The following is a 57,671-nucleotide window of genomic DNA, read 5'->3' on the forward strand; positions in this document are numbered from 1 at the left end:
TTATGCAAAAGACACGAAAAAGTTGGCGAATGATTCTGGAAGAGTCGCTCAAGCTCATGCAAGAAAACCGCATGGAAGAGTTTGGACAAGCTGTAATTTTATATTTAGTTAATCATGCAAAATTAGATAAAACCCGCATGTCACCAACAGCCAAGAAATTATTTTTTAGGCAAATGGCTGAATTTACGGGCACAGAGCGAGAACGTTATGAAATTAACTGTAATCGTCTTTTACGTTTAACTGATGTACCCATTCCAGAGTGTAAAACGTTGGTTGCAGCAGGGCAGTATGATAGCTTTACTCTGCCTCATGAAAATGCGAACTTTGCTTTGCAATGCCCAGATATGGAATTTGCCCTTATTGCAAACGCAGATCATGTACCTCAATTGCAGCGCCGTAAAGAAACCATGAGTTTGTTCACTTCATTTTTAAAAGGTGAATCTATCCAAAATTTGGATGGCATTATTCCTATGACACGTGAACAAATGCAAAACATGGAACGCCGTGGAGAAGAGCGAGTTCGAGTTTTGCAGCCAAAAACTCAACTTACTCATCGAGAGTCTGATATACAGGTATCTGTACAGATTGTTGATGTTACTTTCTTCGGTATGTATTTAAAAATGGATGATGTTTTGCAGCTTAATTTTGTGCACGATCATCCACGTGATTTGGCACTACATTTAGAAGATGAAGAAGGTACTTTTGCAATTGAATGCTTAATTTTTGAGAGTACAGAGCAAGGTATTCGAGCTTTATTCAAACATGGTAGCTTCGAACTTGCTGATCGTTTAAGCCGTTTTATTGCTCGTCAAAAACAAGCAGCTTAATAGTATTGTTATAGATGGAAGCTCGTTTATTTCGAGCTTCCATTTTTTATATTTGTCATTTTATTTGCGCGTGAATAGTCCAGACTAAATCACCTAAATGTTGCTCGTGACGATCTTGAGAAGCTTGTCCAAAGAAAATTTGTGGTTGTTCCACGCTAACTTGATCGAACTCTGTATCTTTAAAAAATTCTTCAACTTCTTTGGGACTTTTGAAGTGAAAACTAAACGAGCTTCGAGACATTAATTTCAATAATTTACTGCTGTTCCAGATAATACTGGCAAGTTTGTTTTTAACTGGTTCAGGGTAGAGGTCAGTTAAATAATGAAACTTTTTAAAAGAAGCGCCATAGTGAGCAATCGATTGAATCAGTTGTTTTAATAAATCTTTATCAAAATAATTAATTAAACCTTCACTAATCACAACCAATGGGCGGTTTGGGTCAAATACTTCAAATGCCTGTGCAAAAGCTTCTGTAAATAAATCAACCGATAAAATTTCAGGTGCATTTTTTTCAATTTGTTGTAATGCATTTTGTTTAGTTTGCGCCATACCGGGTAGATCAAGCTCCCGATAGGTAATCGAAGGGTAATGCTGTCTAAACCACCAGCCGCGTGGAGATAACCCACATGCTATTTCTAGAACTTGTAAATCAGGACTTTCTTGAATGAGTTGTTCTAAATGGTGATCAAGCATGGTGTGGCGTTGTTTGAGCGTAGTGCGCATGCTACCGCCCACATATTTCTCTGCCCAAGATTCTATCGGATGAACCAAATACGCTAGTGATTTGCCTTTGGTTGTAGTAAGTGCTTCATGAGAGATCCCCATTTGATACCAGATATAGCCTGTATAGTGAGCTGTAAAAGAGATGTGGCGGTGTTTTGAAAGTTGTTGTGTCATTCGTCCTGAGCTCGATTTATTGTTTTTGTGTGGTTTGACTGATGATCGAGACCATCAGTCAAATATACGTTTAACTCAATTTAGATCGAATTTTTAAACTCTTCAATGGCTGTTTTGACAGCTTGCCACTCATTTCCAAGCGATAAGGTCTCACCAATCTGAATTTGTGGAATTTGACCACGCATGCGTTCTAAACGTTCTTGATTTGGTAGTTCTAAGTTCGAAATACCTTCGAGTGCTGTACACGCTGCACTACGATCGTTACACACAAGTCCCATATCACAACCAGCTGCCAGAGCTGCTTGAATACGTGCATCTGCACCACCTGCTACACACGCGGCTTGCATAGTTAAGTCATCAGAGAAAAGTACACCATCAAACTTCAAACGGTTGCGTAGAACTTCTTGAATCCAGAACGGTGAAAAACCTGCTGGATTTGGGTCGATCTGATCATAAATCACATGTGCAGGCATGAGTGCATCAAGCTGTGGCATGAGCTTAATGAAGCTTTGCATGTCATGGTTATAAATTTCGTCATAGCTGCGGCTATCGATTGCAGCTGCAACATGTGAATCCGCTTTCACTGAACCGTGACCCGGGAAGTGTTTGCCCGTGTTTGCCATTCCAGCTTTTTTCATACCTTGCATAAACGCGCCAGCAAGTGGTGCGATGTCTTCAATATTTTTAGAGAAGCCACGATCACCAATCACATCACTAATTGCATTGAGGTCTAAAACGGGTGCAAAACTAAAATCGATACCGACAGCAAGGACTTCAGTTGCCATAAGCCAGCCACACTGTTCAGCCAGTTCAAGTGCTTTTTGAGGTTGGGTAATATAGAGTTCACCGAAACGGCCCATGGCCGGTAATAAGGTAAAACCTGATCTTAGGCGCTGAACTCGACCACCTTCTTGGTCGACAGCAATTAAAATATCTGGACGAATTTGACGCATATGGTCCGTTAATGCACGGACTTGTTGTGGAGATTCAATATTTCGTGCAAATAAAATCATGCCACCGACTTGCGGAGCGCGTAATAGTTCAATATCTTCTTGAGTAAGTTCTGTGCCGGCGATGTCCAGCATCAATGCGCCAATCATATTGGTTCCATTTGAATTTTGATTGAAAAACAATAAGCGAATTTTGCAATGTTTTGCTACATTTTGTCAGTACAGAATATGATAAAACTACACGGTATAAACAATTTAGTTGGTTAAGATTTTGAATCTGCTTAGTTCATATCGAAAACAGAGCGTGTAAGATAGGAATACCCAAGGAAGTATTAAAAATTTATGAAACTTCAAACTATAGCTTGTGCAGTAGCGATCGCGACTGGCGGTTTATTCTTCTCTCATACGATGAATGAAGCGAGAGCAGCAACGAATACTGCTGTAGTTTCTCAATCGATCCAGCCAACGCAAGAACAGGCTTTGGTGGCTCGCCAACTGGCAACTTTAGTTGATCGCCAACATTATTTGAATATGCGTCTGGATGCGACGACATCAAATCGTATTCTCGATATGTATTTAGATAGTCTTGATCCGGATCACTCACTATTTTTAGACGCTGAAGTTCAAAATTATAAAAAACTATATGGTTCAAATTTTGGTGCTTCATTAAAAGCGGGGAATTTAACTGGACCGTTTGCAATTCATCAGCAATATCGTGAGCGATTAAAACAATTTTATGAGTTCATGTTGACTGAGTTGAAGCAGCAGCAAAATTTAAAACAGCCAAATAGCTATATTGAAGTTGATCGTGAAAAAGCACCGTATTTTAAAACTGCGGCTGATCAACAAAATCATTGGCGCAAAATGTTGGTTTCGCAGTTAATCAACTTAACGATTAGCCGTGAAGAAGAGCAGGCGAAACAAAAAGCGCTTAAAGAAAATCCTTCACTTGCTGATGGTCAAGACTTAACTGGCCCAGAAGATTTAACACCAGCTCAGACCTTAACTAAACGTTATACGCGTCAGCTTGAAAGAATTAGTCGTGTGAAAAGCGATGATGTGTTGGACAAAACATTAAATGCCATGTTGGCGACCTATGATCCACACAGTAACTATTACCCGCCAATTGATGCGATCGAATTGAATCGCCAAACGACCTTGCAACTAGAAGGTATTGGTGTGTCGATTCGTCCAGAGCGTGGTAATGAAGATTACACCAAGATTGAAACCATTGTAGAAGGTGGTCCTGCAAGTAAGTCTGGCCAAGTGAAATCAGGCGATCGAATCGTTGGCGTCGCCCAAGAAGGCGAGAAAATGATTGATGTGGTTGGTTGGACAAGTTCTGAAATTGTTGGACTCATTCGTGGTAAGCGCGGAACCAAAGTCACGTTAAAACTTCTTGGTGCTGGCGCATCAATGAGTCAAGCACGTAATGTGACCTTAGTACGTGATGTGATTCAAGAAGAAGATGCTGGTGTTCGTTCACGTACAGTTGAAGTTAATCGTGATGGTAAAAAGCATCTGTTAGGTGTCATTGAAATTCCATCATTCTATTTTGACTATCGTTCACGTCGTGCAGGCCAACAATACCGTTCAGTTTCTGAAGATACTGCAAATGCTTTTGAAGCGTTAAAAGCGAAAAAAGTAGAAGGTATTATTATTGACTTGCGTAATGACCCAGGTGGTTCATTAGAAGAAGTTGCACGTATGCTCGGTCAAGTGATTAAGTCTGGCCCAGTGGTACAAATTCGCGATGGCAATGGAAACGTAAGTGTTTTTGAAGACAACGACGGTGGTCAACAAATTTACACTGGCCCCCTTGCTGTAATGGTGAACTTAGCATCTGCATCTGCAAGTGAAATTTACTCTGCTGCAATTCAAGACTATGAGCGCGGTATTATTATCGGTAGCACAACGACCGGTAAGGGTACAGCTCAGGTACAACTTGACACTCTTGCATATGGTCAAGCGACTCTAACTCAGCGTAAGTTCTACCGTATTACGGGTGGTAGTACACAAAATAAAGGTGTAGTGCCAGACATTAAACTCGTCGATATCTATAACGAAGAGTTTGGTGAGCGTAAATCGAAGAATGCATTGAAGTGGGACACAATTCCTACTGCACCATTTAAACGTGAAGGTTCTGTTCAACCTTATGTCACAAAGTTGTCTCAGTTCTCTGAACAACGTGTTAGCAATGATGCTCAGTTTAAATATCTAAATAAACGTACTGCGATTGCCAAGGTTACGAGTGACCAGAAACAAGTGGTACTTGATATTGATAAACGCCGTGCAGAATTACTTGGTCTAGAGAAACAGACTTTAGATGCAGAAAATGAACGCCGTGCAGCAAGTGGTCAAAAGCCTTTTGCAAATTGGGAAAGCTATCAAGCTTCATTAGATGCTCTAGCTGAATCTCGCGCTAAAATGAAAGCATCACAACGTCCTGCGTTGCCAGAAGAAGAAACTTTTGTGACAGAAGCTGCAAATGTACTTATGGATTATGCAAAATTGCAAAATCGTTAAGTATTAGTAAGTCTTAAGAAAAAGCATGCTGTTATCAGTGTGCTTTTTTTATTTTTCATGTCAGTAAACTGTCATGCATTCATCATCAAAATGTCAAAAAAACTGCTTAATCTTTAAGCATGAAAATAAATACATTGATGGATGGCGCTATGCAAAGCTCATACGCGACAGCACTATTAAAAGAACAGCAACTTCCTGAAAGCTTCCAATTCTTTTTTAAACAAAAGCAGCAGCTATCCAATGCGCATTCATTGCATGATTTGGTACGCCCACGTTTAAAGATTGCGATTGTTACTGAAACTTGGCCACCCGAAATCAATGGTGTGGCACTTTCATTATTACAACTATGCCAAGGTTTGCAAAAACTGGGGCATAAGATTTTACTGATTCGCCCAGAACAAAAAGCAAAATGCCATGAATTTACGCCAGAGCAAGAATGTCTGGTGATGTCGCAGGCTATTCCGAAATATCCGACTTTGCAGTTTGGTTGGCCACAATATTTAAAAGTATCGAAAGCTTTTGAAAAGTTTGTGCCAGATGTCGTTCACATTGTGACTGAAGGGCCATTAGGTTTAACTGCCATGCAAGCTGCCAAGGCAAAAGCTATTCCAATTTCTAGCGGCTTTCATTCACCATTTCAAGATTTTAGCCGATTCTTCGATTTGGCTTTTTTAGTCAAACCGATTCAAAAATACCTGTGCTGGTTTCATAACAATACTCAGGTGACCTGTGTGCCAAGTAAAGATACACAAGAAGCATTACGTGGTTTCGGTATTACTTGCCCGTTGGTTGTTGTTGGGCGCGGCGTAGACACAACGAGATTTTCACCAAAGCATCGCTCTGAGAATTTACGAAAACAATGGGATGCCGATGAGAATACTCGCGTTATGCTTTATGTCGGGCGTTTGTCGCCAGAAAAAGAAGTGCAAGTACTCATTGAAAGTTATGCCAACTTACAAACTGTTCAGCCACATAAAACTAAATTGGTTATTGTGGGAGATGGCCCAGATTTTGCTCGGTTAAAATCATTACCTGAAGCGAAGGGTGTTATCTTTACTGGAAGTTTGAGGGGTCAAGATTTGGCAGCTGCCTATGCGAGTGCCGATCTATTCGTATTTGCGAGTCAAGTTGAAACGTTTGGTAACGTAGTTTTAGAGGCGATGGCAAGCGGTTTGCCAGTTATCGCGTATGATTATGCATGTGCACATCAATATTTAACCCATGGTGTGAATGGCTGGTTAAGCCCACTTGGACAAAAAAGCCACTTTATACAACAAATTTATCAGCTTCCTTCATTACAACAACTTAGAGAAATGGGCGTACAAGCCTGTCAGAAAGTACAGCAAAGCGGTTGGCAACTTCCGGTTCAGCAATTGGAGCAGGCATTTTATCAGGTAGTGAAGGAGCCCTCGGTGGACTTCACCTAAGTATCCTAAAATAGGAGAATGACCATGAAATTTAAGAATGCAAAAATAAAAATACTCGATTTAGATTTAAGAGGCTGTTTATATCTTAATAATTTCTCTCACTCACAGCGTGTTGCCCTTTTCTTCAAAATCATCAGTCGTGTGGGTGACGGTCCATTTTGGTATCTAATGCTGGCAATCGTGTGGGGCATGCAAGGCATCACCTATAGCTTGCAAATCATCTACTTGTTATTAGGTGGTTCTATTGGTACAGCAATTTATAAATTCTTAAAACATAAAACAACACGACCTCGGCCTTATCAAGTGCATCAGGTGATTGTGCTCGGTGAAAGACCACTCGATCATTTCAGCTTTCCATCGGGTCACACGCTTCATGCCGTGATGGTGACAATTGTGTTGGGTTATATCCAGCCCGCTCTGCTTGCGGCGATGTTTCCTTTCATGGTGCTTGTGGCATTGTCTCGTATGGTGCTTGGTCTTCACTATCCAAGTGATGTGATTGTCGGTGCACTCATCGGTGCGGCGGTCGCGAGTATGATTATCTTTATGGCTCCGTTCTTGAACATCGCTTTATAAGCATCGGTAATTTTTATCAGCTTAAGCTATCGATTAGGTTTGTGGATTTGCTAAAGTACACAGTTCTTGATTTAGCAGATTAAACAGATAGGAGCCGCTATGGGCTTGCGTTGGACAGATACGATTGATATTGCCATTGAATTGTCAGAAGCACATCCAGAAGTTGATCCGCAATGGATTCGTTTTACCGATTTACATGCATGGGTATGTGCTTTACCAGACTTCAATGATGACCCAAATAAATCGACAGAAGGATTGCTAGAAGGGATTCAAATGGCCTGGATAGACGAAGTTCGCTAAAAACAGTAGAAATAATCGCAACTTTTACACATTCAAAGCTGATTATTGCCTATGACATCGGTATAATGCGGCAAATTTTTTAAAGTTTAAATCTTAAAATAAAGGAGCCACTCATGGCTATTGAACGTACTTTGTCTATCGTAAAACCTGATGCAGTGTCTAAAAACCACATCGGTGATATTTTTGCTCGTTTTGAAAAAGCGGGTTTAAAAATTGTTGCGACTAAAATGAAACACCTTTCTCAAGCTGATGCTGAAGGTTTCTATGCTGAGCATAAAGAACGTGGTTTCTTTGGTGACTTAGTTGCATTCATGACTTCTGGGCCAGTTGTAGTATCTGTACTTGAAGGCGAAAATGCAGTTCTTGCACACCGTGAAATCTTAGGCGCTACAAACCCTAAAGAAGCAGCTCCTGGTACTATCCGTGCTGACTTCGCTGTAAGCATCGACGAAAATGCTGCTCACGGTTCTGACTCAGTTGCTTCTGCAGAGCGTGAAATTGCTTACTTCTTTGCTGACAACGAGATCTGCCCACGCACTCGTTAATCGAAAGCATTCAAACCAGATAAGTGGTATACTACTTATCTGGTTTTTTTATTCTCTCAAGAGAATATTGTTTGATTCTTGAACAATATCTTCAGTTTTTTGACATGGTTTAGGTAAATACACATGAGTTCTGCAGAGGTCGTTTCATCTGAAAATCTTGATGGACAGCAGCAATCTTCGTCCACGCTGGCAATGCCTGCTGCCGAAAATAAAGTGAATTTACTCGGCATGTCTCGTCCTGAATTAGAAAAATTCTTTGAAGATATTGGCGAGAAAAAGTTTCGTGCCGGACAGGTCATGAAATGGATACATCAATACTTCATTACTGATTTTGCTGAAATGACCAATATTTCAGGCAAATTACGTGCGAAGCTTGAACAGATTTGTGAAGTTAAGGCTCCTGAAGTTGTTCACCGACACTATTCAAAAGACGGTACACGTAAGTGGGTTTTTCGTGTTGGCGATGGTGCAGGTTCTTTGGTTGAAACTGTATTAATTCCGGCTGAAGATAAAACAGGCTTGCGCAAAACTTTGTGTATTTCGTCACAAGTCGGTTGTGCATTGGACTGTTCATTTTGTTCAACAGGCAAACAAGGTTTCCAACGTGATTTAACACCCGATGAAATCATTGGACAACTCTGGATGGCAAACTATTCTTATATGGAAGAAGTGCCAGTTGCCGAGCGCGAGCGTTCAGTGACCAATGTCGTGATGATGGGTATGGGTGAGCCATTGCTCAACTATGATGCTGTATTAAGCTCAATGCGAATTATGCTTGATGACTTCGCCTATGGCATGTCTAAGCGCCGTGTGACTTTATCAACGTCAGGTGTTGTTCCAAAAATTGATCAACTTGCAAAAGACATTGATGTTGCTTTAGCAATTTCTTTACATGCGCCAAACGATGAATTACGTAACGAATTAGTGCCAATTAATAAGAAATATCCATTGGCTCAGTTAATTGCTGCATGTCAGCGTTATATTGCCAAAGATGGTAATGAAAGTTCGCGTAAACATGTGACTATTGAATATGTGATGTTAGAGGGTGTGAATGATCATCCTGAACATGCACAGCAAATGATTAAATTGTTAAAGAACCTACCAAGTAAAATTAATTTAATTCCATTTAATCCGTTCCCGCATGCACCATATGGTCGCTCAAGCCGAAATCGAATTATCTCGTTCCAAAAAACTTTGTCTGATGCTGGATTTGTGTGTACGATTCGTCAAACACGTGGTGATGATATTGATGCTGCATGTGGACAGTTAGTCGGTCAAGTGGCTGATAGAACTCGTCGTGCTGAACAGTGGCAGAAAAAAGTCACACAGCGTCAAGAGATTTTGCGTACACAAGGATAAATTGAGGGCAGGCTTTGAGTACTCCAAAGTTAAAAACGGTATTAATGGGGGTTGCAGTTGCACTTTTGGTAAGTGGTTGCCAGACAACGCATCTGCAAAAAAAAGACCCAGAAAAAGCGGTAAAAGTACGTACACAACTTGCTGCTGAACATATCCGTTCGGGTGACTTGGATTCGGCAAAGCGAGCGCTTGATCAAGCTTTAAGTGTAGATAGCCGTGACGCAACGGCAAATATGATGATGGGTATTTTACTACAGCAAGAGGGTAGTAAGCCGAACTTAGAAAAAGCAGAACATTATTTTAAACGAGCAATTTCATCTGAACCAGATAATGCTCAAGCACATAATAACTATGGTACTTATTTATACCAAATGGAACGCTATAATGATGCGATCGAGCAATTTCGCATTGCTGGTACAACATTAGGTTATGACCAACGCTATCAGGCATTAGAAAATCTGGGGCGTATTTATTTAAAATTGGGTGATGTTGCGAATGCTGAAAAAACATTCAAACAATCACTCCTTGCTAACCGCGACTCTTATATTTCAATGTTAGAGTTAGCGGAAATTTTTTATTTGCAGCAGCAGATTCCGGCTGCTACACAAATGTATGAGCAATATGTTCATACAGTGGGGCAGAAAAATCAGGGTGCAAGAGCACTTTGGATTGGTGTAAGAGTGGCTCGAGCCAATGCGGATAAAATGGGAATGCAAGTCTTAGTAAACCAGTTACGTGCTTTGTTCCCGGAAAGTCCAGAATATCAACGTTATTTGCAATTACAGTATAGTACTGAGGCCGTATGGAAATAAATCCTAATTCACAGCAGCCAACTGGCTCAAGCTTACCGACTTCTGCTTTAGGAAATATTCAACGTCCTGGTGAGTATTTACGTCAAATTCGAGTGGCTCAGAATAAAGAGTTAGGGCAAGTTTCTTCAGATTTAAACATGCCAGTCAAAACTCTAACAGCTTTAGAGCAAGATGATTACAAGTCATTGCCAGAAGCGACTTTTATCAAGGGTTATTACCGTTCATATGCAAAATATCTAAAAACAGATGCGACGGCAATTATTCAGCGCTTCGATGAGATTTATGCAAATGATACTGGGCTTTTACCAAACCATGCCTTAAATAATTCACCAATTAAAATCATGGGGAAACTCCCTGGTTCTAATAGTGACCGTAATAAGAAATGGTTGAAGCGTGCACTTCTTGCAATCGTGGTTATTGCTGTTGTGTCATTGATTGTCATGGGTATTCAAAAATGGACTTCAAAGAAAGAAGATGCTGATTTACCTAAAGCAAATCAATCTAATGTTGAAGTTTTACCTATGAAAGGAAATGCCACCTCAACAGTGGGTGATCAATTGGTGTTAAACTTTAACCGACCAACTTCTGTTCATATTGTTGATGCAACAGGTAAAGTTTTGGCGACAGGTCGTCAGTCATCAACTTTAAACCTAAATGGTGAGTCTCCATTCCAGATTCGTCTTGATGATGCAACTGCTGTGTCATTAAGTTTAAACCAAGAACAGATTTCATTGTCTCCATATACGGTAAACGGTAAAGCTGAATTCCGTTTATCCCGCTAATACCATGAGTTGAGCGATACAATGATAGAGAACCCAATTAAACGTCGACCAACACGTAAAATCCGTGTTGGGTCGGTGTATGTCGGTGGCGATGCACCTATTAGTGTGCAAAGTATGACAAACACTGAAACTTGCGATGTTGATGCAACTGTTGCTCAGATTGAGCGTTGCGTTGATGCAGGTGCTGATATTATGCGTGTTTCGGTCCCATCTATGGAAGCTGCTGAGGCATTTGGCGCCATTCGTAAGCGCGTTTCAGTACCATTAGTTGCCGATATTCATTTTGACCATAGAATTGCCTTGGCAGTTGCAGATTATGGTGCAGACTGTTTACGTATTAATCCGGGGAATATCGGGTCAGATCAGAAAGTTCGTGAAGTCGTTGCTGCAGCACGTCATCATGGCATTTCAATGCGTATTGGCGTTAATGGCGGTTCTCTAGAAAAAGATTTACAAAAGAAATATGGCGAACCTACAGGTGAGGCGCTGCTTGAGTCAGCGTTACGCCATATTGATATTTTAGATCGACTCAATTTCCATGAATTTAAAGTCAGTGTAAAAGCATCTAATGTGTTTTTAACAATGGATGCTTACCGTTTACTTTCAAAACAAATCGATAATCCATTACATCTTGGTGTTACTGAAGCGGGTATTTACCGTACTGGTACTGTGAAATCAGCGATTGCCCTTGGCGGATTATTGATGGAAGGTATTGGCGATACGATGCGTATTTCGCTTGCTGCCGAACCAGAAGATGAAATCAAGATAGGTTTTGATATCTTAAAATCATTGGGGCTTCGTTCTAACGGAATTAACTTTATTGCTTGTCCGAGTTGTTCGCGCCAAGAATTTAATGTTATTCAAGTGATGCAAGCTTTGGAAGAACGTTTAGAAGATATTCGTACTCCAATGGATGTGTCTGTGATTGGTTGTAAGGTAAATGGCCCGGGTGAAGCAAAAGAAGCTGATATCGGGGTTGTTGGGGCCGCGCCTCGCTCATTGGTTTATCGTAATGGTGAGAAAAGCCATTTAATCGATACCGATCAATTGGTTGATGAAATCGAAACAATGGTTCGTCAACGTGTCCAAGAGCTTGAAGAAGCTAAATCTAAAGAAATTATTCGTAGTTCATCATGAGTTCAATAGTCGCAATCAAAGGTTTTAATGACGTCTTGCCAACGCAAACAGTAGCGTGGAGACGTCTCGAGAAATATTTAGCATCGTTAATGGATGCTTATGGTTATCAACAAATTCGTTTGCCGATTATTGAACAAACGGGATTGTTTAAACGTACTATTGGTGATGCCACTGATATTGTTGAAAAAGAAATGTATACCTTTTTTGACAAAGGCAATCCACCTGAGTCGTTAACCTTACGTCCAGAAGGTACAGCTGGTTGTGTTCGCGCTATGCTTGAACATAATTTGTTGCGCGGTGCTACACCGCGTGTGTGGTATATGGGACCTATGTTCCGTTATGAAAAGCCACAAAAAGGCCGTTATCGTCAGTTTCACCAGTTTGGTGTGGAAACTTTTGGCGTAGCAACACCTGATATTGATGCCGAATTGATTTTGTTGACTGCACGCTTATGGAAACGTATGGGTGTTGCTGATAAGGTTCAACTTGAGTTGAATACTTTAGGTGAGGCAGATGAACGTGCTGAATACCGCAATGCATTGGTTGCGTTCTTAAATGAACATAAAGATGCGTTGGATGAGGATTCTCAGCGTCGTTTAACGACAAACCCGTTACGTATTTTAGATTCTAAAACTGAATCTACCCAGAAAATTCTGGAAAATGCGCCGAAATTGCACGATTTCTTAAAAGAAGATAGTTTGGATCATTTTAAGCAGTTACAAGATTATTTGACTGCTGCTGGTATCCAGTTTGTAATTAACCAGAAGTTGGTACGCGGTCTGGACTATTACAATAAGACTGTTTTTGAATGGACAACTACAGCACTTGGTTCACAAGGTACAGTATGTGCTGGTGGACGTTATGACGGTTTAGTTGGCCAGTTAAAAGGTAAGCCAGATCAATCAGTACCAGCTGTCGGTTTTGCAATGGGTATGGAGCGTTTATTGCTTCTGCTTGAGCAGGTTGAACAGGCCGAAGTTATTCGTGATTGTGAAGTCTTTTTGGTTGCAGAACCTGCTTATCAAACGAACGCTTTGATTTTGGCAGAACAATTACGTGACCAGTTAGAAGCTGCAAATAGCAGTATTCGAATCAAAACAGGTTCGCAAGGCAGCATGAAAAGCCAGATGAAAAAAGCTGATCAGGCTGGAGCAATCTTTGCTTTGATTTTAGGGGAACGAGAGTGGGAAGCGCAGCAGCTTGCTATTAAAGAGTTAGCAACAGCTGAGCAGTCACAAGTCGCAATTGCTGACCTCGTACCATTTTTAATCCAAAAATTTACAAAATAAACTGAAACATCTGGAAAAGGACAATCACATGAGCGTAAGTGATGAAGAACAATTCGACAGCTTAAAGTCGTTCGCCAAAAAATATGGTTCTGCCATGATTAGCGGAATTCTCATTGCATTGATTGCCTTTTTTGGATGGACCTACTGGCAAAAAAAGAATTTGGCAACTAGCCAAGTCGAAACTGCAAAAGTACAGCAGTTAATGGATGAGGCAAATGCGAGTGCCGATAATCCTAATGCCTTAAGCTCAGTAACTGCATCGGCAGATAAAATTGTAAAAGATGATATCGATTCTGTTCAGGCCATACAGACTCAGTTTGTATTAGCAAAATTAGCCTATGAAAAACAGGATTATGCTGCTGCTGAAAAAGCATTAAAGAAAGTTGAAAATTCAAAAGTAAAAGATGAAGGTTTAATGCAGGTTGTGAAATTGCGTTTAGCAGATGCACAATTGGCACAAAACAAATATGATGAAGCATTAAAAACCTTATCTGGTAACGTCGATCCTGCATTTAAAGCAACGGTAGAAGAGTTACGTGGTGATATCTTTGTTGCTAAGAAAGATGTTGATTCTGCTAAAAAAGCGTATCAGGCAGCTTGGAATTCGTTACTAGAACGTAAACAAGAGCGACAAATTTTACAAATTAAACTCGAAAGTGTTGGCGTTTTAGTTGAAGATCCACAGATTGAGCGCCCAATTTTGGAAACACAGGTGGAAGAGTCTTAATGAATCAGAAATTCAAACTGCCTTTGGCAATTGCAATCGCATCGGCTGTACTGGTGGGATGTTCGAGTAATAAAGTAAAAGAAGTAAAACCTAATCCGCTACCGAAATTGACCGAGTCGAAAAAGACCTTAACGCCAGTGTTTTCGCGTAGTGTTTCTTCTACTGATAAGGCTGATCCATTACGTTTGCAACTTGATGCAAACGACGGTGTAGTTTTCACTCTTGATCCAAAAGGTGAAGTCGCTGCATATCGTGGTAAACAACGCATTTGGGAAAAGAAAGTCAGCAAATTAGGCTTGAGCTCTGGTGTTGAAGCTGCTGAAGGAATTGTTGTTGTTGGTAATAGTAAAGGGCAACTTTTTGCACTAGATCAGGCAACAGGCGAACAGAAGTGGACTGCGCAGTTATCTGGTGCATTGTTAAGCCCGTCATTGGTTCAATCTGGACGCGTTATTACTATTGCGAATGATGGTACTGTATTTGCACATGATGCTACTTCGGGCCAACAAGTTTGGGCTTATAAATTACCAAATGTCCAATTTAGTTTGCGTGGTCAGGCATCACCAGTGAGCCTTGATCCTCGTACTGTATTAATTGCATCTGCGAATGCGTATGTTTATGCAATTGATACGATTAGTGGTATTCCACGTTTCCAACGTCGTGTTGCAGTGAGCGAAGGTCGTTCTGATATTCAACGTTTAATTGATATCGATGGCGATCCAACTGTAGCTGGACAGTTTATGGTAACGACCAGTTTTCAAGGTCAAGTAACTGTTACCGATCTTGCTTCTCAACGTGTAGTTTGGAGTGAAGATTCGAGCAGTACGAAACGCCCAGAAGTTTATGACAACAAAGTATTTGTATCTTCAACAGATGGTAAGTTAACAGCTTACGATTTAGCATCTGGTGAAAAAATCTGGGAAAATGATAGTTTGTTAAACCGTCATTTAAGTAATCCAGTTGTGCTAGGACAAGATCTTGTTATAGGTGATTTAGATGGCGTATTGCATCTTGTTGAACCAGCAACAGGTAAATTAATTGGTCGTTCAAAAACAAGTGGTGAAGTTAATACATTGCGTGTTATCGAGAATCAACTTTATGTTTCGACCAGAAAAGGCGATTTAAGTATTTGGCAGAATCGTTAATTTCGTTCGCTTGTGCTAAAATAAGCGCTTAACAAATTATGCTGTTAAAATATCGGGGTGTTTGAATTAAATCAGTTCAAAGCCCCGTCTTTTATTATGGTCATCTCTGACCTTAAAATATATCTCCTGTACTGTTTTTAATGCTCATGCCATGAGATATGGCAGGTCTTGAATTAAGGTTATTGTATGAAACCCGTTATTGCGCTCATTGGTCGTCCGAATGTCGGAAAATCAACGTTATTTAACCAGATTACCAAGAGTCGTGATGCACTTGTAGCCGACTTCGCGGGCCTGACTCGTGACCGTAAATATGGTGATGCAACTTATCAGAATAAGTCTTTCATTGTTGTTGATACTGGCGGTATTGGTGAAAATGAAGGCGGTATTGATAACTACATGGCCGAGCAGTCAAAAACGGCGATCAATGAAGCAGATATCATTATTTTTGTAGTTGATGCCCGTGCTGGCTTATTGGCTTCAGATGAACAAATTGCACGTGAACTGCGTACTTTGGGTAAAAAAGTTTACTTGGTTGCCAATAAAGTTGATGGTGTTCATGCAGAAGCTGCATTGGTTGAGTTCTACAAACTTGGTATGGGTGAGCCCTTACAAGTTGCTGCCAGCCATGGTCGTGGTGTACAGCAAATGCTTGAGGATGTCTTGGTAGACGTACCTGAAGATGAAAATCCAGAAGAACATGACAAAGCAACAGGCTTGCGTTTAGCGATTATTGGTCGTCCGAATGTGGGTAAATCGACTTTGGTCAATCGTTTACTGGGCGAAGACCGTGTGGTTGCATTTGACCAACCAGGCACAACGCGTGACTCGATTTACATTCCATTTGAACGTGATGGTCGTCAATATACCCTCATTGATACAGCGGGTGTACGTCGTAAAGGTAAAGTTGATGAAATGATTGAGAAATTCTCAATCGTGAAAACACTACAAGCAATTAAAGATGCACACGTGATTGTAGTGGTGTTGGATGCTCGTGAAGGCGTAGTTGAACAAGATCTACATTTGATTGGTTACGCGCTTGAAGCTGGTCGTGCCATGGTGATCGCCATTAACAAATGGGACAACATGACTGAATACGATCGTAAACAATGTAAGTTGGATGTTGATCGTCGTTTTGACTTTATTCCTTGGGCGAAAGTCCATTTAATCTCGGCATTGCATGGCACTGGCGTAGGGGAAATGTACCCAACTATCCATCGTGCTTATGATTCATCACATTTAAAAGTTTCACCTGCAAAATTAACTCAAATTTTGAATGATGCTACAGATGCACATCAGCCACCAATGGTGGGTGGTAAACGTATTAAAATGCGTTATGCGCATATGGGTGGACAAAATCCACCAACGATCGTAATTCACGGTAATAAGGTCGACAAAACCCCAGCGGATTATCGTCGTTACCTTGAGAATGTGTTCCGTAAAGTTTACAAACTGGAAGGAACGCCAGTACGTGTCGATTTTAAAACGTCGGACAACCCATTTGAAGGACGTAAGTCACAAGTGGACGAACGCGTTGCGGCACGTAAACGTCGTTATGTACAGAAATTCAAAAAAGCTGAGAAAAAGTTTAAACGTTAAGCTTTTTAAAGTTCAAAAACCCAAAGTTTTCTTTGGGTTTTTTATTGCAAATAAATGAGCTTGTATCAAGAGTTATGAAAAAATGTGAATGATAAACGTAATTTTTTGTAAATTTCATAACGAATGCTATAATCAGCATCTTTATAAAATAATTTATATTCCGACAGAATAACGCTGCTTAGGGTTCACTTTTAGCATGGTAACATTACATCTTGCTCAGCTTACATTTGCACATGCTCAGCCCTCATATACAGCCCTTGACTGTATTCCAGCTATGCAGCGTAGACGGTTATCGCCATTGGCTAAACTTGCTTTGAACAGCGCGCTTGGTGCATTAAATGGTAGTAAAGCCGATTATATTGTTTGGGTGTCAAGATATGGTGACGAGTTTAAAACGTTGAATATATTGAAAGACGTTTTAAGTGAGCAAACGCCATCACCCACACAATTTTCAACGTCTGTCCATAATGCAATTTCTGGGCTTTATTCTATTTTATGTCAGGATGATACCCCATCTACCAGCTTAAGTTGTTCATGGACTGAAAGTTTGATTGAAGCTTATGCTCTTTTAAAGTCAATGAAAGATATCGAGCGGGTATTAGTCGTTGCTTATGATGAACCTTTACCCCCAATTTATGCTGAGGCAGTCGATTTCCCTGCTTATGCTATGGCTGCGGTCGTTACTCTAGAGCAACCTAATTTACAAATTACTGCGTGGACACACACAGTTGAAGCAGATGGTCCTACTTTTGCTCATTTTTGGCAGGATGCTGACCAGTTAATATCTGCATTTGGGTGGAACAAATGCTAAATCTTAAAAATCTGAAACAAAAAGGTAATTATTGCTGGCGTGTAGCTGCAACTGGTTTTAGTTTTGCCAGTTTCGGTTTGGGTGGTATGGCAATTGCCACCGTCATTGCACCAGTACTGAATGCCACAACCTCTGACTCTGAAAAGCGTCAGCAACGTGCACAGAATGTGATTAAGTATAGCTTTAAAGGCTTTACTGAAATGATGGTCAAACTGGGCATCATGACTTATTCGGTAGAAGGTTTGGAAAAGCTACAGAATAGTCGTCAAGAGCTCGTCATCGCCAATCATCCGAGTTTGATTGATGTTGTAGTACTAATTGGTATGATGCAGCAGGCTAATTGTGTGGTGAAGCAGTCTCTTTGGTCGAACCCTTTTACCAAAGGACCTGTACAAAGTGCGGGTTATATTTTGAACGCTGGCTCTCAGCAATTTGTTGAAGACTGTGTGGCGCGTCTGAAAGAAAATAATTCGGCTTCTCTTTTAATTTTTCCGGAAGGAACGCGTACTGAAAAAGGGATGACCCTAAACGAATTTCAGCGCGGCGCAGCCAACATTGCCATTCGTGCAAATGTACCAATTCGGCCAGTAATTATTACCTGTACACCATCGACATTAACCAAGAATGAAAAATGGTACCACGTGCCATCTCAACCCTTTCATATCGAAGTGAAAGTACTGGATGCTGTACAGGTATCCGATTTGTTAGATGATTTAACAGTAGGACCTAAACAAGTTCGTCAGTTAAGTCGTAGTTTTTATAAAATTTTTGATGAAGAGTTATCTTGAAATGAGCAATCTTGCTGATGAACTAAAGCAAATGATTATTGATGTTTTGGCACTAGAAGATATCACTATTGCGGATATTGATACAGAAGCTCCATTATTTGGAGAGGGCTTAGGATTAGACTCGATTGATGCACTTGAGTTGGGACTGGCTTTAAAAAAGCGTTACAACATTCATTTAAATGCAGAGTCGGATGAAACCAAACAGCATTTTAAATCAATCCAGAGTTTGGTTGCTTTAGTTGAAGCACAACAGAAGTCATAAGGAGCGTGATGATGTTATCTCAAGAACAAGTATTAACTAAACTCCGCGAATGGATGGAAGATTTGTTTGAAATTGAGCCGGAGTCTGTTCAACTCGATTCGAACCTTTATTCAGATCTTGATGTCGACAGTATTGATGCGGTTGATTTAGTTGTAAAAATTAAAGAGTTAACGGGCAAACAAGTAAAGCCTGAAGACTTTAAAAATGTAAGAACCGTACTCGATGTTGTGACGGTAATCCAGAACATGACTGCTGAATGAAATTTATTCTTAAAGGGATAGTTGCAGCACTTTTTGTGCTGTATCCCTTTATTGTGGGTTGGAGTCTGACACACGGACAATTCATTTGGGTGAGTCTATTACTCATCGGGCTGGGTGTCGTCAGACTTTTTGGTAAAGGCAACTCGTTATTATGGCCTTTAACTGGTTTTGCCATTGTTTGTGGCAGTCTAAGTTTATTGTCACATAATCATGCTTGGTTGAAGTTATATCCAGTCGGTATGAGTTTAGGCGCATTAATTATTTTTTCGCTGACACTCATCAAGCCGCCGTCTATGATTGAGCGCTTTGCCCGACTCGTTGAACCTGATTTACCTGATTCTGGGGTGCAGTGGACCAGACAGGTGACTAAAGTTTGGTGTGTTTTCTTTTTTTGTAATGCATTAATTGCTTTGACCACTGTACTTTTTACTTCAATGCAGGTTTGGGTCATTTATAATGGCTTTATTTCTTATGTGCTGATGGGCATTTTATTCCTTGGTGAATTTATTTTGCGTAAGCGACATCAGCGTTTACATTCTTCAAATCCTTAATTAAAAACTATGCATTGTCATTTTCAGAAATTCATCGATTCAGTTCAGCCACTTTGTATAGATAGTGCTTTGCATTCGACCAGTTTTACTCAATTTTGGCAGGACGTGGCCTTACAAGCTGCTGCAATTGCTCAAATGGAAAATTTAACTTGGGCATTATGGGAAGCAGATAGCTATGAATTTCTGGTTTTATTGTTTGCTGCGTTGCTCGCGAAAAAGCAAATATTTTTACCACCCAATCGAGTGCGTGAACTAGAGCAGCAATTTGCAGCACAGCAGATTTATTTTTTAAAGCGCCAAAACACTGAAAAAGTTGTTCCTTTATCTTTAACCTTGGATGATGCTTTTTTAGAGCAGGCGCAACTCTATTTTTATACATCTGGTTCAACTGGTGAACCTAAAAAAATCCCAAGAACACTCAAACAATTACTCAACGAAGTTCAAGGGTTAAGCCAAAGCTTTAGTTTTGATGAACATGCAATTGCGATTGCAACGGTCAGTCATCAACATATTTATGGATTACTGTTTAAATTACTGCTACCACTTGCTACCGGTCGAAGTTTTTATGTGCTTCAAATGGCATTTCCTGAAGATGTTGTGCAAGCTCAAAAACAACTACAGACACTAGGTTTTAGAAATTATTTGATCTCAAGTCCTGCATTATTAAAACGCTGGACAACCGATGTTATTTTACAAAACTGCCAGATGGTTTTTAGTTCTGGTGGCAAACTGGAAAGTGGTGTTCGTCCTTTATTGAATCGTCCAATTATTGAAGTTTTAGGAAGTTCTGAAACTGGTGGTATTGCCCATCGCGCTAGAGATGAAGATGCTTGGACTGCTTTTAGCAATGTAGCTATTCGTATTGAAGAGCAACACCTCATGGTGAAGAGTAATCATGCCTATGAGGATGACTGGATTACCACAGGTGATGGCGCAGCATGGTCAGATGAAACGTGTCAGACCTTTAAGCTGATGGGGCGTACAGATCGAATTGTAAAACTTGAAGAAAAGCGTTTGAGTCTAGATGCAATCGAGCAAAGCATTCGAGCTTTGGATGCGGTCCAACAATGTCATGTATTGGTACTTGAACATGAGCAGCGTCAAATATTGGGTTGTATTGTCGTTCTGACAGAACAAGCTCGAGCACAGTTACAGCAACTAGGTAAGTCTGCTTTTGTTAGCCATTTAAAACAACAATTAAAAGACAGCTTGGAAACGATCGCGATTCCACGTCAATGGCGTTTCCTTAGTCAGCTACCGCAGAACTCGCAGTCTAAACTCAATAAAAGCTATTTAGAGACTCTCTTTAAGCCGATGTTACAACCCGTGGTGCTGTCGCAGTCACACAGTTCCGAAGGCTCTATTTTTAGCCTTGAGTTTCCACCTGAATTGGCTTGTTTTAAAGGACATTTTCCAACACAACCGATTTATCCTGGAGTTGGGCAGATTGGTTTTTTACAACATTTTGCTAAATCAATTTGGTCGGACTTAAATTGGTGTCAGGGTTATGAACAACTAAAATTTCAAAACCTGATCCGTCCTTATGCAATTGTACAACTTAAGCTTTCTCGAAAAGAGCATAAAGTGAGTTTTGAGCTACGCGATTCAGAACAGATTTTGGCTTCTGGGCGTTTATTATTCGCTTTGCAAACGGAAGTAGAGGGTTAAAAATGCAGACCAACTATGGCTTTGTTATCCCAGTTTATAATCATCCACATTATTTAGCAGATTTGATTTCTTATCTGGACGGTTTTGATTTACCGATTGTGTTGGTCAATGATGGCAGTGATGATGCTTGTAGCCAAATTTTAAAAGCATTGGCAGAGCAATATTCCCAAATTCATCTTATTGAACATGAGGTGAATAAGGGTAAAGGTCAGGCAGTCATGACTGGATTACGTGCAGCCTATGAGCTTGGTTTAAGTCATGCATTACAACTCGATGCCGATGGTCAACACTGCTGGGATGATATTCCAAAATTTATTGAGCATTCTCGACAACATCCAGATGCAATGGTGATTGGTCAGCCATACTTCGATGAATCTATTCCTAAAAAGCGCTTATATGGCCGTTACATCACCCATTTTTGGGTGTGGTTAAATAGTTTATCTTTTGAAATTAAAGACAGTATGTGTGGGTTTCGCGTGTACCCGCTTGAAAGCACAATGAAGGTATTGAATAGCGCTAAATTCCAGCCACGTATGGGCTTTGATAGTGAAATTTTAGTGCGTTTAAAATGGGAAAATACCCCTTTTATTAATGTACCTACACCTGTGGTTTATCCAGAGCAGGGTATCTCTCATTTTCATGCTTGGCGAGATAACCTAGGCCTGAGTAAAGCACACGCAACTTTGTTTATGGGCATGTTGATTCGTTTACCTAAGCTTTTAAAGCAAAAGCTTCAAGGTTAATTATGACAGATTCAGCTTCTCCAAAATGGAACGATATTAAAGAGCGAGGAGGTATGTTGCCCCTTATGCTCGTGTTGTGGTTTTACCGTTTTGGTGGACGTTGGTTATGCAAGTTGGTGATGTACTTTGTCATTATGTGGTACTGGTTATTTGCTGTCACAGCACGACAAGCTTCCTTACTTTATTTAAGTAAACTGCATCATTTTGCTGGAGCACAGTCGCCGTTTAACCACCAGCCAACGTGGGCAAATAGCTATGCGCATTTTATGCAATTTGGCGAATGTATTTTAGATAAGATTGAAGGTTGGCTAGGCCATATCTCCGAGCAAAATCTAGAAGTTTTTGGACATGAAAACTTTTCGCAGCATTATCAAAAAGGCGCTCTTATTGTTGTCTCTCACTTTGGCAATATTGAATTACTTCGGGCAATTAAGTCTGAGCATCCACAGAAAATTAACGTACTGGTTTATCAAAAGCACGCGACAAAATTTAATGATTTTTTGAAAAAACTAAATGATAAGGCGGATGTCTGTCTTTTATCAGTCGATGAGTTGGGTATTGAAACTGCCATGTTGCTGCAAGATAAAATGCAGCAAGGTGAGTGGGTCATTGTGGCGGCAGATCGAGTGCCTGTGCAGTCAGATCGTGTACAGCATATTGATTTTTTAGGGGAGTCAGCAGCTTTCCCGCAAGGGGCATGGATTCTGGCAAGCTTACTCAAAGTGCCTGTTATTGCAGTTTTTTGCTACCGCATGCAGCAGCAGTTTCAGGTACATATTCATTCAATTGCCGAGCAGGTAAATTTACCCCGCGCTAATCGGGTTGAAGGCATGCAAACTTTAACTAAAACTTATGTTGCTATATTAGAACAGCATTGCATGCGTGCCCCTTATCAATGGTTTAATTTTTATAATTTTTGGACGAAATAACATGCGTGTGTTAACCGTAGGTGAACAACCACTAAGTATTGAAGATGTCGTTTCTGTAGCAAGAGGCGAATGTCAGGTTGCTTTACCTGAAACGTCTGAGTGGCGTGAACTGATTCAAAAAGGTGCTGATTTTCTCGATCAGCTCCTTGAAGAGGAAGGGGTTATCTACGGTGTGACCACAGGTTATGGTGACTCATGTTTGGTTGAAGTGCCATTACATCAGGTTAATGAACTACCGCTGCATCTTTCACGCTTTCATGGTTGTGGTTTAGGTGAAAATTTAGATGTAATCACTGCACGAGCAGTGGTAGTGACGCGTTTATGTTCGTTGGCTCGCGGTTATTCAGGTGTGTCGATAGCACTACTTGAGCGCTTAGTTTGGTTGTTAAATGAAAATGTAATTCCAGTCATTCCATCTGAAGGCTCGGTAGGGGCAAGTGGCGATTTAACGCCGTTGTCTTATATTGCGGGAACCTTAGTCGGTGAGCGTGATGTCTATTTCGATGGGCAAATTATTCCTGTTGCTCAAGTCTATGCTGAAAAAAATATACTGCCTTTAACGCTTAGACCTAAAGAAGGTTTAGCGCTCATGAACGGCACAGCAGTGATGACGGCAATTGCTTGTTTAAATTATAAAAAAGCAGAGCAGATAGCACTTGCGAGTACTTTAATTACTGCTCTAAATGTATTGGCCTTGGAAGGTAATCCAAGTCATTTTGATGAAGTATTGTTTGCACAAAAACCTCATCCAGGTCAGCAGCAAATTGCCAAGCAATTACGTGATTGGCTGAATAGTGAAGTACAAACGGCACATCAAAGTCCACGTTTGCAAGATCGTTATTCGCTTCGTTGTGCGCCGCATATTATTGGCGTGTTTGAAGACTCAAAAGTATGGTTACGTCAGTTTATTGAAAATGAACTGAATTCAAGTAACGACAATCCATTGATTGATCCAGTAGGGATGCGTGTGTTGCATGGCGGTCATTTTTACGGTGGGCACATTGCACAAGCAATGGATAGCTTAAAAATTATGATTGCCAATATTGCTGACTTGATGGATAGACAGATTGCACAGTTAGTCGATCATAAAATGAATCATGGGTTACCACGTAATTTAACAGGTGCAACTGCCGAGCGTTTACCACTGAATCATGGTTTTAAAGCGGTACAAATCGGAGTGTCGGCGTGGACGGCTGAAGCCTTAAAAAACACTTTGGCAGCTTCAATTTTTTCACGCTCAACCGAATGTCATAACCAAGACAAAGTTAGTATGGGAACCATTGCTGCACGTGATGCGAGTCGGGTGATTACCTTAACACAGCAAGTCATTGCAGCGCTGTGCTGTGCGAGTGTGCAGGCGACTCATTTGAAAGGTTTAACCACACAGTTAAGTCCAACATTGCAGGCGTTTATGCAATGGACCTTACAAAGCTTTGCATTTGTCGAAGAAGACCGACCATTACAAACCGAATTACAACAGATTGTTGATCGTTTAGACCAACTTGAATTGTTTAATCAACCAGAATTTATGGGATAAGGTGAGCCAATGCATGCAGATGTAATCATTGAAATTCCATTTCATGATGTCGATACCATGAATGTGGTTTGGCATGGTCATTATTTAAAATATTTTGAGATTGCGCGCTGCAAATTGCTCGATCAATTTCATTACAACTATATGCAGATGAAAGAATCAGGCTATGCATGGCCTGTGATTGAAAGCCATGTTCGCTATGCATACGGTATTGAGTTTGAACAAAAGATTCGGGTTCGCGCCATTTTAAAAGAATGGGAAAACCGTTTGAAAATTGATTATCTGATTTTTGATGCTGAGTCTGGAAAACGTTTAACCAAAGGTTATACCACACAGGTAGCGGTGAATATTGAAGCCCGTGAAATGTGTTTCCAGTCGCCACAGGTTTTATTTGATCGCTTGAATGCATGGTCTGAGTTTCAACCGAAGAGGAATGCGTGATGTCTCAATTCATCAAAACTTTAGGTTTAGGTGCTGCTGTTTGGATGAGCAGTTTAAGCGCGGTCTATGCAGCGCCAACACAGATCACTCAAATTTTTCAGCAATTGTCCCAGTCTCCTACGGTTCGTGCTGATTTTGAACAGCAAAAAAAATTGCCATCGTTGAATAGAACTTTTGTATCGAACGGCTCTTTGTTGTTCTCAAAATCTTATGGTGTAGCGTGGCAAATCAAACGACCTGTGCAAGCAGATTTGATCGTTACCCCAACCAAATTGGTACAGAAAACTCAGCGTACATTTAGCCAAATACAAGTTGATCAATCGCCATATAGTTCGGTCGCGACTTTATTCTTACAGCTCATGTCTGGTAATGAACAGGCTTTGGCAAAGAATTTTAATGTGGTAAGTGCGAATTATAGTCCAGCGGGTTGGAGCATGAGCTTAACTCCGAAAAGTAGCTTGTTTAAAAAGTTATTTGTGCGTGTTGATGCTCAAGGTCAACAGTACGTCAACCAAATCGTGATTACCGAGAAAGCGAATAATTTAACGACCATTCGCTTTAGTCACCAGACTTCTCAACCGACGACTCTAACGGCTGCTGAGCATGCGATTTTCCAACTGGCAAAATAAGTTCACCGCGCTTTGGTTAATTGCTTTGCTGCTCATTGCAGTGGGGTTAGGCGTGACGTGGCTGAAAAAAGATATTCATATTCAAACCAATATTTTTGCGTTATTGCCTAAAGTTCAGCAAGACCCAGAACTTGCACGTACTCAGCAGTACATGAATGAGCAACTCAACAATAAAGTATTTGTGGTTATAGATGCTAACGATGAAGCTACGATACAACACGCCACCGATTTCTTAACAGCGCAGGCCAAGCAAAGCCAGTTGTGGCAACCGTTGAAGCCCCAACTTGATTTTGATCATTTTGCAAAACAGTTGTATCAACATCGAGCAGGTTTGTTGAGCGCTCAAGATCAAGCCTTATTGCAAAAGCAGGATTACGAGGCGCTGACTGAACAAAGTCTGATGCAAATGATGAGTCCAGGTATGCCTGTCACTGCTGAGTCACTTAAGCAAGACCCGCTCTTATTGTTCCCCCGTTATGCCATGCAGTTGGCAACGCCGTCGCAACAAGATATTGAAATGGAGCAGGGCTTTGCCACCATTCATCATGAGCAAGGCATTTCTCGGCTTTTCGTATTACAGTTGACGCAAAGCCCATACAATATTGATTATCAAGAAAAGTCCTCTACTTGGATTGAGCAAACTAAGCAAAAGTTAGCTGCAATGGGATTAAAATCTCATTGGACTGGAACTATTTTATTTTCAAATTTTGGGACGCAATCGGCTAAACAGGAAATCTCAACCATTGGTGTTGGCTCGACATTGGGCTTAATTTTTCTGGTTTGGTTCGGCTTTCGCTCACTGCGACCTTTGGCGACCGAGTTTATTGCAGTTTCGACTGGCAGCTTTGTAGCATTTGCAGTCACCCATTGGGTGTTTGGTGAAATTCACCTGATGACATTGGTATTTGGTGCAAGCCTAATTGGTGTCTGTGTCGATTTTTCATTTTATTTTATGGCAATGCAATCGCAGCATAGACAGCTTGGTGGGTTCCAGATTTTAAAACCATTATTGCCAAGCTTGTTCATGGGCCTAATGACCACATTAGTTGCGTACATCTTTTTGAGTTTTACTCCGTTTCCTGGGTTCAAGCAGATTGCAGTCTTTTCAATTGTAGGATTAACCGCAGCGTGGATCAGCAGTGTACTACTATTACCAAGATTACCTGCACTCAATGCCCAGCCAGCAATAAAAGCATTATCTTGGATTGGACAAGCGCGGTTATGGTTCCAAGAGCGAGCGAAGATACGTTATAGCTTGCTTGCAATCATTTTAGCAGTAGGTACGGCGAGTCTTTTCTATCTTAAAAGTAACGATGATATTCGTAACTTACAAGGTATGGACGCGAGTTTAAAGCAGCAGGATCAAGCGGTTCGTGAACAATTTGGCCAGCAACAAAGTAGTGATTATTTTGTAGTACGAGCAGCTTCTGCAAATGAAATGCAGCAACAAGAGCAGCAACTGATTGGACATTTGCAACAGTTACAGTCACAAGGGAAAATCAGTGCATTTCAAGCTTTGGGACAATGGATTCCACCATTGGCAGAGCAGCAAAATAATCTACAACTATTAAGAAATATTCCAAAAGCGACTTTGCAGCAATATGCACAAAGCATGGGGCTAAATGTTAATGACGTTTTACAGTGGCAACAGCAACTGGCAACACAACCGTTATTAGATTTTTCTGTATTTAAAGATCATCCTTTAGCTTTTTTACAGCCTCAAGCCAATGAACGATTAGTGATGGTGACAGGAGTGAAACAACCTGAAGTGTTAAAGCAGCTTCAGAATGATCACATACATTTCCAGCAACCGATTAGCGAAATGTCGCAAATGTTTGCTGAACATCGAGTGCAGGCTCAACATCTTCTGATTTATGCCTTAATTGGTTTGGCGGTTGGTTTGGCGCTTATTTATGGATTAAGTTCGATTGTGCCTTTGGTCCTGCCAGTCAGCTTGGCATTACTGAGCACTTTTGCTGTTCAGGCATGGTTAGGTGTAGAAATTAACTTGTTTAGTATTATGGCGACTTTTCTGATTATTGGGATTGGCGTTGATTATGCAATTTTCTACCGACATGGACATGATCACCCTCAAGTAGTTGGAATGGCATTATTTTTATGTATGATGTCGACCTTACTCGGCTTTGGATTACTTTCATTTAGCCATACATATGCAATTCATTGTTTTGGTTTAACGGTTTTATTCGGGGTTATTTTTTCATTTATCTATGCGACTTTGTTAACCCCCGCAGATGAAAAACATATTGTAAATTTACAAGACCATTCATAATTTGAATAAATTAAAAAGGAAATTGTGCTATGAGCACTTTAGAAAAAATTGATGTCGTGATTATTGGGGCTGGGCCATCAGGTAGTTCTGCTGCTGCACTTCTTCGAAAAAAGGGCTATACCGTTACGGTCATTGAAAAACAGCATTTTCCTCGTTTTTCGATTGGTGAGTCATTGCTACCACAATCTATGGCATTTTTAGAAGAAGCTGGTTTATTAGAAACAGTCCGTGAGCATGTCGAGCAATATGCTTTTCAATTTAAAAATGGGGCCGCTTTTTTACGTGGTAAACAACATAGTTTTTATAACTTTACTGAAAAATTTACGGATGGGCCGGGGACTACTTGGCAGGTTCGCCGTGCAGATTTTGACAATTTGCTTGCCAAACAAGCTCAAACTTATGGTGCAGACATACGCTTCGGACATGAAGTCTTAGATGTTGATGTTGCATCTGAACAGCCCGTACTTACAGTAATTGATGAAGAACAACAGCGTTATCAGATTCAAACTAAGTTTTTATTAGATGCGAGTGGCTTTGGGCGAATTTTGCCAAAGTTATTAGATCTAGAGAGTCCTTCAAATTTTCCAGTACGACGTGCGCTGTTTACCCATATTGAAGATGGTATTGCCGATGATCCTGATTTTGACCGTAATAAAATTTTAATTACTGTGCATGAAAAAGATCATCGTGCATGGTATTGGCTGATTCCATTTGCAGATGGACGGGCTTCTTTTGGTATCGTTGCAGAACAAGACTTTTTTGACAAATACACGGTCGAAAATGATGAAGATAATGAGCCTGAGGCAATGTTCAAACGCATTTTAGCTGATGAGCCAAGTTTGTCACATGTATTGCGCCGTGCAAAGTTTGATACACCAGTGCGGACCTTGGTGGGCTACTCAGCGAATGTAAAACAGTTGGCAGACCGCAACTATGCGCTATTAGGTAATGCGGGTGAGTTTCTTGATCCAGTCTTTTCATCAGGTGTGACGATTGCTCTTAAATCTTCAAGTTTGGCGATTCCTTTGGTTGAACGATTTTTACAAGGTGAGCAAGTCGACTGGTTAGAAGAGTATGAAAAACCATTACGTCGCGGCATTCAGGTATTTCGCGCTTATGTTGAGTCATGGTACGAAGGTGAGTTTCAAGATGTAGTGTTCTCGCAAAATCAGAACGAAGGTATTCGCCGTATGATTTCTTCACTGTTGGCGGGTTATGCGTGGGATGAAAAAAATCCAATCCATAAAAATGCCAGACGTAGACTCAGCACCTTGGCAGAATATTGTCGTGAAGGCTTGGCGCAAGAACAGGTACTTGAGGGATAACCATGCAACGCAAATGGGCAACGATATTACTCAGTAGCTTTATATTTTTAAATGGTTGTCAGGTCATGCCACATGCCAAAGGGCTGCAAAGTCCTCTATGGCAGGCTCAGACTTATCAACGGCAAGATCAGGTTGAAGTTCAGTGGAAGCAGCAAAGTTTTAGCTTCTTGTTATATCAACAGCAAAAGGGTGCTGTACTGGATATGGTCGCTTTGAGCTTGACAGGCCAACAATTATTTAAGTTACAGTTTGATGGGCATAGGATTCATGTTGAACAACGCATTGATCAAATGCGTTTATTGCCTTTTGAGTTTGTAGTACGTGACCTTTTGTTTGCAACATACCCTCAATTTTCGCATTTAGGGCAGCAAGCTATAGAGATGAAACAACAGGCAGACATGCAGGTTGTTTATATTGAAAATCAACCTGTGTTGCAGCTTAAACAGGGACAAGGGAGCATTGAATTGATTAATGAACAAGTCCCTTATACCATGACGCTGAGTTCGATTGAGAACACCTTACAGACAGAAGAAAGTCCTACGCCATGAAACATCTACCTTCAGCAAATGCAGCTCCAATGGCAGTAGGCATACAATTTAGTGTTGGTTTATCTGCATTAGGCTGCGAACTTAATCAAATTAAACAAGCATTACAAGAGCCGCAGCAAACCTTAACTTTGCGTAATGATTTAATCGCTGATCGTGATGTTTGGGTAGGGCAATATACGCATCCATTATGTTCGCAAGTATCCGATACTTTACAGTCTGTAGATTCACGTAATCTACGTTTTGCATTAACCGCATTATCTGAAATTGAAACAGAGTTAAAAGCCTATACGGCATCCTTTGAAAATAAACGTTTGGCCATTGTCGTTGGCACATCGACTTCTGGTATTGCAGATAATGAATTATTACTTAAGCAATATTTTCAAGGGCAAACGGATCTATCGATATCCCACTATCTTCAAGAAATGAGCTGTTTAGCGAAAGCATTACAGCAGTACTTAGGATGGAAAGGGCCAGCCTATACTATTTCAACAGCTTGTTCTTCAAGCGCTAAAGCATTAGCTGCAGGGCAGAGATTACTTCACGCAGACTTAGCAGATGTTGTGCTGGTGGGTGGCGTCGATACCTTGTGCAAGTTGACCCTAAATGGATTTAATAGCCTAGAAAGTTTATCTGAACATGTTTGCCAGCCCTGCGGTGTAAACCGTGATGGTATTAATATCGGTGAAGCTGCTGCGTTTTTTGTACTGAGTAAAGAACAAGCACCTGTCATGTTAATGGGGGCGGGTGAATCTATGGATGCATGGCACATTTCGGCCCCGCATCCTGAAGGTAAAGGCGCTGCTTTAGCTATGCAGCGTGCATTAGATATGGCTCATATTTCAGCTCAAGAAGTGGGTTATATCAACTTGCACGGAACAGCAACTCCACAAAATGACGCAATGGAAATTAAGGCTGTACGACAAGTTTTTGGTGATTACCAAGTTGCTTTAAGTAGTACAAAACATAAAACTGGACATTGTCTCGGTGCAGCGGGTGCCATAGAAGCTTTCATTTGTGAGCAAGTTTTAAAAGATCAAAGTTGGTTGCCTGTACATCAAAATGTTGAGGTTGATCCAGATTTGGCTGACCAAAACTATGTGCAAGATGCTGAACTAAAACAATCCATTCGCTATGTCATGAGTAATTCTTTCGCTTTTGGGGGAAGTAATATTAGTCTTGTTTTTGGAGTGAAGCCCTGATGAAACTCGATGCAATTCAATATATTCCTCATGAGCAACCGATGGTATTTGTTGATCATTTAACCGAGGTTGAAGAAGGGCGAGCGCAAGCAGAACTCACGATTACGCCAGAGCTGATGTTTTGTGAAGCAGAAGGTTTGCCGACATGGGCAAGCATTGAAATTATGGCACAAACGATTAGTGCTTATTCAGGCTGGCAAGGTCAGCAGTCAAAACAAGCGCCAAAAGTCGGTTTTTTATTGGGAACGCGTAAGTTAAATTTACCGATCCCTTATTTCGCCTTGGGTTCTCGATTGATCATTCAAATAGAACAACAATATTTTCATGAAGGACTTGGGCAATTTTCCTGTGAAATTCAATATGCTGAACACTGCATTCAGGCAACGTTAAGTGTATTTGAGCCAACAGAAACACCATTTAAATAACCACAAAGAATTAGGAATACATTGTGACAAGACGAATTTTAGTAACAGGTTCAAGTCGAGGAATTGGGAAAGCAATTGCGTTACAACTTGCAAAGGCTGGTTTTGATGTAACTGTGCATGCACGTTCGCGTCAGGCAGAGGCTGAGCAAGTCGTACAAGAGATTCAAGCGTTAGGACAAAATAGTCATTATTTAATGTTTGATGTAAATGAACGCCAAACTGTTCAACAGATTTTGGAACAAGATGTAGAACAGCACGGCGGATTCTATGGTGTTGTACTCAATGCAGGTCTTACTCATGATGGTGCTTTTCCAGCATTAACTGATCAAGATTGGGATGAAGTCATTTCGACTTCTCTAGACGGTTTTTATAACGTATTAAAACCATTAGTTATGCCAATGATTCATTTGCGTAAAGGTGGCCGTATCGTCACCTTATCTTCGGTTTCTGGAATTATGGGTAATCGTGGTCAGGTTAACTATAGTGCTGCAAAAGCAGGTCTGATTGGTGCGACCAAGGCTTTGGCACTTGAATTGGCGAAGCGAAAAATTACTGTGAACTGTGTAGCCCCTGGACTGATTGAAACTGAAATGGTCACCGATGAAGTTAAAGAACATGCGCTTAAAATGATTCCGTTGCAACGCATGGGACAGGTCGATGAAGTGGCGAGCGTAGTAAAATTCTTATGTTCAGACGAAGCCTCTTATATAACCCGACAGGTTATCTCTGTGAATGGGGGACTCATCTAATGAAACGTGTGGTTGTAACGGGAATGGCAGGAATTACCTCTTTAGGTGAAACCTCCGATGAGATCTTTGCGCGATTTGACGCTGCCAAAAGCGGTATTCGTTACATGCCAGAGTGGGAGCAATATGTTGATCTTCGGACTAAGCTTGCTGGTCCTGTTGAAACATTCCATGTTCCAAAACATTTTAACCGTAAGGTTACCCGTGGTATGGGACGCGTTGCGCTCATGTCTGTGGTTTGTGCCGAAACTGCTTTACAAAATGCTGGTTTACTTGGGCATGAAATTTTGTCTAGTGGCGAAGCAGGTGTTGCTTTTGGTTCTTCTGCGGGTAGCGTAGAGGCCGTGGGTGAGTTTGCTAGCATGTTGCTTCATCAGAGCATGAGTAAGATCAATGCAACCACTTATATTCGTATGATGGCTCACACAAGTGCGGTGAATATGACCGTATATTTTGGTCTAAAAGGCTTAACTTTACCGACCTCAAGTGCATGTACTTCTGGCTCTATGGCCATTGGGCAAGCCTATGAAGCCATTAAATATGGTAAACAACAGGTCATGATTGCAGGTGGCGCTGAGGAACTCAGTGCAGCAGGTGCAGCAGTTTTTGATGTATTGTTTGCGACCAGTGGCATGAATGACCAACCAGAAAAAACACCACGTCCATTTGATGCTAAGCGAGATGGGTTGGTGATTGGTGAAGGGGCAGGTTGTTTAATTTTAGAAGAATACGAACATGCCAAAGCTCGAGGTGCTCATATCTATGCAGAGGTGATTGGCTACGGTAGCAATACCGATGGTCAACATGTAACAAAACCAGACGCCGAGATGATGGGGCGCTGTATGCAATTGGCACTTAAAGATGCATCTGTAGAAGCTAAAGACATCGCTTATGTGAATGCGCACGGCACCTCAACTGATCAGGGTGATGTGGCTGAAAGTCAGGCGACAGCAACAGTTTTGGGACGTAAGCCGATCAGCTCTTTAAAAAGCTATTTTGGACATACGCTAGGGGCGTGTGGAGCTATTGAAGCTTGGCTGAGCATTGAAATGATGAATCGTGGCCGCTTTATTCCAACTTTAAACCTAGATGAAATCGACCCATTGTGCGGTGATCTCGATTATATCGTTCAGCAACCGAGAACTTTGGATGCTGACATTATTATGAGCAATAACTTTGCTTTTGGTGGAATTAATACTTCGCTTATTTTTAAACGTGTTAAACAATAAGGAACACAACAATGTTAAATAAAAAACTTTTATTCGTAGCAATGCTAAGTGCGGGTTTTACTGCCACTGTTCAGGCTGGAGATGAAGTACATCAGTTAAATTTTAAAGAAGCTGTAGACCGTGCAGTTGCAGATGGAACTTTAGATGGTTCAGTAAAGTTTTATTTAAAGGGTACAAAGTCTGGCGGTAAAATTATTCAAAAAGATGCGGTAACCAATAAAAAAACCAATGGTTTTGGTAAGTCAGCAGCAACGTCTTGTGACTGGGTTTTACGTTCAGCACTCATTCAAATGCAAAACAATGCTAAAGCACAAGGTGCAAACGCTGTTACCAACATTGTGAGCTATTTTAAAGCTAATGAAACTACAAGTACGACGACTTACGATTGCTATAAAGGTGCCATGATGGCGGGTGTTACCTTAAAAGGCGACGTGGTTAAATTCTAATTAATTTTAAATAAGGTCGGGATAATGTCTAAACGTAATATTGAAGTCTACACACAGGCATTATCTCAGCTTCTTTTAAAATCTAAACAAGATTTCCCAGACTTTCGCACATTTAATCATTATAAAAAACAGCAAATACATAATATTAGAAATGAGCTGATAGCACAGAAATTACAAATTACAATAACGGATTTGGAGTTTGCAAAGCATGAGCATGGTAAGCCATATTTATTGAATCACGATTTAGATTTTAATCATTCTCATAGCCAACAATATTATGCTTTGGCGATGAGTCAGCAGGTTAAAGATATAGGCGTAGACGTTGAAGACCTAGATCGTAAAGTACGTTTGGAAGCTCTAGCTCAGCATGCATTTCATCCTGATGAATATGAAACGTGGCTAAGCTTAGAACAAGATAGAGAATACTGGTTTAAAGTCTGGACAACTAAAGAGGCTGTTCTAAAAGCTTCAGGTCTCGGCATCCGCCTAGATTTAAATACTTTAAATACCCAAGCACATCCTACAGACCGTGGCGGAATATGTTCTCATCAACTTATCGGGACATTTGCTTATCAAAACTTCGTTATGGGTAATATGATTTTAACAGTGGCATGGCGCTCAGAATTATCTTGCCGTGGTTTTCAGTTTCCAACTATTCAGCTTCATTCACTTGATACTTAATAAGCGAATAGCAGACATAAAAAAACCGCGAATTACGCGGTTTTTTAGTTTAGAGCAAGCTAAAAAATTAAGCTTGACCTTCAACAGCTTGAGCACGTTGCATATTCGCTTCGAACTCTGCATCAAAGTTGATTGGAGTAAGAAGTAACTGTGGGAAGCTACCTTTAGTCACTAAATCATTTACCGCTTCACGTAAGAACGGGAACAAAATATTTGGGCAATAAGCGCCTAAAATATACGGTAAGCGATCTTCTTCAACGTTATCAATCAAGAAAATACCTGATTGAGTAATATCTACAATGAACGCTGTTTCGTTGTCGTTATCGGCTTGTACCACAACTTTTAAAGAAACTTCAAAATGAGTTGGATCAATTTTTTCTGCAGCAGAAGAAAGATTGATATTGAGTTCAGGTTGCCATTGTTTAGTAAAAACCTGCGCCCCAGGAACCTCAAAAGAAATATCTTTTGTATAAATACGCTCTAAAGCTAATTGTGGTTGAACTTGTTGTTCTTCGCTCATTGTTTTTTCCTTAATATGGATGCGATGTTAAGCCAATAATTCGTCAAGTTTACCTTCACGCTCTAAAGCGTAAAGTTGGTCAAAACCGCCAATAAACTGATCGTTAATAAAAATTTGTGGGACAGTACGGTGATTAGTACGTTGCATTAACTCAACACGTACTTCCGGTGCTTCAACAGAAAGATTCACTTCTTTGTAAGCAATACCTTTACGCTCAAGTAACTGTTTAGCACGAACGCAATACGGGCATACAGAAGTTGAGTAAACAATGACATTTGCAGCCATAATAATTCTCCTTAAGCTTTTGGTTTGCTTTTTACAAGAGGTAAGCCTTGTGCTTTCCAGTTACTAATACCACCATCAAGACGATAGCTGTCATGGTGAGCAACTTTTTGCAAAGCACTACCAGCAACTTGTCCGAGGTTGCAAATAAATACCAATGGACGCTCACTTGCTTTTAATTCTTCAGCATGACTTGCAATTTGGCTGAAAGGAATATTGCGGCTGCCACTAATATGACCTTCACGGAAGTCTTTACTATCGCGTAAATCGATTAGTATGGCATTTTTCGCTTTCACTAAAATACCAAGCGACTGTGGTGAAATTTTACGACCGTTACGTTGACCTTCAAAAATGAAGAACAACACGACCAAGACTCCGAGCGTACCAAACAAAATGGGGTGATTCCCCATAAACTCTAACCAGCGTTCCACAAGTCACCTAAAAAAAAATTAAAAACAAAATTGACCTAGAGTATAGCGTATATAGATGGTGATCAAAATCACCACTTCAAGGGTAAAGCGGACAGAAAATTAGTTTTTTTGCTGTGCTTCTTGAATCTCATCATTTAAACGCAAAAAGCTATCTAGGCGCCGTGGTAAAATTTCACCAGATTCTACAGCGCGTTTTAATCCACAGTTCTTTTCATGAGTATGGGTACAGTTACGGAATTGGCAAGAACCCAAATGTGCTTCAATTTCTGGAAAGCCCATACGAATTTTTTCTAAATCAAGATGCCAAAGCCCAAATTCACGAATTCCCGGCGAGTCGATTAACGCACCATTTTTACCGAAATTCATTAAACGTGTAGAGGTTGTTGTGTGCTGACCGAGTGCAGAGTTTTCAGAAATAATATTTGTTTTTTGCTCTGCATCTGGAATGAGCACGTTAATTAGAGAACTTTTTCCTACACCCGATTGGCCAACGAAAGCTACTGTTTCACCATCTAAACGTTCAGATAAAACAGAAATATCTCCCTTCTTAGACTGACAAATCATCACCTCATAACCCAAAGTTTTATATTCTTCTAATAGCGTAAGAATTGGGTCATTTTCAGTGAGTAAATCTGATTTATTTAAGACTAAAAGTGCCGGAATGTTAGCGTCTGCGCAAGCTACTAAATAACGATCGATTAATGTCGGAGCTGGTTCAGGAAGGGGAGAAAATACAATTACAATCAAACTGATATTTGCTGCAACTGGTTTAACCTTGTGATAACGGTCTGGACGGGTAAGTAATGAATTGCGTGGATGAATGGCAGTAATAATACCTAAACCAGTATTTGGGTCAGCCTGCCATTTAACTCGGTCACCAGTCACCAGTAACTCAAGGTTAGTTCGAGTATGACAGCGCCATACACTTTTGAGTTCGATGGGTTTCCAGAAGGGTTCTGGCTCTCCTTCGGCAACTTGAGGTTTTTCTGGGTGATGCTCAGGTACGGAGAGTGCCTGTACTTCGAGTTGGCGGCCATAATGTTGTACAACGAGTCCGTCCAGATCTTGTGAAGTATCTGCCTCTTCTTGGCGAGTTTTGTGCTGTTTTTCAATACGACGTTGCTGTTGTTCAGTTAAACGACGCTTACGAATTAAAGCCATTCATATCCCAAAAAAACCACTGTTTGAAGATGGCAAAAATAGCATGAAGCGGCTATAGAATTACAGCGCAGATGCAAGAAATTTGCTACTATTGATGTTTTTACGGCATTTAGAACGTACATACATGAGCAGTACTTTAAATACACGATTAATTTGGATTGATCTGGAAATGACCGGTTTAGATACCGATAATGACCAAATTATTGAAATCGCAACAATTATTACAGATGATCATTTAAATGTACTTGCCGAAGGTCCGGTTTTAGCCGTTCATCAGCCTGACCGTATTTTAAATGCAATGGATGAATGGAATACTCGCCAACATGGGCAATCTGGGTTGGTTGAACGAGTTCGTCGCAGCAAATTAACCGCTCGTGATGCTGAGTTACAGACTTTAGAATTCCTAAAAAAATGGGTTAATCCAAAAGTTTCACCGATGTGCGGTAACTCGATCTGTCAGGATCGCCGTTTCTTACATCGTCTTATGCCTGAACTAGAGCAGTATTTCCACTATCGTAATCTTGATGTATCTACGGTAAAAGAACTCTCAAAACGCTGGCGCCCTGAAATCATGAGTGGTCTGAAAAAGAATGCATCGCATTTGGCAATGGATGATATTCGTGACTCGATTTCTGAGTTGAAATACTACCGTGAATATTTCTTTATCATGAATACTGATGGTAAAGATTAATAATTTTGCCCGAGTGATATGAAAGGGAGGCTATTGCTTCCTTTTTTATTGTTTAAAGGGGATTGTTACAATAATGCCAATCGCTTGATTTGGCTTTCATATTCATTTTGCTTAAAATGATGTTTTAAATTTTTTATTATAAAAAGAGAGCATTTATGCAAAGTAATAACCCGATACTGACCCGTGTTGAAACGGTCAGTGACTATAGTCAGCCGATGACTGTGCAAGGTGCGATTCAAAAATCTATTATGCTGACAGTCATTGCAGCGACTGTGGGCATTGCTTTATTTTTATACGCAGCTTTTACTGCAAATGTTGGTATTGCTTACGCCGCTTCAATTGTTGGCGCAATTGGTGGATTGGTTTTGGCTTTGATTGCCACATTTAAACCAACCACTGCACCGACCTTGGCAATTCCTTATGCACTTTTTGAAGGCGCATTTTTAGGTGGTATTTCTTTTACTTTTCAAATGAAATACCCAGGTGTGCCGTTACAGGCCTTACTTGCCACTTTCGTGACAACATTAGTCATGTTTGGTCTCTATAAATTCAAGATTGTACGTGCAACTGAAAAATTTAAGTCAGTCGTGATTTCTGCGTCTTTGGCTATTTTTCTTGTATTTATTGTGCAGATGATCATGCGTTTAGCGTTTGGTTCAAGCATTCCTTATATTTTTGAAAGTAACTGGTTAGGCATTGGCTTTGCTGCATTTATTGCTGTGATTGCATCACTTAACCTGATTTTAGATTTTGATTTAATTGAAACCAACGCAGCTTACGGTGCTCCAAAGGTTATGGAGTGGCTGTGTGGAATTGCGTTACTCTCAACTTTAGTGTGGATGTATATCTCTTTTTTACGTTTGATTGGTTTGTTATCTGACGACTAAGATTATATTCATCTAGAAGTCGCTCCTTATGAGGAGCGATTTTTTTTCGTGCGATTTTTGAAAAAAGATGCATTATGCAATTTCGAAAAACGTTGAATATTGGCATTATGCTTGAAATTGTTTTGAGTGAGATCGGCATGACACAAGGACTTTTAGCAGGTAAACGCTTTTTGATTGCAGGCGTTGCTAGTAAATTATCAATTGCTTTTGGTATTGCCCAAGCATTACACCGTGAAGGTGCAGAGCTTGCGTTTACTTATCCAAACGAAAAATTAAAAAAACGTGTGGATGAATTTGCTGAGCAATTCGGTTCTAAGCTTGTGTTTCCATGTGATGTAGCAGTTGATAGTGAAATTGACAATGCATTTGCAGAACTTGCAAAACATTGGGACGGTCTTGATGGTGTAGTTCACTCTATTGGCTTTGCTCCTGCACATACGCTTGATGGTGACTTTACTGACGTGACTGACCGTGACGGTTTTAAAGTTGCTCATGACATCAGCGCATACAGCTTTATTGCGATGGCCCGTGCTGCAAAACCATTATTACAAGCTCGCCAAGGCTGTTTATTGACTTTGACTTATCAAGGTTCTGAACGTGTAATGCCTAACTATAACGTTATGGGCATGGCAAAAGCTTCTTTAGAAGCTGGTGTTCGCTACTTAGCATCAAGTTTGGGTGTTGATGGTATTCGTGTGAATGCGATTTCTGCAGGTCCAATTCGTACATTGGCTGCTTCTGGTATCAAATCTTTCCGTAAGATGTTAGATGCGAATGAAAAAGTTGCTCCGTTAAAACGCAATGTGACCATTGACGAAGTGGGTAATGCAGCATTATTCCTTTGCTCTCCATGGGCTTCAGGTATTACTGGTGAAATTCTATATGTAGATGCTGGTTTTAATACTGTAGGTATGAGCCAATCTATGATGGATGATGAATAATTAGATTTATCTAATTTATATAACAAAGCCGCTTTTATAGCGGCTTTGTTTTTTTAAGAGGTTAACGGTTTTAAAATTATAACGTTAGAATTAAAATATTCATTTTGAATGGCTTGTTAATTGCTATATTGATTGGTAGCAAGGAGGGCATTAATTTTTCTTATATTTTATGAATAGATCTATAAGAGGAATGTCTTTTTGAACTTGTACTTTCCTAGATAAGCCATCAATAGCAACAGGCATGTTTTTTTTATCCATTTGATATGTTTTCTCTTCGAGAATTTGATTTTTGCATTGTGGACATGCATGTAATATGGATTTATGGTGGAAAAGGTACTTCGATCTTGCATTTAGTTGGCAATCGTAGCTTATTGCCGCAAAGTATTCCGCAGAGCCAATGGGACTAGTGGCAAGACTATTTTGATAATTGATCAGTTCCTCATGGGTTTTAAAATATTTATTTATAGTGGCTACCTTTTTGTAATATTTATTGCATTCCTCGCAGAAGCTCTTTGCTCTAAGAATAAGATAGATGCATGCTCCTCCTAGCATAAAACCAATAAATTGAATTACTGCTATTAAATAACCAAAATCTCCCATTGTTCCAAGGTCGGTTTCTCTTGCACCAGTTCCAAGGCTATAAGTCGAGTTTGTTAGAATGAAGCTCATATACTGTTTGAATGGTATAAAATTACTTACTTTTTCGCCGTTCTCAAAGATGGCAAGACTGTATTCTAAAAAATAGATTGATATTTGTGCAATCGCAGTAAAAATAACCATTTGAAGAAGTAAAGTTACTTCTGGTCTTTTATTGAAGTAGATACTACCAAAATAAAAGCCAGATGCGGCTACTATTCCAGTAATGACGGCACCAATTGGTAAGAAAATACCAATGCTGATTGTAAAGAATTTAAACCCTAGTATAGCGCTAAGTAAAACAGTTACTGCTGTGGTTATAAGTCCACATGACATAATTTTTAGCGATTGTGGAAACATGAAAGAACTTCTCTATCTATATTTGTATTTGTTTAGGAACATGTACAGTCTTAGGTATATGGTTGCTAACTATAATTATACGGCAGGCATATTATATAAAAAATTGTATTTTATAGTTTATTTTTCTCAGAATATAAAACAGAAATATTAGCGTCAATATAAAAACGATTTGCAATATTGCTGTATAAATTTTTGATGCTCCACTCAATTCAGCAATGAGTTGTACATTGAAAATATATCGAAAAATATACTTAATCATTTATCATCGAATAATTTATATGCTAATTAATGCTGGTTTTTTGTTGAATCGAAAACTCTAAAGAGAATGACGATAAACATATTATTTTTTAGCTTTCGGGGTAGGTTAAAACCTAAAGAAAATAGCTGTTATTTTAGGATTAGTCACTCTTCTTTCACTTCAAGGTTGCGCCGCAGTGATGGCAAGTAACCAACCGCATAAAAAGAATATGGCGGTTTTAGAGATGGGGAAACATCGAAATTATGTGATTTCTGAATTGGGTGCCCCCCTCACTTCAGAAACCGTGAATGGTGAACGTAAAGAGATTTATACCTTCTAGTAAGACTACTCAAAAGCAGCCAGAATCAGCCGTACGCTATGGCACACGACTGTGGATATTGCCACCATTGGTCTATGGGAAGTGATAGGCTCTCCAACCGAGATGTATTTCAATGGTCAGAAACTTCTCTATGAAGTTGTTTTTGACGATCAGGATAAGATTAAGCGTATTCACCAGATCCAGAATAATCCAGATCTGGTGAAAGAGTAAATATGCCAAACAATACCGCTAGGGCTATTGTTTCGGCAGTTCTTTTACAGGTGAACCACCTAAAGCTTGCATGAGGGTGACATAAGCATTGTATTGGTTTTGCTTCGTTTCAACGAGGCTTAGACGTGCAGTACGTGTGGTTTGCTGAGCATCAAGAAGCGTCTTTAATGCGACAGCACCATAACGGTAACGAACTTCGGTTAAACGTTCGGTTTTTTCTGCAAGTTCAACATTACGTTCTTGTAACGCTACTTGCTTGTCTAGTTCGGTTCGACTCGATAAAGCATTTTCGACATCAGCAAAAGCCTGATAAAGCGTTTGGCGATATTGAATAATTGCTTTTTCATAATCCAGATTGCTAATCGCGATATCTTTCTTCATATCGTTATATTGCAAAAACGGTAAGCTTAAACTTGCACCAAGCGTGAGGGCAGGGTTGCGTAACAGTTCTGTCAACGATGTGCTGCTTGAACCCAAACTACTGGTTAAGCTAATTGATGGATAGTAGCTTGCCTTAGTTGCATCTTTAGTTGCGAGTGCCTTTTTCAAACGAAGCTCAGAGGCTTGTAAATCGGGACGGCGCGATAAAATATCAGCGGGTAAACCAGCACCAATTGCAGGTAGAGCAGTGCGTGGTAAACGCTTTGGCTCTTGAATGTTTAATTGTTGCAAAGGTTCATGCAATAGCACTGCAATAGCCGTTCGTGTTTCAACCAATTGTTGTTCAATCTGGCTTAAACTCGCTTTCTGGCTTTGTACCGATTGTTCTGCTTGAGTCAGATCTACACCTGAAACTGCGCCAGCTTTATATTGAATCTGTACCAAGTCATAAAGCTTCTGAGAAGTTGCTAGACTTTGCTGTGCAGTTGTATAACGCTCATTTAAATAACCAAGTTGCCAATAGAGTTTAGCAGTGGTTGCAATTAAACTTTGCCCAGTGGCTTGCAAATCTTGTTCAGTCGCTAAGGCTTCCCATTTACTTGCTTCAGTTTGGCGCGCAAGCTTGCCAAACAAGTCAAGCTCATAGCTTACACCCGCACTCATTGATAGCCCTTTAGAGCTGTCATCTCCCGAATTTAAATCGAAAGAATGTCCTGTAGAAACACTAGAACTAGTACGTAAGCCTTGTTTGTTTGCAGTTAGATCAGCTTGTAGACGTGCTTGCTTCAATGCAATTCCTGCAACTGCTAGATCACTGTTACGCTCTAATACATTGCTTACGATCTGATTAAGCTGTGCATCGCCAAAAAGCGTCCACCACCGATCAGAATATTGATCGGCAGACATGGTTTTTGCTTTGGTGGCATCATACTGAAAACTACCTGGAACTTGTACCGCAGGTGTTTCATAAGGGGTTTTTACTACAGCTGCACATCCTACAAGAGAACCCGTGAGAAGAAGTGCTGTGCTGAGTTTAGTCATAGAGAAAGACATGCAATTTTCCTTATTCTCGAGATAGTGCGGCAACAGGGTCAAGTTTCGCGGCATTCTTGGCTGGTAAGAAACCAAAAACGACACCAATCAGCGTTGAACACACAAATGCTGCAATAATGGAAGTGCTTGAATAAGCCACGCTGAAGTTACCGCCAGCAAATTTATTAATAAGTTGTCCAAGGCCAAGCGACAGTAAGACGCCAAGCACACCACCAATTAAACACACCAAAATTGCTTCAATCAGGAATTGCTGCAAAATATCACTTTGTCTCGCGCCCACAGCCATACGCACGCCAATTTCTTGAGTACGTTCAGTCACCGAAACCAACATAATATTCATTACCCCGATACCACCAACCACCAGTGAAATTACGGCAATTGCTGAAACCAGAAGGGTCATCGTACTGGTTGTTTTCTCGATGGTTTGACGGATACTGTCACTGTTCATGGTGAAAATATCTTGTGCACCGTGGCGCTGAGTTAATAAGTTTACAATCGCATTTTCCGCGGCTGTAGTTGAATATTTATCATTAATGCGAATCACGATATTACGGACATGGGCTTGACCTAACATACGGCTCATGACCGTGGTATAAGGCATATATACATTTAATGTATCATCTGAACCCATTCCACTGGTTTGAGGTTCTACAATTCCGATAATTCGAGCAGGTACACTACCAAGTAATACCACTTGTCCAATTGGGTTAGTGCCATCACTAAAGAATTGTTTTTGTGTATTGGTATCAATCACCACATCTTGTGAGCGATCACGAACACTACGTTGGTCAAAAGTTTGGCCATCTTTAAAGACTAGACCTTTTACATCGAAATAATCGTTACTCACACCGTTAATGGTCGCGTTTGCTTCATTTTGTTGATAACGAATGGTTTTGGAGGTGCTGACGATTGGACTGACTGCACTCACATAGGGTTGAGTCATTAACGCATCAGCATCGGCAGGAACCAAGGTTTTAAAATTGGCTGTTTTAGAGTTATCACCAAATCCTTTCCCCTGAAACACCGTAATCGTATTGGTGCCGAGGCCGCTAATATTGCTTAAAATTTGTTGCTGAGAACCTTTACCTAGGGCGACTACTGTAACAACAGATGCGATACCAATAATGATCCCAAGCATGGTTAAAAAAGTACGCATGCGATGGGCATTCATTGACAGTAAAGCCATTTGGAAGGCTTCGGATAGACGATCTAAAGTAGAACGCCATGCAGAAATACTTTTACCTTTCTTCTGTTTACCTTGTAAAGCAGGAGCGGCATCAGGATCGGACTTGACTGGTTCTGCTGCTTGATCCGGAACATTAGGACGGTCACTAATAATTTCTCCGTCACTAATTTCGATAATACGAGTCGCATTTTTTGCAACTTGCATATCGTGGGTGACTAAAATAATAGTGTGACCTGCAGCATTGAGTTCACGCAAAATACGCATCACCTCAACACCACTATGAGAGTCGAGAGCGCCTGTCGGTTCGTCCGCAAGGATAACGTCACCGCCATTCATAAGGGCACGAGCAATAGAAACACGTTGCTGCTGACCACCAGAAAGTTGGCTTGGTCTATTAAGTGTTTTAGTACCTAATCCTAATTCGGTCAGTAGAGCGGTTGCACGTTGTTTACGTTCAGAAGGCGTAACACCTGCATAAACTGCTGGGACCTCAACGTTACCTTCGGCAGATAAGTCACCCAGTAAATGGTAGCGCTGGAAAATAAAACCAAAATATTCACGGCGTAGTCGAGCGAGTTGATCTGGTTCGAGTTTGCCGGTCTCTTGTCCACTAACCTTATAACTACCACTCGTAGGGCGGTCTAAACAGCCCAAAATATTCATGAGTGTTGACTTACCAGAACCAGACTGACCGACAATGGCAACCAGTTCGCCTTCATAAATGGTAAGGTCAATGCCTTTTAAAATTTGTATCGTGCTTTCGCCAGCAGGGAATTCCCGGACTAGATTGCTGACTTCAAGCAAAGCTTGTTTTGTCATGCTTACATTCCCATTGGGCCACTACGGCGACGGTTATTACTACTATTAGCTGATGCAGCGGAAGTGTCTGCACTATCGGCAATCACAACTTGATCACCCTGTTTTAAGCCCGCAAGAACTTGTGCATTTACACGGTTGTTAATGCCAACCAAAATTTGAGTTGGTTTAGTTGTGCCATCAGCTTGTAATACACGTACAACACTTAACGTTAATTGACCTTGTTCAATTAACTGTTTTTGTTCAGCAGTCAGGTTAAGACGCTCTAAACGAGCTCCATTTCCTTGAGATTTTTTAGCAGTTTCAGGTGTAGAGCTTGCTTTATCAGATGATTGACCAGATTTTCTTTGACCTGAAAATTGTTTAGAGCTCAGTGCTGATGATGGAACGAGTAGAGCATTTTTAGCTGAGTTTAATACGATATAAACTTGTGCAGTCATATCAATACGCAATTTACCATCGGTGTTTGGCACATCGAATAAAGCATTGTAGTAAACAGCTGAACTCGTAGTTGAACTTGTTGTGCTGTTCGATTCACTAGAAATGGAATCTGGAGCAGGTTCAATCTGACGCAAAGTTGCGTAACGTTTAGTGTCTTCACCTAAAGTAGTGAAATAAACCTGTTGGCCTTTCTCAACTTTCATAATGTCAGCTTCACTGACTTGAGCCTTGATAGTCATGTTTTGTAATTTTGCAATTTTGACAATTGTTGGCGCACTTTGATTGGCGTTTACTGTTTGACCTTCTTCGGTCACAATTGCGACAACCGTACCATCTGTTGGAGCAACAATGCGCGTATAACCAATATTGGTTTGCGCCGTAGATTTTGTGACTTTTGCAGATTCGATTTGTGCATCTAACGCTTTGATTTGTGCTTGAGCTGTTTTATAGCTTGCCTCAGCCGATTCTAAATCTGCGCGTGGCGTTGCATCTTGCGCATACATTTGTTGCTGACGGCGGTATTCAAGTTGTTTTTCATTCAAAGAAGCAACTTGTTGAAGGCGCTGTGCTTCTAAATTTTTAATATTTGCATCAGAGGTTTTTAAACTATTTTCTTGGGTCGTTGAGTCAATTTGCGCAATGAGTTGACCTTGCTTAACCTGATCGCCAAGCTGCACATACATCTTTTTAACCTGACCAGATACCTGTGCACCGACACTAATGAGTTTGGTTGCATCAAGTGTACCCGTTGCAAGTACATTATTTTCAATATCCCCGCGTGTTACCTCGGCAGTAATATATTGTGGCTGTTGCTGTTTTGGCTTGAAAAACTTCCAAGCTAATAGAGCGATAATGACTATACAGACAATGATAATAACAAGTTTGATTGGCTTTATTTTTGGCATGGCGAGAGGTCGAAAAGTTTAAAATTTAATTTAGTATAAAAGCGAAATGAGGATAAAACGTGAATTTTTATGATATTTCAGGAATGAAGAAAAATGATTCAGCCGAATCACTGTATAAATAATGTTTTCCCACATAATTCAGCAATCGCTTGCTGCATTAAATGTTCTGCATTTTCGTTCGACATTCCTTTAATTGCTGCATCAATTTGCAATAGAAGGGTAGACCAGCCTAAAAACTGTTGTGGATTCAATCTTCTCAAAGCTTGTTGATATAACCCCACCTTTGTTTTCCAGATGCCAAGTTGCAAGGCATTATGAGGCTGTTCAAACAATTGCATCAACAAGCGCATTTCTTTACTTAAAGTCCATAAAATCAGACTATCTGGTTCGCCTGCTGCGATTAAATATTGAAAAATCTTAATAGATTGTCCAAGGTTGCCTTCTAATAACGCATCACTTAAATCATAAGTGGTATAGCGTGATTGATCTTGTAGGCAGGCATACAAATGCTCAATCAAAATCAGTTTTTGGTCTGGGAAGGTATCTCTTACACGCATCAAGCTATTTTTAGCTGCAAGCAAATTGTGCTCATGATGTTGCATTAACCATTGCCAAGCATCGTTGTCGAGCTGGATCTCAAGCTTTTCTGCTTCTACGTTTAAAATACGTTGACGGTCTTGTGGATAATTTGCCGTTAGGGCGACGACAACCCCATTTGCTTCAACAACTTGGAAAAAAGCAGACTTTAAACTACTACTATCTTGTTTGGGTAAAACAATTAACAGCAGATTATGTTCATTATGTTGTATATAACTTTTAAGTTGTTTTAAGCCATTCGCATCAGGTTTTATATTGCCATGTACTTCAATGGCAAGCTGCTGAGAAAATAAAGATAAACTATTAAGTGCGTTAAAGACATTTTTCCAGTCGCTCACGCTACTAATATCATAGCGCTGTCTTTCAACTTCTTGTTGTTGCCAGCTTTTTCGAAAGGCATCTAATAAATTTTGTTCTAATAAAGGCTCTTGCCCATGCAAAATCCACGCACCCCGAGCTTCCGAAGTGCGTTTTAAAGCTTGTAAATAGTCAATTTTCATTGCTGGCAAAAATACCGATTAAGGCTGAGCTTTTGGTAAGCGATTTGCTGAAATCTGACGAGTAATTTGCTGTGCAATATCATCAATTACAATGCGTCGTAAGTAACTTTCTTGCTGATTTTCAGTGTTGACTGTTGCCAAGTCATATTGATAACTACGAGAAGCAGTTAATGAGCGTGGTTCAGTAATTTTATTACCCTGACGGTCTTCAATCTGGAAGGTTACGGTCAAACGTAATAATACTTCCGTTAGTTTTCCGTTTAAAAGCTGACGACGTGGCGTGTACTCTAAAACACGAAGTACATAGGCATCATTATCATTGCTGAGTTGAACACCATTTGCAGCTAAATACACTTTTAACTGCGTTTCCAAATCATCAGTTTTAGCGGGTAACTCAAGGCTTAACTTTTTATAAACAAGCGGAGTCGCAGTCGGGTTGGTTCCTTTTAAATGAAATCCACACCCGACTAAGCCTGCACTAAGGCCTAAGGTTAAAACAACAGCGGCTAAACGTTTGGCAAAGTGCATGCTTGATCCTCTCATTAATAACTTTAATTAAACCACGAGGTTAACGAGTTTATTTGGAACCACAATTTCTTTTTTTGTTGGTCCGGTTAAGAATTGTTGAACTTCTGGTAGAGCTTTAGCTTGAGCTAATAGATCTTCCTTAGAAATATCAACAGAAACTTCAAGTTTACCGCGAAGTTTACCGTTAACCTGTACAACAATCGTTTGCGTATTACGTGTTAACGCAGAAGCATCAACTTCAGGGAAAGTTGCTTCCGTAACATCTGTGCCAAATTGAGCCAATAAAGTTTGGCTTAAATGCGGTGCAAAAGGTTCGAGCAAAGTTAAAAGTGTGGTGATTGCTTCACGTTCTACAGCAATGTCATTGTCATCTTTTGCTTCAAACTTGTTGCTTGCGTTTAACAATTCCATTAAAGCAGCAATGGCAGTATTAAATGCATGACGACGTTCAATATCATCACTTACTTTTTGAATGGTTTCGTGCGTTTTACGACGTAAATCTTGAGCATCTTTAGACAAATTAGCTGCATCAATCGTAGAAGCTGAGTTGCCTTTTTCAAGGAAGCCAGCAACAAGGCGCCATACACGTTTCAAGAAACGGTTTGCACCTTCAACACCTGCATCAGACCATTCTAAAGATTGATCTGGTGGTGCAGCAAACATCATGAAGACACGAGCAGTATCAGCGCCGTATTGATCAATAATCGCTTGTGGGTCGATACCGTTGTTTTTCGACTTAGACATTTTTTCTTGTCCGCCGATTACAACTTCTTGGCCGTCACCTGAATATTTTGCAGAAAGAATACGACCTTTCTCATCACGTTCTAATTCAATATCAGCTGGATTGAACCAAGTTTTCTTGCCATTTTCTGCTTCACGATAGAACGTATCTGCAAGCACCATGCCTTGAGTTAACAAGTTAGTAAATGGTTCGTTACCTTGTACAACACCTTCGTCACGCATTAATTTGTGGAAGAAACGTGCATAAAGTAAGTGAAGAATCGCGTGTTCAACACCACCAATGTATTGGTTCACAGGAAGCCAGTTTTGAGCAGCTTCAGGTTTAACTAGACCGCCAGTAAAGTCTGGAGATGCATAGCGTGCATAGTACCAAGATGACTCTACGAAAGTATCTAAAGTATCTGTTTCACGACGAGCATCGCCGCCACAACAAGGACATTTAGTTTCATAGAATTCAGGCATTTTGTTAAGCGGGTTACCTGAACCATCTGGAACAACGTCTGTTGGTAATACAACTGGAAGCTGATCTTCAGGAACTGTGACTTGACCACAAGTATCACAGTTAATCATTGGAATTGGACAACCCCAGTAACGTTGACGAGAAACGCCCCAGTCACGTAAACGGAATTGAACTTTAGAATTTGCTAAATTGTGTGGTTCTAATTTTGCAAGGAATGCGTCAAACGCAGCTTGGAATTCTAAGCCGTCAAACTCGCCAGAGTTAACAAGTTTACCTTCTTTAGAACCGTACCATTCTTGCCATTCACTTGCAGAGTAGTCTGCATCGTCAGCACCTTTGGCATCAATCACTTGTTTAATTGGTAAATTGAACTTGTTAGCAAATTCAAAATCACGTTCGTCATGTGCCGGTACAGCCATTACTGCGCCAGAACCATAAGACATCAATACGTAGTTTGCGATCCAAACAGGAAGCTCTTCACCAGTTACAGGATGTTTTACAAACAAGCCTGTTGCCATGCCTTTTTTCTCAGCTGTGGCCAAGTCAGCTTCTGCAACTGAACCCATACGGCATTCTTCGATAAATGCAGCCAATTCAGGGTTATTTTCAGCAGCTTTAAGCGCAAGAGGGTGTTCTGCTGCAACAGCAACGTATGTTACACCCATTAAAGTGTCAGCACGCGTGGTATAAACAGTTAATGCATCTGCATAGATTTCAGTATTGCTCGACGGGAAAGTAATTTCCATGCCTGTAGAGCGACCAATCCAGTTACGTTGCATGGTCAACACTTGTTGAGGCCAGCCATCTTGTAAGGTGTCTAAGTCGTCTAATAATTCTTGTGCATAGTCCGTAATACGGAAGTAGTACATTGGAATATCACGTTTTTCTACCAATGCACCTGAGCGCCAGCCACGACCATTTTCAACTTGCTCGTTTGCTAAAACTGTTTGGTCAACTGGATCCCAGTTTACTGTTGAAAGTTTACGGTAGATCAGGCCTTTTTTATAAAGCTGAACAAATAACCATTGTTCCCAGTGATAATACTCTGGTGTACAAGTCGCAAATTCACGATCCCAGTCTACAGATAGACCCAATTTTTTTAATTGGTCACGCATGTAAGCGATGTTTTCAAATGTCCATTTTGCCGGAGCAACTTTATGGGCAATTGCTGCATTTTCCGCAGGTAAACCGAATGCATCCCAACCCATAGGTTGTAATACAGTTTCACCTTTTAAACGGTAAAAACGGCTAATTACATCGCCAATTGTATAGTTACGCACATGCCCCATATGCAGCTTGCCGCTTGGGTAAGGAAACATTGACAGGATGTAGCGATGTTTACCTTCGACAGTGTCGGCAACTTTAAAGACTTTACGATTTTCCCAATCTTGTTGAACTGATGGTTCAATCGTGTTTGCTTGATATTCGGGGTCAATGTGAGAAATAGTCATAGACGTAAGCTATACAACGAAAATTGAAATGAAAGATTGCTGCACAGCATAGCGCAAAATAACAGGAAATGTCAGTTTTTAGATCAGGATTTTATCTTTTAATATGAGCAATAACATTTCTCAATTTATTCTTCTTTATTTTAAATAATAGAAGAGTGATGAAAATATTCATCACTCTCATTTTACTTATCGTGGTGTTGTCGTGGATGGGGCAGATGTAGCAGGTGGAACTGCTGCTGGGGGTGCATTTTTTTCCTGTGCGACATTAGTCGCCTCTTGCACTACTTGATCTTTTTTATCTTGAGGTTGTTGTTCTGAGGTGGGGGCCGAATTTTTTAGGGATGGTTGGCTGCCGTAAGTTGAAACTTTGTTCAAATGTTTTGCACTCTTAGGTGGCGGAGTCGTGGTGTAATGTGTAGAGCCATTTTTATCCATCCATTTATAATATTGCTGTGCTTGACTTTGACTTGAGCAAATTAAAATTACTGTTGTTACTGTCGTATATAAGATTGTTTTTAAATAAGATAAATTCATATCAGATCTTCCCCAAAAAAGCTGACTATATTTAAATAAAGTTCATAAATAAGCAATTTACAATGTATGGTTTTATATAAAAAAAGAATAATTATTTTTAATAAATAGGGATTGAAGCTACCAAATTTACGATTTAATTTTAGATTAAAAAAGAAGCAGCTAAAAATTTTTATGGAAAAACTTTTTCTTTAATCTTGACTTTAGTGAATTAAACAACAAAAATGCTTCCTTTAGTTTTATATGCGATTATTTGATCACCCTTCGAATAACCGTCATGTTTTGTAATAGACATTCTCTCTAGCCGAGAGATTGATTTTACTTAAAGTATGTATATCCAGACATGCTTTATTAATGTTAAAAAAGCTTATACGGCTGAAAAACAGAAATTTTTCTATTGCAACGAAAACTAGACAATATGTGTGCTATAACAGTGCAGACAATTCAATGAATGAAACACTATTTGTGCCTTCCATAAATAGTGATAAAGATTTTAGGGTGAATCACGTTGGAACTTTTATCTGGTGGTGAAATGCTCGTTCGTGCTCTTGCGGACGAAGGCGTTGAACATGTTTTTGGTTATCCAGGCGGCGCTGTATTACATATTTATGATGCGCTATTTCAACAAGACAAAATTAATCATTACCTCGTACGTCATGAACAAGCTGCTGGTCATATGGCAGATGCTTACTCGCGTGCTACAGGTAAGACTGGCGTAGTACTGGTCACTTCTGGACCTGGCGCAACTAATACTGTGACTCCAATTGCAACAGCTTATATGGACTCAATCCCAATGGTGATTTTGTCTGGCCAGGTTGCATCACATCTTATTGGTGAAGACGCGTTCCAGGAAACTGATATGGTGGGTATTTCACGTCCTATCGTGAAACACAGCTTCCAAGTTCGTCACGCAAGTGAAATTCCTGCAATTATCAAAAAAGCATTTTATATTGCATCAAGTGGCCGCCCTGGCCCAGTTGTAGTCGATATTCCAAAAGATGCGACAAATCCTGCAGAGAAATTTGCGTACGAATATCCTGAAAAAGTGAAGATGCGTTCTTATCAGCCTCCTTCACGTGGTCATTCTGGTCAAATTCGCAAAGCGATTGATGAGCTTTTAAGTGCTAAACGCCCTGTAATTTATACTGGTGGCGGTGTTGTTCAAGGTAATGCATCTGCATTATTGACTGAGTTGGCTCATTTGTTGGGCTACCCAGTGACAAATACACTTATGGGTCTTGGTGGCTTCCCTGGCGATGATCCACAGTTTGTGGGCATGTTGGGTATGCACGGTACTTATGAAGCAAACATGGCGATGCACAATGCTGACGTCATTCTTGCAATTGGTGCACGTTTTGATGACCGAGTAACCAATAACCCTGCAAAATTCTGTGTGAATGCCAAAGTTATTCATATTGATATTGATCCGGCGAGCATTTCAAAAACGATCATGGCGCACATTCCGATTGTAGGGGCAGTTGAGCCTGTACTTCAGGAAATGTTGACGCAATTGAAACAATTGAATGTATCTAAGCCTAACCCTGAAGCAATTGCTGCATGGTGGGATCAGATTAATGAATGGCGTAAAGTTCATGGCTTGAAGTATGAAACACTGGCTGATGGCACAATGAAGCCGCAGCAAGTTGTTGAAGCTTTATATAAAGCGACTAATGGCGATGCCATCATTACTTCAGATGTGGGTCAACACCAAATGTTTGGTGCGTTGTATTACAAGTACAAACGTCCACGTCAATGGATTAACTCAGGCGGATTAGGCACCATGGGCGTAGGTTTACCTTATGCAATGGCAGCCAAGTTAGCTTTCCCAGATCAACAGGTAGTTTGTATTACCGGTGAAGCTTCAATTCAGATGTGTATTCAGGAGCTTTCAACTTGTAAGCAATACGGTATGAACGTGAAGATCTTGTGCTTGAATAACCGTGCTTTAGGTATGGTTAAACAATGGCAAGATATGAACTATGAAGGCCGTCACTCAAGCTCATATGTTGAATCATTACCTGATTTTGGCAAGTTAATGGAAGCATATGGTCATGTTGGTATCCAAATTGATCATGCTGATGAACTAGAGTCGAAGCTTGCTGAAGCAATGGCAATTAATGATAAATGTGTATTCATTAATGTCATGGTTGATCGTACAGAACATGTTTATCCAATGCTGATCGCAGGTCAGTCAATGAAGGATATGTGGTTAGGTAAAGGGGAGCGTACATAATGAGACATATTATTTCTGTACTCGTTGAAAACGAAGCTGGTGCGCTTTCTCGTTTGGTGGGTTTATTCAGTCAACGTAACTACAACATTGAAACGTTGAATGTAGCTCCAACCGAAGACCCAACTTTATCACGTCTGACGTTAACTACTTATGGCGATGACCATAAGATTGAACAGATTACAAAGCAGCTCAACAAACTTGTTGAAGTTGTAAAAGTAGTAGATTTATCAGAAGGTTCACACATTGAGCGTGAACTGATGTTGATTAAAGTAAAAGCGTTAGGTGCTTCACGTGCTGAAATTAAGCGAACAGCGGATATTTTCCGTGCGCAAATTGTAGACGTGACACCAACTACCTATACCATTCAAATAGCAGGGACAACTGAAAAATTAGATGGTTTTATCGATGCGCTTGCAGAAAACACTATTCTAGAAGTCGTTCGTTCAGGTGTATCTGGTATCGCCCGTGGCGAAAAAGTATTAGCCATTTAATTTTTTAAAAGTATTTTAGCGGAGAACACAAATGCAAATTTTTTACGATAAAGACTGTGACTTATCAATCATCCAAGGCAAGAAAGTAGCGATTGTTGGTTACGGCTCTCAAGGTCATGCTCATGCACTTAACCTTAAAGACTCAGGCGTAGACGTAACTGTAGGTTTACGCGCAGATTCAGCTTCTTGGAAGAAAGCTGAAAATGCTGGTCTTAAAGTTGCAGAAGTTCCTGCTGCTGTTAAGCAAGCTGACCTCGTAATGATTTTGACTCCAGATGAATTCCAATCACAACTTTACCGTGACGTGATTGAGCCAAACATCAAAGAAGGTGCAACTCTTGCATTTGCTCATGGTTTCTCAATTCTTTATAACCAAGTTGTTCCACGTAAAGACTTAGATGTAATCATGGTTGCACCTAAAGCACCTGGTCACACAGTTCGTTCAGAATACCAACGTGGTTCAGGTGTTCCTGATCTAATTGCAATTCACCAAGATGCTTCTGGTAATGCACGTAATGTTGCTCTTTCTTATGCGTCAGGCGTAGGTGGCGGCCGTACTGGTATTATCGAAACTTCATTCCGTGAAGAAACTGAAACTGACTTATTTGGTGAGCAAGCAGTTCTTTGTGGTGGTGCAGTTGAACTCGTGAAAATGGGCTTTGAGACTTTAGTTGAAGCTGGTTATGCACCAGAAATGGCTTACTTCGAATGTTTACACGAACTTAAATTGATCGTTGACTTGATGTTCGAAGGCGGTATCGCTGATATGAACTACTCAGTATCTAACAATGCTGAATATGGCGAGTATGTAACTGGTACTGAAGTAATTAACGAACAGTCTCGTGAAGCAATGCGTAATGCATTGAAACGTATTCAATCTGGCGAATACGCGAAGATGTTCATTCAAGAGGGTGCGTTAAACTACCCATCTATGACTGCTCGTCGTCGTCAAAATGCTGCACATGGTATTGAAGTAACTGGTAATAAATTACGTTCAATGATGCCATGGATTCAAGCGAACAAAATCGTAGACAAAGAAAAGAACTAATTTTCTTTTTCTAAAGCTTCAAAAGAACCCTGCGCTAAGCAGGGTTCTTTTTTTATACTGTTTTTGTTTGAATATGAAAAGAGCCATTGAGATAACTCAACTGGATTAAAGAAATTCTATATTTTTCATATAATTGGCTGCTTAATTTTTGGTTACTCTATTGATTTATAAAGTAAAAAATACTTGACCAAAAGATAGATAATGTTATTGTTTATAACTGACTTAAAAAGTCAAATTTAATAGAATGTATTGAACATATTTAGTTGTATTTTGGGCAATGAGTTGAACAAAATAAAAAAAAGTATTGAATAATCATGGAAGTCCAATATGGGTCATGTTGATTACGATAGCACATTGATCGTCGGCTCTTTTATTGCAGCCGGCATTATTTGCTATATTGTGATTTCCATGGAGCAATTATTATTCAATAAAGCCCTCAAAAAATTTGAATCTCTAATTTTACTTACCAATAGTTTATTGCTCGCATCAGCAATTAGTATCGTTCATATTGTTGGAATACAAGCCTACCATTTGCTTGGAACAATCAATTCTAATATCCCTTTAATTGCCGTTTCTTTTGCCGTAAGTGCTTTGTTATCTTACATTGCAATGTGGTTAACTTCGCGTTTTACTCTACCTTTATTCCGACTTATTTTAAGTTCGGTTGTAATGGGAATCGGAATTTCAGCTTCATATTACATTAGTATGTTGGGCTGGAATATTGATATCTATAAAAAAGACTACACCTCTTTCTTGTTACTATTTTCTATATTAATTGCTATGAGTGGGGCAGGATTAGCTTTCTTATTGTCCTATAAATTAAAAGATACAGAGCATCATCGATTAAATCTGAAAATAGCATTCGCGATCATGATGACCTTAAGCATTATGGGAATGCACTATACTGCTCTGATTGCGACCAACATTACTGATAAATTTATTAGCCAATATCAGGCTGAGCATGACTTATTATTATTTACAATTATTTTAGTCACGTGTCTGGTATTGGTCGCAAGTTTCATTGTTGCAATGTTGGAGCAGCGGCTCACACAACAAAACTTAGAGTTACGTAAGGCAAATAAAGAATTAGCTAATCTTTCTATACAAGATAACTTAACTAAACTACCAAACCGCCTTTATTTGGTTGATTATGCTGAAGTACTGCTCTCAGATCATCGATATAAAGACCAAAAAATTGCTTTTTTATATATTGATTTAGACCGATTTAAATCGGTCAACGATGCGTTTGGGCACCATGTAGGTGATCAATTACTCATTCAAATGGCGAACCGTTTACATTGGCAACTCAATGAAAAATGTAAACTGCTTAGAATTGGTGGAGATGAATTTTTGCTTATTGCAGAAAATACCAATGCAGAAGAAGCAGTTGTTTTGGCCGAGAAAATTTTACAATTGATTCAGGAAAGTTATCAAATTTCTGGTAAGGAAATTAATATTTCTGCAAGTTTGGGCGTCGCACTTTTTCCTGAGCATGGACAGAATGTTCAGGACTTACTCATGAATGCTGATGCGGCCATGTTGATGTCTAAAGAACAAGGCCGGAATACATATACCATCTTTAGTTATTCAACCCATCAGCAAGAAACGAGAAGTCAGTCGAAACTGATCAATGATCTTTATAAAGCCGTAGAAGAAAAACAGTTCATCTTATATTACCAACCAAAATTTAATACCAATCTTGAAGTTTGTGGGGTTGAGGCCTTAATCCGTTGGAATCACCCAGCTTTAGGAATACTTACTCCGCATATGTTCATTGAAGGTGCGGAAAAAACGGGTTTGATCATTCCAATGGGATATTGGGCGCTTGAGCAAGCTTGCCTGCAAATTCAGGAGTGGGAGCGCAGTAACACACCATTTTATCCAGTTGCTGTGAACTTATCGGCACTACAATTTGAAAATAAAAAGCTATTCAGTACGCTCGAAGCACTATTAAAAAAATATCAAATTCAACCTTATCATTTAATTGTTGAAATTACTGAATCAACTGCAATGCGACATATTGACTTGAGTATCCGAGCGTGTGAACGGCTACGGGACATGGGAATTCGTGTTGCGATTGATGATTTTGGAACAGGGCATTCAAGCTTCTTATATTTAAAAGATTTGCCCGTAGATGAATTGAAAATTGACCGTGGTTTTATTGTTGATTTAAAACCGGGTTCGAAAGAAGAAGTTATTCTCGAAAGTATTATTCATCTAGCTAAAAAATTAGGTTTAACCGTAACGGCAGAAGGAGTAGAAACTCAGCAGCAGGTTGAGATTTTAACCCGTTTAGGATGTCAGCAATTCCAAGGTTATTTATTAGGAATGCCTGTTCAGGTTGATCAGCTCATTGAGTCTCAAGGTACTCATTCTGTTTAGTCATTTTAGAAGTAAATAAATTTTTTAAAAGTTCATATTTATACAATATCTAAAAACATATTTTAGGCTAGTTAAAAAATTAAATAATTTTAATAACTTAAAGAAATTTGGCTATTGACAGTTTTCCTATCTCAGTCTATCTTTTTCACGCTTGAGCTACAAGACGAGTTCATCGATCAAGTCTTGTTGACGTTCAGAAGAGGCATATACTTTTAAAGTGATAGTCTACTTTCTTGATGGTTGAATGAAAGAGGGACATCTTTGGGTGTGCTGGTGTCGTACCAGTCTGTCAACCCGCTTTCGTTCTGCCACCATAATTTTTAGCTAATAAGTAAAATACTTTAAAAAAATAACTATGAAAAATAATATAGTTTTTATATTTATATAATATTTAAAATAATAATTAAGTTAATCTAATGAAAAACAATAAGAAATTTAAAATCTTGTCATAAAAGCTACATTGACACCTATAAACTCTCAGATTATCCTTTGCAAGCTGGCCTACATTGCCAGTCGGTTTTAGCAGACCGCATAGTAAGAGCATCAGATTATTCCTTCTGAGGAGTAGTCTTATGTTATCAATCGTCCCTCGCTTGTTGCGGTAGGGCGAGTGAGGGACACCTTCGGGTGTGCTGATTCTTACTATCAGTCTGCTAACCCTTGCTCGTTCTGCCACCATAATTCTAGATTAATGCTTTGGCAGAACTCCCAATCTAAAGGAGTTGGCTATGCATTCTATTTTTATACCTCCAGACTAGTCTTTAGCGCGGTTTGATGACCTTTGGGTTTTCAAGCATTAGTTCGTCACGACCAAAAAATCATATCAACA

The 57,671-nt window shown here is 40.1% G+C and carries 55 protein-coding genes and 1 pseudogene (1 of these 56 running past the window's edge); 42 read left to right on the forward strand and 14 right to left on the reverse strand.

All coding sequences use genetic code 11. The annotated features are described in order from the left end of the window. A protein-coding gene (locus tag FY048_RS10980; RefSeq protein ID WP_446091131.1) for an alpha/beta fold hydrolase crosses the window boundary here: on the forward strand, positions 1-827 show its 3' portion. Its footprint begins 487 nt before the window's first position; only the last 827 of its 1,314 coding nucleotides appear in the window; its start codon lies beyond the left edge, outside the window; the stop codon is at positions 825-827. A 55-nt stretch (positions 828-882) separates the two neighbouring features. Here the strand turns inward: FY048_RS10980 and FY048_RS10985 are convergent, their stop codons facing one another. Continuing rightward, on the reverse strand, positions 883-1,725 hold the full coding sequence (locus FY048_RS10985; RefSeq protein ID WP_446091132.1) for a class I SAM-dependent methyltransferase: 843 nt from the start codon (positions 1,723-1,725) through the stop codon (positions 883-885). Between the two features lie 80 nt (positions 1,726-1,805). After that, a complete protein-coding gene (gene nagZ, locus FY048_RS10990; RefSeq protein ID WP_446091133.1) occupies positions 1,806-2,825 on the reverse strand; it encodes a beta-N-acetylhexosaminidase in 1,020 nt (339 codons plus the stop codon). Between the two features lie 192 nt (positions 2,826-3,017). On the opposite strand from nagZ, the gene FY048_RS10995 reads away from it, so the two are divergent. The 33 genes from FY048_RS10995 to FY048_RS11155 all read left to right on the forward strand — a co-directional run bounded on the left by FY048_RS10995 (position 3,018) and on the right by FY048_RS11155 (position 34,401). Further along, positions 3,018-5,201, forward strand: coding sequence for a carboxy terminal-processing peptidase (locus FY048_RS10995; RefSeq protein WP_446091134.1), 2,184 nt, complete (start codon positions 3,018-3,020; stop codon positions 5,199-5,201). A gap of 137 nt (positions 5,202-5,338) precedes the next feature. Continuing rightward, entirely contained in the window at positions 5,339-6,628 is a 1,290-nt protein-coding gene (locus FY048_RS11000; protein ID WP_446091186.1) for a glycosyltransferase family 4 protein, read from the forward strand. Positions 6,629-6,652: 24 nt separating this feature from the next. Beyond that, positions 6,653-7,204, forward strand: coding sequence for a phosphatase PAP2 family protein (locus tag FY048_RS11005; RefSeq protein WP_446091135.1), 552 nt, complete (start codon positions 6,653-6,655; stop codon positions 7,202-7,204). A gap of 99 nt (positions 7,205-7,303) precedes the next feature. After that, the gene (gene iscX / locus FY048_RS11010) at positions 7,304-7,504 is read left to right on the forward strand and encodes a Fe-S cluster assembly protein IscX (RefSeq protein ID WP_003654869.1); all 201 of its coding nucleotides are present in this window, start codon (positions 7,304-7,306) and stop codon (positions 7,502-7,504) included. A gap of 113 nt (positions 7,505-7,617) precedes the next feature. Continuing rightward, on the forward strand, positions 7,618-8,049 hold the full coding sequence (gene ndk, locus FY048_RS11015; RefSeq protein ID WP_003654870.1) for a nucleoside-diphosphate kinase: 432 nt from the start codon (positions 7,618-7,620) through the stop codon (positions 8,047-8,049). A gap of 123 nt (positions 8,050-8,172) precedes the next feature. Further along, complete coding sequence (gene rlmN / locus FY048_RS11020; protein WP_016139300.1) at positions 8,173-9,408, forward strand: 23S rRNA (adenine(2503)-C(2))-methyltransferase RlmN; 1,236 nt, start codon at positions 8,173-8,175, stop codon at positions 9,406-9,408. 14 nt (positions 9,409-9,422) lie between these two features. Then, positions 9,423-10,220, forward strand: coding sequence for a type IV pilus biogenesis/stability protein PilW (gene pilW / locus FY048_RS11025; protein ID WP_446091136.1), 798 nt, complete (start codon positions 9,423-9,425; stop codon positions 10,218-10,220). Then, on the forward strand, positions 10,211-11,002 hold the full coding sequence (locus FY048_RS11030) for a helix-turn-helix domain-containing protein (protein ID WP_446091137.1): 792 nt from the start codon (positions 10,211-10,213) through the stop codon (positions 11,000-11,002). The genes pilW and FY048_RS11030 overlap by 10 nt, the downstream gene beginning before the upstream one ends. A gap of 21 nt (positions 11,003-11,023) precedes the next feature. Next, entirely contained in the window at positions 11,024-12,139 is a 1,116-nt protein-coding gene (gene ispG / locus FY048_RS11035) for a flavodoxin-dependent (E)-4-hydroxy-3-methylbut-2-enyl-diphosphate synthase (RefSeq protein WP_199965884.1), read from the forward strand. After that, positions 12,136-13,428, forward strand: a complete 1,293-nt coding sequence (gene hisS / locus FY048_RS11040) for a histidine--tRNA ligase (RefSeq protein ID WP_016139296.1) — start codon at positions 12,136-12,138, stop codon at positions 13,426-13,428. Before ispG ends, hisS begins: the two co-directional genes overlap by 4 nt. A 28-nt stretch (positions 13,429-13,456) precedes the next feature. After that, entirely contained in the window at positions 13,457-14,155 is a 699-nt protein-coding gene (locus FY048_RS11045) for a YfgM family protein (protein WP_446091138.1), read from the forward strand. After that, a complete protein-coding gene (gene bamB, locus FY048_RS11050; protein ID WP_446091139.1) occupies positions 14,155-15,300 on the forward strand; it encodes an outer membrane protein assembly factor BamB in 1,146 nt (381 codons plus the stop codon). The genes FY048_RS11045 and bamB overlap by 1 nt, the downstream gene beginning before the upstream one ends. Before the next feature lie 186 nt (positions 15,301-15,486). Continuing rightward, on the forward strand, positions 15,487-16,896 hold the full coding sequence (gene der, locus FY048_RS11055) for a ribosome biogenesis GTPase Der (RefSeq protein ID WP_446091140.1): 1,410 nt from the start codon (positions 15,487-15,489) through the stop codon (positions 16,894-16,896). A gap of 196 nt (positions 16,897-17,092) precedes the next feature. After that, the gene (locus FY048_RS11060; protein ID WP_446091141.1) at positions 17,093-17,707 is read left to right on the forward strand and encodes a beta-ketoacyl synthase chain length factor; all 615 of its coding nucleotides are present in this window, start codon (positions 17,093-17,095) and stop codon (positions 17,705-17,707) included. Next, positions 17,692-18,495: a lysophospholipid acyltransferase family protein gene (locus FY048_RS11065; RefSeq protein ID WP_446091142.1), complete on the forward strand. Its 804-nt coding sequence runs from the start codon at positions 17,692-17,694 to the stop codon at positions 18,493-18,495. Before FY048_RS11060 ends, FY048_RS11065 begins: the two co-directional genes overlap by 16 nt. A 1-nt stretch (position 18,496) precedes the next feature. After that, entirely contained in the window at positions 18,497-18,757 is a 261-nt protein-coding gene (locus tag FY048_RS11070; protein WP_000067033.1) for a phosphopantetheine-binding protein, read from the forward strand. Between the two features lie 5 nt (positions 18,758-18,762). Next, positions 18,763-19,017, forward strand: a complete 255-nt coding sequence (locus FY048_RS11075; RefSeq protein WP_080649511.1) for an acyl carrier protein — start codon at positions 18,763-18,765, stop codon at positions 19,015-19,017. Further along, positions 19,014-19,568, forward strand: a complete 555-nt coding sequence (locus FY048_RS11080) for a septation protein IspZ (protein WP_446091143.1) — start codon at positions 19,014-19,016, stop codon at positions 19,566-19,568. Before FY048_RS11075 ends, FY048_RS11080 begins: the two co-directional genes overlap by 4 nt. Before the next feature lie 9 nt (positions 19,569-19,577). Continuing rightward, the gene (locus tag FY048_RS11085; RefSeq protein WP_446091144.1) at positions 19,578-21,236 is read left to right on the forward strand and encodes an AMP-binding protein; all 1,659 of its coding nucleotides are present in this window, start codon (positions 19,578-19,580) and stop codon (positions 21,234-21,236) included. Between the two features lie 2 nt (positions 21,237-21,238). After that, the gene (locus FY048_RS11090; RefSeq protein WP_446091145.1) at positions 21,239-21,979 is read left to right on the forward strand and encodes a glycosyltransferase family 2 protein; all 741 of its coding nucleotides are present in this window, start codon (positions 21,239-21,241) and stop codon (positions 21,977-21,979) included. Positions 21,980-21,981: 2 nt separating this feature from the next. Further along, complete coding sequence (locus tag FY048_RS11095) at positions 21,982-22,908, forward strand: LpxL/LpxP family acyltransferase (protein WP_446091146.1); 927 nt, start codon at positions 21,982-21,984, stop codon at positions 22,906-22,908. A 1-nt stretch (position 22,909) separates the two neighbouring features. Beyond that, a complete protein-coding gene (locus FY048_RS11100; protein WP_446091147.1) occupies positions 22,910-24,445 on the forward strand; it encodes an HAL/PAL/TAL family ammonia-lyase in 1,536 nt (511 codons plus the stop codon). A gap of 9 nt (positions 24,446-24,454) precedes the next feature. Beyond that, entirely contained in the window at positions 24,455-24,883 is a 429-nt protein-coding gene (locus tag FY048_RS11105; RefSeq protein ID WP_000542808.1) for an acyl-CoA thioesterase, read from the forward strand. After that, positions 24,883-25,512 carry a LolA family protein gene (locus tag FY048_RS11110; RefSeq protein WP_446091148.1) on the forward strand — a complete coding sequence of 210 codons (630 nt, stop codon included), beginning with the start codon at positions 24,883-24,885 and terminating at the stop codon, positions 25,510-25,512. The genes FY048_RS11105 and FY048_RS11110 overlap by 1 nt, the downstream gene beginning before the upstream one ends. Then, positions 25,487-27,802, forward strand: a complete 2,316-nt coding sequence (locus FY048_RS11115; protein ID WP_446091149.1) for an MMPL family transporter — start codon at positions 25,487-25,489, stop codon at positions 27,800-27,802. The genes FY048_RS11110 and FY048_RS11115 overlap by 26 nt, the downstream gene beginning before the upstream one ends. Before the next feature lie 29 nt (positions 27,803-27,831). Continuing rightward, entirely contained in the window at positions 27,832-29,127 is a 1,296-nt protein-coding gene (locus FY048_RS11120; RefSeq protein WP_446091150.1) for an NAD(P)/FAD-dependent oxidoreductase, read from the forward strand. Positions 29,128-29,129: 2 nt separating this feature from the next. Next, the gene (locus FY048_RS11125; protein WP_446091151.1) at positions 29,130-29,675 is read left to right on the forward strand and encodes a DUF3261 domain-containing protein; all 546 of its coding nucleotides are present in this window, start codon (positions 29,130-29,132) and stop codon (positions 29,673-29,675) included. Beyond that, entirely contained in the window at positions 29,672-30,874 is a 1,203-nt protein-coding gene (locus tag FY048_RS11130; protein WP_446091152.1) for a beta-ketoacyl-[acyl-carrier-protein] synthase family protein, read from the forward strand. Before FY048_RS11125 ends, FY048_RS11130 begins: the two co-directional genes overlap by 4 nt. Then, entirely contained in the window at positions 30,874-31,299 is a 426-nt protein-coding gene (locus FY048_RS11135; RefSeq protein WP_016139279.1) for an ApeP family dehydratase, read from the forward strand. The genes FY048_RS11130 and FY048_RS11135 overlap by 1 nt, the downstream gene beginning before the upstream one ends. Before the next feature lie 23 nt (positions 31,300-31,322). Further along, the gene (locus FY048_RS11140) at positions 31,323-32,048 is read left to right on the forward strand and encodes a 3-ketoacyl-ACP reductase FabG2 (RefSeq protein ID WP_016139278.1); all 726 of its coding nucleotides are present in this window, start codon (positions 31,323-31,325) and stop codon (positions 32,046-32,048) included. Next, entirely contained in the window at positions 32,048-33,274 is a 1,227-nt protein-coding gene (locus FY048_RS11145; RefSeq protein WP_111855463.1) for a beta-ketoacyl-ACP synthase, read from the forward strand. The genes FY048_RS11140 and FY048_RS11145 overlap by 1 nt, the downstream gene beginning before the upstream one ends. A gap of 11 nt (positions 33,275-33,285) precedes the next feature. Beyond that, a complete protein-coding gene (locus tag FY048_RS11150; protein ID WP_004794675.1) occupies positions 33,286-33,720 on the forward strand; it encodes a hypothetical protein in 435 nt (144 codons plus the stop codon). A 24-nt stretch (positions 33,721-33,744) separates the two neighbouring features. Then, positions 33,745-34,401 (forward strand): 4'-phosphopantetheinyl transferase family protein, encoded by a 657-nt coding sequence (locus FY048_RS11155; RefSeq protein ID WP_446091153.1) that lies wholly within the window; start codon positions 33,745-33,747, stop codon positions 34,399-34,401. 67 nt (positions 34,402-34,468) lie between these two features. On the opposite strand, the gene secB is transcribed toward FY048_RS11155, so the two are convergent. The 4 genes from secB to rsgA all read right to left on the reverse strand — a co-directional run bounded on the left by secB (position 34,469) and on the right by rsgA (position 36,795). Next, positions 34,469-34,921, reverse strand: coding sequence for a protein-export chaperone SecB (gene secB / locus FY048_RS11160; RefSeq protein ID WP_016139275.1), 453 nt, complete (start codon positions 34,919-34,921; stop codon positions 34,469-34,471). A 27-nt stretch (positions 34,922-34,948) separates the two neighbouring features. Beyond that, positions 34,949-35,206: a glutaredoxin 3 gene (gene grxC / locus FY048_RS11165; RefSeq protein WP_009390671.1), complete on the reverse strand. Its 258-nt coding sequence runs from the start codon at positions 35,204-35,206 to the stop codon at positions 34,949-34,951. Positions 35,207-35,217: 11 nt separating this feature from the next. Next, positions 35,218-35,634 carry a rhodanese-like domain-containing protein gene (locus tag FY048_RS11170; protein WP_133975422.1) on the reverse strand — a complete coding sequence of 139 codons (417 nt, stop codon included), beginning with the start codon at positions 35,632-35,634 and terminating at the stop codon, positions 35,218-35,220. Between the two features lie 99 nt (positions 35,635-35,733). Further along, a complete protein-coding gene (rsgA, locus tag FY048_RS11175; protein WP_202742625.1) occupies positions 35,734-36,795 on the reverse strand; it encodes a ribosome small subunit-dependent GTPase A in 1,062 nt (353 codons plus the stop codon). Between the two features lie 124 nt (positions 36,796-36,919). Here rsgA and orn point away from each other — a divergent pair, with 124 nt between their 5' ends. From orn to FY048_RS11190, 3 genes are all read left to right on the forward strand, one after another. Next, on the forward strand, positions 36,920-37,486 hold the full coding sequence (gene orn / locus FY048_RS11180) for an oligoribonuclease (RefSeq protein ID WP_004794671.1): 567 nt from the start codon (positions 36,920-36,922) through the stop codon (positions 37,484-37,486). A gap of 155 nt (positions 37,487-37,641) precedes the next feature. After that, the gene (locus FY048_RS11185) at positions 37,642-38,373 is read left to right on the forward strand and encodes a Bax inhibitor-1/YccA family protein (RefSeq protein WP_446091154.1); all 732 of its coding nucleotides are present in this window, start codon (positions 37,642-37,644) and stop codon (positions 38,371-38,373) included. A gap of 137 nt (positions 38,374-38,510) precedes the next feature. Next, on the forward strand, positions 38,511-39,314 hold the full coding sequence (locus tag FY048_RS11190) for an enoyl-ACP reductase FabI (protein WP_003654938.1): 804 nt from the start codon (positions 38,511-38,513) through the stop codon (positions 39,312-39,314). 150 nt (positions 39,315-39,464) lie between these two features. On the opposite strand, the gene FY048_RS11195 is transcribed toward FY048_RS11190, so the two are convergent. Beyond that, entirely contained in the window at positions 39,465-40,310 is an 846-nt protein-coding gene (locus FY048_RS11195) for a hypothetical protein (protein WP_446091155.1), read from the reverse strand. Positions 40,311-40,690: 380 nt separating this feature from the next. On the opposite strand from FY048_RS11195, the pseudogene FY048_RS11200 reads away from it, so the two are divergent. Further along, positions 40,691-41,098, forward strand: a pseudogene (locus FY048_RS11200) (hypothetical protein). Between the two features lie 24 nt (positions 41,099-41,122). Here FY048_RS11200 and FY048_RS11205 read toward each other — a convergent pair. From FY048_RS11205 to FY048_RS11235, 7 genes are all read right to left on the reverse strand, one after another. Further along, positions 41,123-42,520 carry an efflux transporter outer membrane subunit gene (locus FY048_RS11205; protein ID WP_446091187.1) on the reverse strand — a complete coding sequence of 466 codons (1,398 nt, stop codon included), beginning with the start codon at positions 42,518-42,520 and terminating at the stop codon, positions 41,123-41,125. A 22-nt stretch (positions 42,521-42,542) separates the two neighbouring features. Then, positions 42,543-44,537 (reverse strand): MacB family efflux pump subunit, encoded by a 1,995-nt coding sequence (locus tag FY048_RS11210; protein WP_446091156.1) that lies wholly within the window; start codon positions 44,535-44,537, stop codon positions 42,543-42,545. A 2-nt stretch (positions 44,538-44,539) separates the two neighbouring features. Next, positions 44,540-45,880 (reverse strand): MacA family efflux pump subunit, encoded by a 1,341-nt coding sequence (locus FY048_RS11215; protein WP_446091157.1) that lies wholly within the window; start codon positions 45,878-45,880, stop codon positions 44,540-44,542. Positions 45,881-45,987: 107 nt separating this feature from the next. Beyond that, complete coding sequence (gene holA / locus FY048_RS11220) at positions 45,988-46,977, reverse strand: DNA polymerase III subunit delta (RefSeq protein WP_446091158.1); 990 nt, start codon at positions 46,975-46,977, stop codon at positions 45,988-45,990. Between the two features lie 18 nt (positions 46,978-46,995). Then, a complete protein-coding gene (locus FY048_RS11225) occupies positions 46,996-47,505 on the reverse strand; it encodes an LPS-assembly lipoprotein LptE (RefSeq protein ID WP_016139265.1) in 510 nt (169 codons plus the stop codon). 27 nt (positions 47,506-47,532) lie between these two features. Continuing rightward, positions 47,533-50,157, reverse strand: coding sequence for a leucine--tRNA ligase (gene leuS / locus FY048_RS11230; RefSeq protein WP_446091159.1), 2,625 nt, complete (start codon positions 50,155-50,157; stop codon positions 47,533-47,535). A gap of 186 nt (positions 50,158-50,343) precedes the next feature. Beyond that, positions 50,344-50,691: a DUF4124 domain-containing protein gene (locus FY048_RS11235; protein WP_446091160.1), complete on the reverse strand. Its 348-nt coding sequence runs from the start codon at positions 50,689-50,691 to the stop codon at positions 50,344-50,346. 505 nt (positions 50,692-51,196) lie between these two features. On the opposite strand from FY048_RS11235, the gene FY048_RS11240 reads away from it, so the two are divergent. From FY048_RS11240 to FY048_RS11255, 4 genes are all read left to right on the forward strand, one after another. After that, positions 51,197-52,921 carry an acetolactate synthase 3 large subunit gene (locus FY048_RS11240; protein WP_003654952.1) on the forward strand — a complete coding sequence of 575 codons (1,725 nt, stop codon included), beginning with the start codon at positions 51,197-51,199 and terminating at the stop codon, positions 52,919-52,921. Beyond that, complete coding sequence (ilvN, locus tag FY048_RS11245) at positions 52,921-53,412, forward strand: acetolactate synthase small subunit (protein ID WP_001215920.1); 492 nt, start codon at positions 52,921-52,923, stop codon at positions 53,410-53,412. Before FY048_RS11240 ends, ilvN begins: the two co-directional genes overlap by 1 nt. 31 nt (positions 53,413-53,443) lie before the next feature. Then, positions 53,444-54,460 (forward strand): ketol-acid reductoisomerase, encoded by a 1,017-nt coding sequence (ilvC, locus tag FY048_RS11250; RefSeq protein WP_004641176.1) that lies wholly within the window; start codon positions 53,444-53,446, stop codon positions 54,458-54,460. A gap of 327 nt (positions 54,461-54,787) precedes the next feature. After that, a complete protein-coding gene (locus FY048_RS11255; RefSeq protein ID WP_446091161.1) occupies positions 54,788-56,842 on the forward strand; it encodes an EAL domain-containing protein in 2,055 nt (684 codons plus the stop codon). Positions 56,843-57,671 lie beyond the last annotated feature (829 nt).

The sequence above is a fragment of the Acinetobacter sp. 1124_18A genome, assembly GCF_052824995.1.

What these genes read in the sequence shown, in the direction of transcription:
- FY048_RS11190 (WP_003654938.1), top strand. Translation starts at nt 38,511, where the DNA reads ATGACACAAGGACTTTTAGCAGGTAAACGCTTTTTGATTGCAGGCGTT.
- FY048_RS11215 (WP_446091157.1), bottom strand. Translation starts at nt 45,880, where the DNA reads ATGCCAAAAATAAAGCCAATCAAACTTGTTATTATCATTGTCTGTATA.
- FY048_RS11030 (WP_446091137.1), top strand. Translation starts at nt 10,211, where the DNA reads ATGGAAATAAATCCTAATTCACAGCAGCCAACTGGCTCAAGCTTACCG.
- secB (WP_016139275.1), bottom strand. Translation starts at nt 34,921, where the DNA reads ATGAGCGAAGAACAACAAGTTCAACCACAATTAGCTTTAGAGCGTATT.
- FY048_RS11060 (WP_446091141.1), top strand. Translation starts at nt 17,093, where the DNA reads ATGGTAACATTACATCTTGCTCAGCTTACATTTGCACATGCTCAGCCC.
- rlmN (WP_016139300.1), top strand. Translation starts at nt 8,173, where the DNA reads ATGAGTTCTGCAGAGGTCGTTTCATCTGAAAATCTTGATGGACAGCAG.
- FY048_RS11205 (WP_446091187.1), bottom strand. Translation starts at nt 42,520, where the DNA reads ATGACTAAACTCAGCACAGCACTTCTTCTCACGGGTTCTCTTGTAGGA.
- nagZ (WP_446091133.1), bottom strand. Translation starts at nt 2,825, where the DNA reads ATGATTGGCGCATTGATGCTGGACATCGCCGGCACAGAACTTACTCAA.
- FY048_RS11045 (WP_446091138.1), top strand. Translation starts at nt 13,457, where the DNA reads ATGAGCGTAAGTGATGAAGAACAATTCGACAGCTTAAAGTCGTTCGCC.
- FY048_RS11130 (WP_446091152.1), top strand. Translation starts at nt 29,672, where the DNA reads ATGAAACATCTACCTTCAGCAAATGCAGCTCCAATGGCAGTAGGCATA.
- FY048_RS11185 (WP_446091154.1), top strand. Translation starts at nt 37,642, where the DNA reads ATGCAAAGTAATAACCCGATACTGACCCGTGTTGAAACGGTCAGTGAC.
- hisS (WP_016139296.1), top strand. Translation starts at nt 12,136, where the DNA reads ATGAGTTCAATAGTCGCAATCAAAGGTTTTAATGACGTCTTGCCAACG.
- holA (WP_446091158.1), bottom strand. Translation starts at nt 46,977, where the DNA reads ATGAAAATTGACTATTTACAAGCTTTAAAACGCACTTCGGAAGCTCGG.
- FY048_RS11210 (WP_446091156.1), bottom strand. Translation starts at nt 44,537, where the DNA reads ATGACAAAACAAGCTTTGCTTGAAGTCAGCAATCTAGTCCGGGAATTC.
- FY048_RS11110 (WP_446091148.1), top strand. Translation starts at nt 24,883, where the DNA reads ATGTCTCAATTCATCAAAACTTTAGGTTTAGGTGCTGCTGTTTGGATG.
- FY048_RS11080 (WP_446091143.1), top strand. Translation starts at nt 19,014, where the DNA reads ATGAAATTTATTCTTAAAGGGATAGTTGCAGCACTTTTTGTGCTGTAT.
- FY048_RS11145 (WP_111855463.1), top strand. Translation starts at nt 32,048, where the DNA reads ATGAAACGTGTGGTTGTAACGGGAATGGCAGGAATTACCTCTTTAGGT.
- FY048_RS11125 (WP_446091151.1), top strand. Translation starts at nt 29,130, where the DNA reads ATGCAACGCAAATGGGCAACGATATTACTCAGTAGCTTTATATTTTTA.
- rsgA (WP_202742625.1), bottom strand. Translation starts at nt 36,795, where the DNA reads ATGGCTTTAATTCGTAAGCGTCGTTTAACTGAACAACAGCAACGTCGT.
- bamB (WP_446091139.1), top strand. Translation starts at nt 14,155, where the DNA reads ATGAATCAGAAATTCAAACTGCCTTTGGCAATTGCAATCGCATCGGCT.
- FY048_RS11085 (WP_446091144.1), top strand. Translation starts at nt 19,578, where the DNA reads ATGCATTGTCATTTTCAGAAATTCATCGATTCAGTTCAGCCACTTTGT.
- leuS (WP_446091159.1), bottom strand. Translation starts at nt 50,157, where the DNA reads ATGACTATTTCTCACATTGACCCCGAATATCAAGCAAACACGATTGAA.
- FY048_RS11090 (WP_446091145.1), top strand. Translation starts at nt 21,239, where the DNA reads ATGCAGACCAACTATGGCTTTGTTATCCCAGTTTATAATCATCCACAT.
- FY048_RS10995 (WP_446091134.1), top strand. Translation starts at nt 3,018, where the DNA reads ATGAAACTTCAAACTATAGCTTGTGCAGTAGCGATCGCGACTGGCGGT.
- ispG (WP_199965884.1), top strand. Translation starts at nt 11,024, where the DNA reads ATGATAGAGAACCCAATTAAACGTCGACCAACACGTAAAATCCGTGTT.
- orn (WP_004794671.1), top strand. Translation starts at nt 36,920, where the DNA reads ATGAGCAGTACTTTAAATACACGATTAATTTGGATTGATCTGGAAATG.
- FY048_RS11195 (WP_446091155.1), bottom strand. Translation starts at nt 40,310, where the DNA reads ATGTTTCCACAATCGCTAAAAATTATGTCATGTGGACTTATAACCACA.
- iscX (WP_003654869.1), top strand. Translation starts at nt 7,304, where the DNA reads ATGGGCTTGCGTTGGACAGATACGATTGATATTGCCATTGAATTGTCA.
- FY048_RS11070 (WP_000067033.1), top strand. Translation starts at nt 18,497, where the DNA reads ATGAGCAATCTTGCTGATGAACTAAAGCAAATGATTATTGATGTTTTG.
- FY048_RS11150 (WP_004794675.1), top strand. Translation starts at nt 33,286, where the DNA reads ATGTTAAATAAAAAACTTTTATTCGTAGCAATGCTAAGTGCGGGTTTT.
- FY048_RS11095 (WP_446091146.1), top strand. Translation starts at nt 21,982, where the DNA reads ATGACAGATTCAGCTTCTCCAAAATGGAACGATATTAAAGAGCGAGGA.
- FY048_RS10985 (WP_446091132.1), bottom strand. Translation starts at nt 1,725, where the DNA reads ATGACACAACAACTTTCAAAACACCGCCACATCTCTTTTACAGCTCAC.
- ndk (WP_003654870.1), top strand. Translation starts at nt 7,618, where the DNA reads ATGGCTATTGAACGTACTTTGTCTATCGTAAAACCTGATGCAGTGTCT.
- FY048_RS11100 (WP_446091147.1), top strand. Translation starts at nt 22,910, where the DNA reads ATGCGTGTGTTAACCGTAGGTGAACAACCACTAAGTATTGAAGATGTC.
- grxC (WP_009390671.1), bottom strand. Translation starts at nt 35,206, where the DNA reads ATGGCTGCAAATGTCATTGTTTACTCAACTTCTGTATGCCCGTATTGC.
- der (WP_446091140.1), top strand. Translation starts at nt 15,487, where the DNA reads ATGAAACCCGTTATTGCGCTCATTGGTCGTCCGAATGTCGGAAAATCA.
- FY048_RS11120 (WP_446091150.1), top strand. Translation starts at nt 27,832, where the DNA reads ATGAGCACTTTAGAAAAAATTGATGTCGTGATTATTGGGGCTGGGCCA.
- ilvN (WP_001215920.1), top strand. Translation starts at nt 52,921, where the DNA reads ATGAGACATATTATTTCTGTACTCGTTGAAAACGAAGCTGGTGCGCTT.
- FY048_RS11155 (WP_446091153.1), top strand. Translation starts at nt 33,745, where the DNA reads ATGTCTAAACGTAATATTGAAGTCTACACACAGGCATTATCTCAGCTT.
- FY048_RS11255 (WP_446091161.1), top strand. Translation starts at nt 54,788, where the DNA reads ATGGGTCATGTTGATTACGATAGCACATTGATCGTCGGCTCTTTTATT.
- FY048_RS11225 (WP_016139265.1), bottom strand. Translation starts at nt 47,505, where the DNA reads ATGCACTTTGCCAAACGTTTAGCCGCTGTTGTTTTAACCTTAGGCCTT.
- FY048_RS11135 (WP_016139279.1), top strand. Translation starts at nt 30,874, where the DNA reads ATGAAACTCGATGCAATTCAATATATTCCTCATGAGCAACCGATGGTA.
- FY048_RS11105 (WP_000542808.1), top strand. Translation starts at nt 24,455, where the DNA reads ATGCATGCAGATGTAATCATTGAAATTCCATTTCATGATGTCGATACC.
- ilvC (WP_004641176.1), top strand. Translation starts at nt 53,444, where the DNA reads ATGCAAATTTTTTACGATAAAGACTGTGACTTATCAATCATCCAAGGC.
- FY048_RS11115 (WP_446091149.1), top strand. Translation starts at nt 25,487, where the DNA reads ATGCGATTTTCCAACTGGCAAAATAAGTTCACCGCGCTTTGGTTAATT.
- FY048_RS11235 (WP_446091160.1), bottom strand. Translation starts at nt 50,691, where the DNA reads ATGAATTTATCTTATTTAAAAACAATCTTATATACGACAGTAACAACA.
- FY048_RS11000 (WP_446091186.1), top strand. Translation starts at nt 5,339, where the DNA reads ATGGATGGCGCTATGCAAAGCTCATACGCGACAGCACTATTAAAAGAA.
- FY048_RS11005 (WP_446091135.1), top strand. Translation starts at nt 6,653, where the DNA reads ATGAAATTTAAGAATGCAAAAATAAAAATACTCGATTTAGATTTAAGA.